The sequence below is a fragment of the Lederbergia sp. B243.17 genome, from assembly GCF_057657925.1.
The window spans coordinates 1-57,671 of the sequence record NZ_JBWBKF010000085.1; the positions used below are offsets into that span (position 1 = coordinate 1).

The 57,671-nt window shown below is 47.5% G+C and carries 55 protein-coding genes (1 of these 55 running past the window's edge); 18 read left to right on the plus strand and 37 right to left on the minus strand.

Features of this window, described 5'->3' with window-relative positions; all coding sequences use genetic code 11:
• Positions 1–100 (plus strand): IS3 family transposase (locus AC0TWI_RS16595; RefSeq protein WP_488124311.1); only part of this gene is annotated, 100 nt, incomplete at its 5' end.
• Between the two features lie 55 nt (positions 101–155).
• On the opposite strand, the gene AC0TWI_RS16600 is transcribed toward AC0TWI_RS16595, so the two are convergent.
• The 5 genes from AC0TWI_RS16600 to AC0TWI_RS16620 form a co-directional block, all read right to left on the minus strand.
• Positions 156–1,223 (minus strand): DUF871 domain-containing protein, encoded by a 1,068-nt coding sequence (locus AC0TWI_RS16600; RefSeq protein ID WP_488127458.1) that lies wholly within the window; start codon positions 1,221–1,223, stop codon positions 156–158.
• An 89-nt stretch (positions 1,224–1,312) separates the two neighbouring features.
• Complete coding sequence (locus tag AC0TWI_RS16605) at positions 1,313–2,692, minus strand: PTS transporter subunit EIIC (RefSeq protein WP_488127459.1); 1,380 nt, start codon at positions 2,690–2,692, stop codon at positions 1,313–1,315.
• Between the two features lie 22 nt (positions 2,693–2,714).
• Positions 2,715–3,599 carry an N-acetylmuramic acid 6-phosphate etherase gene (gene murQ / locus AC0TWI_RS16610; RefSeq protein WP_488127460.1) on the minus strand — a complete coding sequence of 295 codons (885 nt, stop codon included), beginning with the start codon at positions 3,597–3,599 and terminating at the stop codon, positions 2,715–2,717.
• 135 nt (positions 3,600–3,734) lie between these two features.
• Entirely contained in the window at positions 3,735–4,583 is an 849-nt protein-coding gene (locus AC0TWI_RS16615) for a MurR/RpiR family transcriptional regulator (RefSeq protein ID WP_488127461.1), read from the minus strand.
• A gap of 4 nt (positions 4,584–4,587) precedes the next feature.
• Positions 4,588–4,770, minus strand: a complete 183-nt coding sequence (locus tag AC0TWI_RS16620; RefSeq protein ID WP_488127462.1) for an SE1832 family protein — start codon at positions 4,768–4,770, stop codon at positions 4,588–4,590.
• Positions 4,771–4,933: 163 nt separating this feature from the next.
• Here AC0TWI_RS16620 and AC0TWI_RS16625 point away from each other — a divergent pair, with 163 nt between their 5' ends.
• From AC0TWI_RS16625 to tatA, 3 genes are all read left to right on the plus strand, one after another.
• The gene (locus AC0TWI_RS16625) at positions 4,934–5,914 is read left to right on the plus strand and encodes an NAD(P)H-quinone oxidoreductase (RefSeq protein WP_488127463.1); all 981 of its coding nucleotides are present in this window, start codon (positions 4,934–4,936) and stop codon (positions 5,912–5,914) included.
• Positions 5,915–5,980: 66 nt separating this feature from the next.
• Positions 5,981–6,793, plus strand: coding sequence for a YihY/virulence factor BrkB family protein (locus tag AC0TWI_RS16630; protein WP_488127464.1), 813 nt, complete (start codon positions 5,981–5,983; stop codon positions 6,791–6,793).
• A gap of 106 nt (positions 6,794–6,899) precedes the next feature.
• Complete coding sequence (tatA, locus tag AC0TWI_RS16635) at positions 6,900–7,076, plus strand: twin-arginine translocase TatA/TatE family subunit (protein WP_488127465.1); 177 nt, start codon at positions 6,900–6,902, stop codon at positions 7,074–7,076.
• 45 nt (positions 7,077–7,121) lie between these two features.
• Here the strand turns inward: tatA and AC0TWI_RS16640 are convergent, their stop codons facing one another.
• The 6 genes from AC0TWI_RS16640 to AC0TWI_RS16665 all read right to left on the minus strand — a co-directional run bounded on the left by AC0TWI_RS16640 (position 7,122) and on the right by AC0TWI_RS16665 (position 14,480).
• Entirely contained in the window at positions 7,122–8,507 is a 1,386-nt protein-coding gene (locus AC0TWI_RS16640) for an L-cystine transporter (protein ID WP_488127466.1), read from the minus strand.
• A 214-nt stretch (positions 8,508–8,721) separates the two neighbouring features.
• Positions 8,722–9,660 (minus strand): ABC transporter ATP-binding protein, encoded by a 939-nt coding sequence (locus AC0TWI_RS16645; RefSeq protein WP_488127467.1) that lies wholly within the window; start codon positions 9,658–9,660, stop codon positions 8,722–8,724.
• A 2-nt stretch (positions 9,661–9,662) separates the two neighbouring features.
• The gene (locus AC0TWI_RS16650) at positions 9,663–10,700 is read right to left on the minus strand and encodes an ABC transporter ATP-binding protein (RefSeq protein WP_488127468.1); all 1,038 of its coding nucleotides are present in this window, start codon (positions 10,698–10,700) and stop codon (positions 9,663–9,665) included.
• 19 nt (positions 10,701–10,719) lie between these two features.
• On the minus strand, positions 10,720–11,739 hold the full coding sequence (opp3C, locus tag AC0TWI_RS16655; RefSeq protein WP_488127469.1) for an oligopeptide ABC transporter permease: 1,020 nt from the start codon (positions 11,737–11,739) through the stop codon (positions 10,720–10,722).
• A complete protein-coding gene (gene opp3b, locus AC0TWI_RS16660; RefSeq protein WP_488127470.1) occupies positions 11,736–12,668 on the minus strand; it encodes an oligopeptide ABC transporter permease in 933 nt (310 codons plus the stop codon). The genes opp3C and opp3b overlap by 4 nt, the downstream gene beginning before the upstream one ends.
• A 123-nt stretch (positions 12,669–12,791) precedes the next feature.
• On the minus strand, positions 12,792–14,480 hold the full coding sequence (locus tag AC0TWI_RS16665) for a peptide ABC transporter substrate-binding protein (protein ID WP_488127471.1): 1,689 nt from the start codon (positions 14,478–14,480) through the stop codon (positions 12,792–12,794).
• 214 nt (positions 14,481–14,694) lie between these two features.
• On the opposite strand from AC0TWI_RS16665, the gene AC0TWI_RS16670 reads away from it, so the two are divergent.
• Positions 14,695–15,036 (plus strand): DUF3899 domain-containing protein, encoded by a 342-nt coding sequence (locus tag AC0TWI_RS16670; protein WP_488127472.1) that lies wholly within the window; start codon positions 14,695–14,697, stop codon positions 15,034–15,036.
• Between the two features lie 60 nt (positions 15,037–15,096).
• Here the strand turns inward: AC0TWI_RS16670 and AC0TWI_RS16675 are convergent, their stop codons facing one another.
• Together AC0TWI_RS16675 and AC0TWI_RS16680 are read right to left on the minus strand one after the other, a co-directional pair.
• Positions 15,097–16,776, minus strand: coding sequence for a methyl-accepting chemotaxis protein (locus AC0TWI_RS16675; RefSeq protein ID WP_488127473.1), 1,680 nt, complete (start codon positions 16,774–16,776; stop codon positions 15,097–15,099).
• 118 nt (positions 16,777–16,894) lie between these two features.
• Complete coding sequence (locus tag AC0TWI_RS16680; protein ID WP_488127474.1) at positions 16,895–17,803, minus strand: S66 peptidase family protein; 909 nt, start codon at positions 17,801–17,803, stop codon at positions 16,895–16,897.
• Between the two features lie 116 nt (positions 17,804–17,919).
• Here AC0TWI_RS16680 and AC0TWI_RS16685 point away from each other — a divergent pair, with 116 nt between their 5' ends.
• Genes AC0TWI_RS16685 through AC0TWI_RS16695 form a run of 3 tightly spaced genes read left to right on the plus strand, consistent with a single transcriptional unit; the run spans position 17,920 to position 19,987 of the window.
• Positions 17,920–18,678: an AAA family ATPase gene (locus tag AC0TWI_RS16685; protein ID WP_488127475.1), complete on the plus strand. Its 759-nt coding sequence runs from the start codon at positions 17,920–17,922 to the stop codon at positions 18,676–18,678.
• An 18-nt stretch (positions 18,679–18,696) separates the two neighbouring features.
• A complete protein-coding gene (locus tag AC0TWI_RS16690; protein ID WP_488127476.1) occupies positions 18,697–18,912 on the plus strand; it encodes a YwbE family protein in 216 nt (71 codons plus the stop codon).
• A 58-nt stretch (positions 18,913–18,970) separates the two neighbouring features.
• Positions 18,971–19,987 carry a DUF1646 family protein gene (locus AC0TWI_RS16695; RefSeq protein ID WP_488127477.1) on the plus strand — a complete coding sequence of 339 codons (1,017 nt, stop codon included), beginning with the start codon at positions 18,971–18,973 and terminating at the stop codon, positions 19,985–19,987.
• A gap of 96 nt (positions 19,988–20,083) precedes the next feature.
• Here AC0TWI_RS16695 and AC0TWI_RS16700 read toward each other — a convergent pair whose 3' ends face one another.
• Positions 20,084–21,469: a leucyl aminopeptidase family protein gene (locus AC0TWI_RS16700; protein ID WP_488127478.1), complete on the minus strand. Its 1,386-nt coding sequence runs from the start codon at positions 21,467–21,469 to the stop codon at positions 20,084–20,086.
• A gap of 265 nt (positions 21,470–21,734) precedes the next feature.
• Between AC0TWI_RS16700 and AC0TWI_RS16705 the strand changes: the two genes are divergently transcribed.
• Both AC0TWI_RS16705 and AC0TWI_RS16710 read left to right on the plus strand, forming a co-directional pair.
• A complete protein-coding gene (locus AC0TWI_RS16705) occupies positions 21,735–22,190 on the plus strand; it encodes a hypothetical protein (protein ID WP_488127479.1) in 456 nt (151 codons plus the stop codon).
• Between the two features lie 46 nt (positions 22,191–22,236).
• Complete coding sequence (locus tag AC0TWI_RS16710) at positions 22,237–23,133, plus strand: HD-GYP domain-containing protein (protein WP_488127480.1); 897 nt, start codon at positions 22,237–22,239, stop codon at positions 23,131–23,133.
• A 54-nt stretch (positions 23,134–23,187) separates the two neighbouring features.
• Here the strand turns inward: AC0TWI_RS16710 and AC0TWI_RS16715 are convergent, their stop codons facing one another.
• The 5 genes from AC0TWI_RS16715 to gltC form a co-directional block, all read right to left on the minus strand.
• On the minus strand, positions 23,188–24,099 hold the full coding sequence (locus AC0TWI_RS16715; protein WP_488127481.1) for a DUF1002 domain-containing protein: 912 nt from the start codon (positions 24,097–24,099) through the stop codon (positions 23,188–23,190).
• A 13-nt stretch (positions 24,100–24,112) separates the two neighbouring features.
• Positions 24,113–25,150, minus strand: a complete 1,038-nt coding sequence (locus AC0TWI_RS16720; protein ID WP_488127482.1) for a SepM family pheromone-processing serine protease — start codon at positions 25,148–25,150, stop codon at positions 24,113–24,115.
• Positions 25,151–25,333: 183 nt separating this feature from the next.
• On the minus strand, positions 25,334–25,783 hold the full coding sequence (locus tag AC0TWI_RS16725) for a nucleoside deaminase (RefSeq protein WP_488127483.1): 450 nt from the start codon (positions 25,781–25,783) through the stop codon (positions 25,334–25,336).
• A gap of 18 nt (positions 25,784–25,801) precedes the next feature.
• A complete protein-coding gene (locus AC0TWI_RS16730; protein ID WP_488127705.1) occupies positions 25,802–26,482 on the minus strand; it encodes a phosphoribosylaminoimidazolesuccinocarboxamide synthase in 681 nt (226 codons plus the stop codon).
• Positions 26,483–26,640: 158 nt separating this feature from the next.
• Positions 26,641–27,543: a glutamate biosynthesis transcriptional regulator GltC gene (gltC, locus tag AC0TWI_RS16735; RefSeq protein WP_488127484.1), complete on the minus strand. Its 903-nt coding sequence runs from the start codon at positions 27,541–27,543 to the stop codon at positions 26,641–26,643.
• A 171-nt stretch (positions 27,544–27,714) separates the two neighbouring features.
• Here gltC and gdhA point away from each other — a divergent pair, with 171 nt between their 5' ends.
• On the plus strand, positions 27,715–29,091 hold the full coding sequence (gdhA, locus tag AC0TWI_RS16740; RefSeq protein WP_488127706.1) for an NADP-specific glutamate dehydrogenase: 1,377 nt from the start codon (positions 27,715–27,717) through the stop codon (positions 29,089–29,091).
• Positions 29,092–29,358: 267 nt separating this feature from the next.
• On the opposite strand, the gene AC0TWI_RS16745 is transcribed toward gdhA, so the two are convergent.
• The 5 genes from AC0TWI_RS16745 to AC0TWI_RS16765 all read right to left on the minus strand — a co-directional run bounded on the left by AC0TWI_RS16745 (position 29,359) and on the right by AC0TWI_RS16765 (position 33,278).
• The gene (locus AC0TWI_RS16745; RefSeq protein ID WP_488127485.1) at positions 29,359–29,559 is read right to left on the minus strand and encodes a cold-shock protein; all 201 of its coding nucleotides are present in this window, start codon (positions 29,557–29,559) and stop codon (positions 29,359–29,361) included.
• A 230-nt stretch (positions 29,560–29,789) separates the two neighbouring features.
• Positions 29,790–30,794, minus strand: a complete 1,005-nt coding sequence (gene bioB, locus AC0TWI_RS16750) for a biotin synthase BioB (RefSeq protein WP_488127486.1) — start codon at positions 30,792–30,794, stop codon at positions 29,790–29,792.
• Positions 30,795–30,805: 11 nt separating this feature from the next.
• The gene (locus AC0TWI_RS16755) at positions 30,806–31,393 is read right to left on the minus strand and encodes a biotin transporter BioY (protein ID WP_488127487.1); all 588 of its coding nucleotides are present in this window, start codon (positions 31,391–31,393) and stop codon (positions 30,806–30,808) included.
• 124 nt (positions 31,394–31,517) lie between these two features.
• Entirely contained in the window at positions 31,518–32,561 is a 1,044-nt protein-coding gene (locus AC0TWI_RS16760; protein ID WP_488127488.1) for a lactonase family protein, read from the minus strand.
• A 114-nt stretch (positions 32,562–32,675) separates the two neighbouring features.
• Positions 32,676–33,278 (minus strand): nitroreductase family protein, encoded by a 603-nt coding sequence (locus tag AC0TWI_RS16765; protein WP_488127489.1) that lies wholly within the window; start codon positions 33,276–33,278, stop codon positions 32,676–32,678.
• Between the two features lie 227 nt (positions 33,279–33,505).
• Between AC0TWI_RS16765 and AC0TWI_RS16770 the strand changes: the two genes are divergently transcribed.
• The 4 genes from AC0TWI_RS16770 (at position 33,506) to uraA (ending at position 37,767) form a co-directional block, all read left to right on the plus strand.
• On the plus strand, positions 33,506–33,829 hold the full coding sequence (locus AC0TWI_RS16770; RefSeq protein ID WP_488127490.1) for a winged helix-turn-helix transcriptional regulator: 324 nt from the start codon (positions 33,506–33,508) through the stop codon (positions 33,827–33,829).
• A gap of 90 nt (positions 33,830–33,919) precedes the next feature.
• On the plus strand, positions 33,920–35,149 hold the full coding sequence (gene pepT, locus AC0TWI_RS16775; RefSeq protein ID WP_488127491.1) for a peptidase T: 1,230 nt from the start codon (positions 33,920–33,922) through the stop codon (positions 35,147–35,149).
• 122 nt (positions 35,150–35,271) lie between these two features.
• Entirely contained in the window at positions 35,272–36,243 is a 972-nt protein-coding gene (locus AC0TWI_RS16780; RefSeq protein WP_488127492.1) for a bile acid:sodium symporter family protein, read from the plus strand.
• A 240-nt stretch (positions 36,244–36,483) separates the two neighbouring features.
• Positions 36,484–37,767, plus strand: coding sequence for a uracil permease (uraA, locus tag AC0TWI_RS16785; RefSeq protein ID WP_488127493.1), 1,284 nt, complete (start codon positions 36,484–36,486; stop codon positions 37,765–37,767).
• 111 nt (positions 37,768–37,878) lie between these two features.
• Here uraA and gndA read toward each other — a convergent pair whose 3' ends face one another.
• The 4 genes from gndA to katA all read right to left on the minus strand — a co-directional run bounded on the left by gndA (position 37,879) and on the right by katA (position 43,546).
• Complete coding sequence (gndA, locus tag AC0TWI_RS16790; protein ID WP_488127494.1) at positions 37,879–39,294, minus strand: NADP-dependent phosphogluconate dehydrogenase; 1,416 nt, start codon at positions 39,292–39,294, stop codon at positions 37,879–37,881.
• A 168-nt stretch (positions 39,295–39,462) separates the two neighbouring features.
• Positions 39,463–40,683 (minus strand): dicarboxylate/amino acid:cation symporter, encoded by a 1,221-nt coding sequence (locus tag AC0TWI_RS16795; RefSeq protein WP_488127495.1) that lies wholly within the window; start codon positions 40,681–40,683, stop codon positions 39,463–39,465.
• Positions 40,684–40,752: 69 nt separating this feature from the next.
• On the minus strand, positions 40,753–41,967 hold the full coding sequence (locus tag AC0TWI_RS16800) for a threonine synthase (protein ID WP_488127496.1): 1,215 nt from the start codon (positions 41,965–41,967) through the stop codon (positions 40,753–40,755).
• Positions 41,968–42,079: 112 nt separating this feature from the next.
• Entirely contained in the window at positions 42,080–43,546 is a 1,467-nt protein-coding gene (katA, locus tag AC0TWI_RS16805; protein WP_488127497.1) for a catalase KatA, read from the minus strand.
• A gap of 522 nt (positions 43,547–44,068) precedes the next feature.
• Between katA and ggt the strand changes: the two genes are divergently transcribed.
• The gene (gene ggt / locus AC0TWI_RS16810) at positions 44,069–45,775 is read left to right on the plus strand and encodes a gamma-glutamyltransferase (protein ID WP_488127707.1); all 1,707 of its coding nucleotides are present in this window, start codon (positions 44,069–44,071) and stop codon (positions 45,773–45,775) included.
• Between the two features lie 39 nt (positions 45,776–45,814).
• On the opposite strand, the gene AC0TWI_RS16815 is transcribed toward ggt, so the two are convergent.
• The 4 genes from AC0TWI_RS16815 to AC0TWI_RS16830 are packed head-to-tail and all read right to left on the minus strand — an operon-like array spanning position 45,815 to position 48,725.
• Positions 45,815–46,297 (minus strand): hypothetical protein, encoded by a 483-nt coding sequence (locus tag AC0TWI_RS16815; RefSeq protein ID WP_488127498.1) that lies wholly within the window; start codon positions 46,295–46,297, stop codon positions 45,815–45,817.
• An 18-nt stretch (positions 46,298–46,315) separates the two neighbouring features.
• The gene (locus AC0TWI_RS16820; RefSeq protein ID WP_488127499.1) at positions 46,316–47,866 is read right to left on the minus strand and encodes a DUF7305 domain-containing protein; all 1,551 of its coding nucleotides are present in this window, start codon (positions 47,864–47,866) and stop codon (positions 46,316–46,318) included.
• A 2-nt stretch (positions 47,867–47,868) separates the two neighbouring features.
• On the minus strand, positions 47,869–48,303 hold the full coding sequence (locus AC0TWI_RS16825) for a PulJ/GspJ family protein (protein WP_488127500.1): 435 nt from the start codon (positions 48,301–48,303) through the stop codon (positions 47,869–47,871).
• Positions 48,300–48,725 carry a type IV pilus modification PilV family protein gene (locus AC0TWI_RS16830; protein WP_488127501.1) on the minus strand — a complete coding sequence of 142 codons (426 nt, stop codon included), beginning with the start codon at positions 48,723–48,725 and terminating at the stop codon, positions 48,300–48,302. Before AC0TWI_RS16830 ends, AC0TWI_RS16825 begins: the two co-directional genes overlap by 4 nt.
• A 148-nt stretch (positions 48,726–48,873) precedes the next feature.
• On the opposite strand from AC0TWI_RS16830, the gene AC0TWI_RS16835 reads away from it, so the two are divergent.
• Positions 48,874–49,005, plus strand: a complete 132-nt coding sequence (locus AC0TWI_RS16835; protein ID WP_488127502.1) for a hypothetical protein — start codon at positions 48,874–48,876, stop codon at positions 49,003–49,005.
• A gap of 43 nt (positions 49,006–49,048) precedes the next feature.
• On the opposite strand, the gene AC0TWI_RS16840 is transcribed toward AC0TWI_RS16835, so the two are convergent.
• From AC0TWI_RS16840 to AC0TWI_RS16860, 5 genes are all read right to left on the minus strand, one after another.
• The gene (locus tag AC0TWI_RS16840) at positions 49,049–49,645 is read right to left on the minus strand and encodes a TVP38/TMEM64 family protein (protein ID WP_488127503.1); all 597 of its coding nucleotides are present in this window, start codon (positions 49,643–49,645) and stop codon (positions 49,049–49,051) included.
• A gap of 87 nt (positions 49,646–49,732) precedes the next feature.
• A complete protein-coding gene (locus tag AC0TWI_RS16845) occupies positions 49,733–50,440 on the minus strand; it encodes a pseudouridine synthase (RefSeq protein WP_488127504.1) in 708 nt (235 codons plus the stop codon).
• A gap of 113 nt (positions 50,441–50,553) precedes the next feature.
• A complete protein-coding gene (locus AC0TWI_RS16850; RefSeq protein WP_488127505.1) occupies positions 50,554–52,188 on the minus strand; it encodes a Na/Pi cotransporter family protein in 1,635 nt (544 codons plus the stop codon).
• Between the two features lie 160 nt (positions 52,189–52,348).
• Entirely contained in the window at positions 52,349–53,806 is a 1,458-nt protein-coding gene (locus AC0TWI_RS16855; RefSeq protein ID WP_488127506.1) for an aldehyde dehydrogenase family protein, read from the minus strand.
• A gap of 387 nt (positions 53,807–54,193) precedes the next feature.
• Positions 54,194–56,683: an NEW3 domain-containing protein gene (locus tag AC0TWI_RS16860; RefSeq protein WP_488127507.1), complete on the minus strand. Its 2,490-nt coding sequence runs from the start codon at positions 56,681–56,683 to the stop codon at positions 54,194–54,196.
• A 300-nt stretch (positions 56,684–56,983) separates the two neighbouring features.
• Between AC0TWI_RS16860 and AC0TWI_RS16865 the strand changes: the two genes are divergently transcribed.
• Positions 56,984–57,671: the 5' portion of an ROK family transcriptional regulator gene (locus tag AC0TWI_RS16865; protein ID WP_488127508.1), read on the plus strand. It continues 521 nt past the right edge of the window; the window shows 688 of its 1,209 coding nt (coding positions 1–688); its start codon is at positions 56,984–56,986; the stop codon falls past the right edge of the window.

A 57,671-nucleotide genomic window follows, 5' to 3' on the forward strand; every position in this document is an offset into this window, starting at 1 on the left:
GATTAACCATTATATGGTCTATTATAATAATTATCGTTATCAGTGGAATTTAAAAAAGATGACCCCTATTCAATATAGGAATCATCTTCAAACTGCTTAATCTCTTTTTTTATTGTGTCCTTGACATAGGTACCACTTTAGGCAGCCTCCTCTTTTTATCCCCATTGAATAAGGAATTTCGCTCCGCCGCGCATATAGGATAGGAGCGCCCGGTCATGTTCGACAACCCTGCCAAGCACGTTCACTTTTTCATCCGGAGCCAGGTCCCTCTTGGTAATTTGGATTTCTCCCCGGTAACGGCCGTATCGTTCATTATCGATCGTAATGGAACCGACCGGTCTTGCCGCTGTGTTTTTTGCCTGGACCGTGTTTGTGCCGGCAAGCCCATACAGCCTTGACTCCATTGAACGAATGCAGTCCCGAGCGGCATCGGTCCGGTTTGTCTGGACTCTCTCCATAATGCCGAGCAGTTCGGGGTCGGCCTGTTCGGGAACAGCTTCAAGCAGAAAAACCCCTTCCTGGTACGCTTTGAATTGCTCCAGTGACCTTTCGCTGATCTTCACATCGCCGATCAGGACTTTGTCGACTGCCCCGTTTTCGGTCAAGTCCAGGAAAGATGCGAGAGGCGAAACGCCCCGGTGGTCTTCCAATGTCGGCAGCCCGGCGTATAAAGGTCCCCTAAGGCGGCCATCGCCAGGTACGAAGGCCATTGTTGTTAACCCTTCTTCACGCAGCCAGCGGTTGATCTGTGTGAAATCCTCGCGGTCAAGACCGGTTTCCGGTCTCGGATAAAAGTTGTGCCATGCCTCTGCCTTGGCAGTATTCAATCCAGCCTCTTTCAATGCAGCCAGACTTTCTTCTGTCAATGTGCTCGCATTTAGGGCGACTTTCATTTTCTGTGACAGAGCTGCAATCGTCTTTTCGTCAACGCCATAATCGACGCGTAATCCGGTCAGTCCCCACTCAAGCAGCCCTTCTGCATTCTCCCAAGTGAAACCAAGGTGGCCGAGTGATTTTGGCGAAATATCTGCCATCAGCTCCATATTCAAATGCGTCGCTGCTGCTCCGACCCGTTTCAGTCGTTCGCTGTACAGGGCAGGGTCGTCCTCCGGAATATGGAGAGATGTGAAGATAGAGGTGAATCCCGCCTCGGCCATTTTTTCAAGATAAAGCTCGATATCATCAAGCCAATCATTCCCCAAATAAACTGATACTCCCAGCATGCTTGCTGCCTCCTTTTTCTTCCGAATGAAAAAGACTATCCGTCAAGCCGAGTTGCGACTTTTCGGACAGCCCCCTTCAGTTGTTTCGTTTAAATTCCGTCAGCCATCTCTTCTTTGAAACCAAACAGGAATGTGAAGATGAAGCCGAATGTGTACGCAATGACCAGACCAAGGAAATAGTACAAGTACTTGTTTTCAGCGATCAGCGGGATCAAAGAGATACCGGATACGCCGATTCCCATTGCGGCCGTTTTCATCAATGCTTGGAACGCACCGCCAAACGCAGCACCGAGACAAGCTGTGACAAACGGGCGGCCAAGCGGTAAGGTTACCCCGTAAAGGAGCGGTTCTCCGATACCGAGGAAGCCGACTGGCAATGCACCTTTGATGATGTTGCGAAGTCTCTTGTTCTTTGTTTTTGCGAAAATAGCAATTGCTGCACCAACCTGACCCGCGCCTCCCATTGCAAGGATTGTGAGAAGCGGTGTGACACCTGTAGAGTTGATCATTTCCAAGTGGATTGGAGTTAACCCGTGGTGAAGACCAACCATGACGAGCGGCAGGAAGAAACCTGCTAGCAATGCACCAGCGACAACTCCGCCGACATTCAAGATGGCATTGATACCAGCCGTGATGCCGTCAGCCAATAGGCCTGCAACCGGAACAACCGCGTAAAGTGAGAAGAATCCGACAACCAATAACGTGATAAGAGGAGTAAAAATAATATCAACTGCACCTGGCATAACAGAACGGACACGCTTTTCAACCCAAGTCATGAGCCAAGCGGCAAAAATGACCCCGAACAATCCACCGCGTCCGACAACGAGCGGTTCGCCGTAAATCGTGATGTCCGCAAGCAGAGGGTTAAACAGGAATGCACCGGCAAGAGCTCCGAGTACTGGTGTGCCACCAAATTCCTTTGCTGTATTCCAACCTACTAAAATAGCAAGATACGTAAAGATACCGCTTCCAAGGAGGAGCAAAATTTGCATCCATGTTTGTGTAGGATCCACACCCGCGTTTTTCGCGAAGTTTGCTGCACCGTTTAAGATACCTGATGCAACAAGCCCTGGGATCAGCGGAATGAAAATATTTCCGATGCGGCGAAGCAACATTTTAAATGGTGTTTTGTTTTTTGCCTTCATATTTGCATGATTCAATGCTGCCTTTTCGCTGAATGTGAGATCATCCCCAGACGGCTCTGCCTCTTCTCCTACAGCAAGACCTGTGACGCTGCTCATTTCTGCAGCGACTTTATTGACCGTACCAGGACCGACGACGATTTGAAGCGTATCGTCTTCGATAACTCCCATTACGCCGTCGATTTTCTTCAGGCCGGCGATGTCTGCTTTACTGTTGTCTTTCAAGGCAAGGCGAATGCGCGTCATGCAGTGCGCTAGGCGTTGTATATTCTCTTTACCGCCGACATTCGCCAAAATGTCATGGGCCAACCGCTGTTCCTTTTTCATGACTATCCCTCTTTCCCCTTTTTTATAAAGCTTTTCGGACGAAGCCGTCCGTTGCTTCCAGTTTTTCAACCGCTTCCTCATAGGAGCATTGAAGCAAAATCATCACGATCGCTGTTTTCACATGGTGATGGGCCGCTTCGTAATACTTGGCTGCGGTTTCATAATCGGCTTGGGTTGCTTCCATAATGATCCGTTTGGAACGTTCTGTCAGCTTTTTGTTCGTCGATTGGACGTCTACCATCAGGTTCTGGTACACCTTGCCGATGCCGACCATGGAGGCGGTTGAAATCATGTTCAGCACTAGTTTCTGTGCTGTTCCCGCTTTGAGCCTGGTCGATCCTGTCAAAATTTCTGGTCCTGTTTCCACTTCGATCGCCATCTCCGCATGCTTTGAAATCTCGGAGCCTTTGTTGCAAGAAATTGTAGCGGTCTTCGCGCCTCTTTCCCTGGCAAAGTCCAGTGCGCCGATTACATACGGTGTCCGGCCGCTAGCCGCAATTCCGATGACGGTATCGTTTTCGGTCAGCCCGATTGATTCCATGTCGGCCGCGCCCATTTCCTCGCTGTCTTCTGCCCCTTCTACCGCGGCAGTAAACGCTTGCATTCCACCTGCGATAAAACCTTGTACCATTTCAGGCGACACACCGAAAGTCGGGACGCATTCAACTGCATCAAGTATGCCAAGTCTGCCGCTTGTCCCTGCGCCCGCATAGATAAGGCGTCCTCCAGCTTGGAAGGAACGGATCACGGATTGGACTACTTCTTCAATACGATCCATTTCTTTTGCGATGGAAACGGGAACTGATGCGTCTTCCCTGTTCATAGTTTCGAGAACCTCGCGCAAAGACATTGTATCCAGATGCATCGTATCTTCGTTTCGTTTCTCTGTTGTCAGCTTATCTAGCATTGGATCACCCCTTTTTACACGTTGTTTACAATTTTCATTTTACTCTTAAGAAATTATATGTCAACATTTTTTAGTATATTCATGAATTTTTATTTCATAAAAAGGATAAAATAAAGGAATTCCATTTTGGAGTTCCTATCTTCTCAGCTGCTCCATTTCCTTTCGGGCCTCTTGATACTTCTGAATCACCTTTTCCCCAACCTTATGAAAGAGGCTCATATACAAAGTATCAATGACAGTCAACTGTGTCATCCTTGAGGGGATGCTGCCAATCCTGAAATCTTGCTCTACATTCGGCGTACAGAGTTTGATATCTGCCAGCTTATAGAGCGGCGATTTGTCTAAATTGGTAATAGCGATGATTGTTGCCCCCTTTTTTTGGGCAAACTCAGCGAGTTCCAACACATCTTTCGTCTTTCCTGATGTACTGATGGCAATGAATACATCGTTTTTCCCCAGATAGGGAATGACCGTAAGCATGTAATGGAAGTCAAGTGAGGTGATCGAATGATAGCCGAGTCTCGTGAATTTATAATGGGCGTCCACCGCAGCGGTTGAGGAACCGCCTACACCAAAAAACACAAGCTTGTTCGCCTTCTTGATCGCATTGACCGCTGTCTGCAATTCTTTCTTGTCCATTGAATTCACACATGATTCAATCGCGAATTTATTGACTTGAATGACTTTATGGAACAAATCATATGGCGTGTCCTTTTTTTGAATCGTCGAAAAGTCGGTCAGGCTCATCTCGGCCACAGCTAAATCCTTTACGAGTGCCAGCTTGAATGATTTGAAGCTGCCGATGCCGATCGACTTGCAGAATCGGACGACACTCGCCTCACTGACACCTGTCTTCTCCGATAATTCCTTCGTCGTCATATTCGGAATCAATTCTGAATGCCTGATCACATATTCACCGATTTGGCGCTCTGCCGCAGAAAGTTTGCTTACACCTTCCGCAATCTTGTCTAGTAATGTCTTCATAGGTTTATCCTTCCGCTTCATCAAGCTGCTTATTCAGCTTCCTGAGTTCCTCTTCAATACCCGCCAGCTGCTTCTCAAGCGGGTGCAAAATCCCTTTTACATACTCCAGCTTTTCCAAGTCCTGCTGCAGCCTCACATAATCTGCCTTCAAATCAGCAATCCTATACTCAATCTCCCGCTTATTCACGAAAACACCTCCAGTGTGGCTCGTCCCCTGCTGCTTCCACCCGGGAACGCAGCAGGGGACGGGTTCCTTATTTTATCATATCATATTTGGTGCAAAGGGTTTGTATATTGCTGCAGGGTTTTTTACGATAGGAACAAGAGCAATATGGAAAGGGGCATGATTGATGAAGGCGATTATGGTCGAAGACAGCGGAAAAAAATTGATAATCGGTGAGGCTGAAAAGCCCTCTGCCGGTCCAGGCGAACTGCTGGTCAAGGTGAAAGCAACGGCGCTGAATCGCGCAGATCTTTTGCAAAAACGTGGTTTGTATCCGCCGCCGCCTGGGGCTTCAGAAATTTTGGGTCTTGAAATGAGCGGTGTCATCGAGGGACTGGGACCCAATGTGACCGGGTGGAAAGAAGGAGACCGAATCTGCGCCTTGCTTCCAGGCGGGGGCTACGCGGAATATGCGGTCATCCCAGCCGGCATGGCAATTCCAATTCCTGAGCACATTTCCTTCGAGGAGGCAGCGGCGATACCTGAAGTGTTTCTCACTGCCTATTTGAATTTATTCGTACTTGGAAAGCTGCAGAAGGATGAAACAGTCCTCATTCATGCAGGAGCAAGCGGTGTGGGGACAGCGGCCATTCAACTTGCACGTGAAGCGGGCGCACGTGTAATCGTCACCGCAGGATCAGAAGAAAAGAGGCAGCTGTGCTTGAGCCTTGGCGCCGATCTAGCCATTGATTATAAGGCAGGCCCGTTTGCGCCGGAAGTAATGAAGGCAACCGATGGAAAGGGTGCAGCGCTGATCCTCGACTTCATCGGCGCCCCTTATTGGGAACAGAACATCTCCTCGCTAGGAATGGATGGAAAGCTAATCTTGATCGGAACCATGGGCGGATCCGTCGTCGACAAGGCCGACCTTGGGAAAATTCTCGCAAAACGGATCCAGATCATCGGAACTGCCTTGCGTACACAGCCCGTCCAGCGCAAAATTGAGTTGACCGATAGCTTTTCCAATTTTGCCCTCGAACGAATGGCCCGCGGCCAGCTAAAACCGATCATCGATTCCGTATTTGACTGGCATGACGCAAATGAGGCACATGCACGGATGGAAAAAAATTTGAACGCCGGAAAAATCGTATTGAAATTAACGGACTGACATGAGGCGGAGGCGGGGCAACTGCGCGCCTCCGCCTTCACTTTACAATGTATGGGGATGAGTGCTATGAAGCGGATATTCGGAATCGCCTCGCGTTTCTTTCTTGAACAATTCCACGACAGGGCGGCATTAATGGCCTATTATTTCATGCTGGCCATTTTTCCATTCTTGATTTTTGTTTTGTCGATTATCAGCCTTTTCCCCATTCACTCCGAAAACGTTCTGGAGGCAATTAAGCCCTTCGCTCCTGCAAGCAGCTATGACCTCATACAAAATAATCTTCAATACATGATAAATACCCAAAGGACAGGACTTGTTTCCATCTCTTTCATTGCCGCTTTTTGGGTAGCTTCACTGGCGGTTCAAGCGCTCGTAAAGGCGATGAACCTTGCGTACCGGATTGTCCGGAAGGAAGGCTTCTTTCTCGCCATGTTCAAGGACTTCATTCTTACGGCAGGCTTAATGTTCACCTTGGCAGTATCACTTCTCGTGCCAATAGCCGAGGAGATCGGCAGGCTTTACCTCGTTCAGCATATTGACCTGCCGAATGCCTTCTACCGCGGGTGGACTCTATTTAAATGGACGTTCGGTACCATCTATTTATTTCTGTTTTTTCTGCTTCTCTATAAGCTTGTACCGAGCGCAAAGACGAGTTTTTCTTCGGCTCTTCCGGGGGCCTTGTTTACGACGATTCTCTGGCAGATCACTTCTGTAGGCTTTTCCTATTATGTGACATTGGCAAATTATACGCTGTTATATGGGCAGCTCGGAAGCTTGATGGTGCTCATGATCTGGTTTTATCTGACCGCCTCGGTTCTCCTGATTGGCGGTTTGATCAACGCGGAGATTGAGGCAAGAAAAACAGGAAAGACAGAATAAAAACAAGTTACTTCCAAATCGATAAAAAAATGACACACCTAGGCAATAAAAAGCATAGATTTGATTTATTTTTAGAGTTACGATGTAAAAAGGAGGTGTGTTCATTATGAGACCGGGAGTTGGCAGCCTACTTATAATATTGATTGTTGCACTACTTATTTTTGGACCTGGTAAATTGCCCGAACTTGGCAAGGCCGTCGGCAATTCCTTGCGTGAATTTAAAAACGCCACCAAAGGTTTAGCAGATGAAGAAGATAAGAAGGATAGCGAATCCGATAAATAGACAAAAGCCCCGGCAACGATCGTTGCCAGGGCTTTTTTATTCTTGTTATACTTCAAGGCTCTGCTTAGGTTTGTTGTACACCTCGTCATCGTTTTCACCGGTAAATTGACTAGTCAATAGTCCGGCTGTCATGCTGCCGCTGACGTTAAGTGCGGTTCTTCCCATATCAATCAGCGGTTCAACAGAGATAAGCAAACCGACAATCGCAATTGGAAGGTCCATGGCAGAAAGGACAAGCAATGCAGCGAATGTCGCACCGCCCCCGACACCTGCTACACCGAAAGAACTGATGGCGACAATGACGATCAGCGTTAGGATGAATTTCAGATCAAATGGATCCACCCCCGCTGTAGGAGCGACCATCACGGCAAGCATTGCCGGATAGATGCCCGCACAGCCATTTTGACCGATAGACAGACCGAACGAGCCAGCAAAGTTAGCAATCCCTTCTGAGACACCCAACTCTTCATGCTGGGTTTTGATGTTAAGCGGCAGCGTACCCGCGCTTGATCTCGATGTGAAGGCAAAGGTGAGGACCGGGAACACCTTTTTAATATAGGTGACCGGGTTCTTTCTTGCCAACGTGATCAAGATCAGATGGACAAGGAACATTGCGATGAGCGCGACGTAGGACGCCAAGACGAATTTTCCCAGTTTTACAATCGCGGAATAATCACTCGTCGCAGTCACCTTGGCCATCAGGGCCAGGACACCGTATGGAGTCAGGCGCAAAATGAGCGTGACCATCCGCATGATGACCGAATAAATCGTTTCAATAATTTTTGCAAAGAAATCCGCATGCTCTTGATCTTTTCTCCGAACTCCCAAGTAGGCGATTCCGATAATAGCAGCAAATATGACAACTGCAATAGTCGATGTCGGACGAGCACCTGTCAGATCCATGAATGGATTCTGTGGGAAGAGCGACAGGATTTGCTGCGGAATGGTCATAGACTGCACATCACCTGCTGATGCCTCAATTTGGGTGTTCCGCGCCATCTCTGCATCACCCTGTTCCAACTGGATTCCTTCCAGATTGAACCCGAGAGCTGTCGCAATTCCAATGGATGCCGCAATCGCAGTTGTTCCGACCAAAATTCCGATGACAAGACCGCTGATTTTCCCGAGATTGTTGGTCAGCTTCAGCTTCGTGAAGGCTGATACAATCGAGATGAAAACGAGCGGCATGACAATCATTTTAAGCAGCGATACGTAGCCGTTTCCGACAATGTTATACCACTCGATTGTACCCTGTGTCACGTCAGACTGAGTTCCGTAAAGCAGATGGATGGCCAGGCCGAGGACAATCCCGAACCCAAGAGCCGTAAACACCCGCTTTGAAAACGAGATATGCTTCTTCTGCATTACGAAGAGCCCAATAATGAGCAGCAGCAAGACAGCAATATTGAGAATAATATATAAAGTGCCCATGGATAATCTCCTTTCAATCTTTAACATCAACACTTTAATACAATAAAACCGATGAGTCAACTAGGAATAACTGTATGCCGTCATTTTTTTAACCGACTAAAATAACCTTCCTTCATCTTATTCCCAAACAACCGATGGCATAACCGGGAAAAGAGCAAAAAAGGGGCCTGGCCCCCGCTCTCTAACACAATCGTGCGGCGGGGGTCAGACCCTTTTATTTATAGTTTGCTTTGTATTGGGCTTGTTCTTTTTCTGAGCAGTAGACAAAATGTCCAGGAGCTACTTCGCGCATTTTCACTTCTTCGCCGGGTTCATATTGATGTACTGCAGGATCATAGGTTTTGCGTTTCCTTGTCCGTTCATAGTCAGGATCCGGCAGGGGGATGGCGGATAGCAGAGACTGGGTATACGGATGCATCGGGTTCCGATACAGATCATCCGCGTCAGCCAGCTCGACCATTTTCCCGAAATACATGACGCCGATCCGGTCGCTGATGTACTTGACCATCGACAAGTCATGGGCGATGAAAAGATACGTAAGCTGCTTTTCCCGCTGGAGTTTCTTCATCAAATTGACGACTTGCGCCTGAATGGAGACGTCGAGGGCAGAAATCGGTTCGTCAGCGATGATAAACTCCGGTTTGACTGCGAGTGCGCGCGCAATACCGATTCTCTGCCTCTGGCCGCCCGAGAACTCGTGAGGATAGCGGTTTGCGTGCTCGCGGCTCAAACCGACCGTCTCCAGCAATTCGGCCACCAAGTCAGCCCGTTCCTTTTTCGTTTTTGCCAGGCCGTGAATGTCGATGCCTTCTGCAATAATTTCATTTACCTTCATTTTCGGATTAAGTGAGGCATAAGGGTCTTGGAAGATCATCTGCATCTTACGGTGCAAGCCTTTCAGCTCAGCGTTTGACTTTTTCGTATGCATATCTACACCGTTATAGAGAACCTGGCCGCCTGTGGCATTGTACAGGCCGATAATCGTCCGACCTGTTGTAGACTTCCCGCAACCGGATTCCCCTACGATTCCAAGCGTCTCACCTTTGTAGATGTCAAAAGAAATATCATCGACCGCTCTCACTTCGTTTGCTCTTCCTACATTGAAATACTGCTTGAGGTTCTTGATCTCAAGAAGCTTCTCTTTTTCCGCCATTTTCAGTTCCCCCTCTCCGCGAATTTCTTCATTCTCTCCTGGATAATTTCCGGAGGCTCAACTTTCGGTGCATCCGGGTGCAAGAGCCAGGTGGCCGCATAATGGGTATCCGACACTTTGAACAGCGGAGGAGCCTCTTCCAGGTCTATTTTCATTGCATACGGATTTCTCGGGGCGAATGCGTCTCCTTTCGGCGGATTCAAAAGATCCGGAGGGGTACCCGGTATAACGTACAATTCCTCATCCATTTCATCCAAGCACGGCATGGAACTGATCAGCCCCCACGTGTAAGGATGCTGAGGATTGTAGAAGATTTCATCCACCGTACCGATTTCGACGATTTTCCCGCCGTACATAACAGCTACACGGTCAGCGACGTTCGCAACGACCCCAAGGTCATGGGTAATAAAAATAATCGACGTTTCAATTTTCTGCTGCAAGTTTTTCATCAAATCAAGGATCTGCCCTTGGATCGTCACGTCAAGAGCGGTCGTCGGTTCATCGGCAATCAGGATTTTCGGCGCACAGGCAAGCGCAATCGCAATGACGACCCGCTGCCGCATTCCGCCCGAAAATTGATGCGGGTACTGTTTAATCCGAATTTCCGGCTTCGGAATGCCGACAAGCTCCAGCAGATGAAGTGCCCGTTTTTTCGCTTCTTCCCTGCTCGCATTCTGATGCTTGATCAGCGGCTCCATAATTTGCTTCCCGATTGTCATCGTCGGGTTCAGCGACGTCATCGGATCTTGGAAAATCATTGAGATGTCTTTACCGCGGATTTTCTGCATCTCTTTTTCACTTGCCTTTACAATATCCGTACCGCCGAATTGAATGCTTCCTGACTTGATTTCCGAATTCCCTGTTAGAAGCTTCATAATCGACTTTGTTGTCACTGACTTACCGGAACCTGACTCGCCCACAATGGCAAGCGTCTCACCTTCATACAGTTCAAAGTCAACGCCGCGGATTGCCTGTACTTCCCCTGCGAAGGTATGGAACGAAATTTGCAGGTCGCTGACTTCTAAAATTTTCTTCCTCATGTTGTTTCACCTCAATCAATTAATCACGCATTTTAGGGTCAAATGCATCCCGCAGACCATCGCCGATCAAGTTGCAGGCTATCAATATGATACAAATTACGGTACAAGGGATTATCATCAAGTGAGGGAGGAACTGGAAAGTTTTATACCCGTCTTCAATCAATGTGCCCAATGAAGCTCTCGGAGCCTGCAATCCAATCCCGATAAAACTGAGGAATGCTTCAAAAAAGATTGCGCTTGGAATGGTGAACATTGTATTGACAATGATGACGCCCGAAAGATTCGGAAGCAGATGTTTCGTCAGCAGCCGGCCGCTCTTCGCTCCGAGCGTGCGGGAAGCAAGAATGAATTCCTGATCCTTCAGCTTTAATACCTGGCCGCGTACAACACGCGCCATGCCGACCCAGCCAGTAATCGCCATTGCAATCGTAATGGAAATGATACCAGGCTTCATGATCAGCATCATGAGGATAACGACAATCAGGTTCGGGATGCCGGAGATGACTTCGAGAATCCGTTGCATGATATTGTCGACCCTGCCGCCTTTAAATCCGGAAATAAGCCCGTATGTGACACCGACAATCATATCAATCAGTGCAGCGAGAAGTGCGATATAGAGCGAAACCCTCGTACCAAGCCAAACACGGGAAAATAAATCTCGGCCCAGGCTGTCTGTTCCGAACCAGTAGTATTTATCGATCTGCTGATCCTTGTACACATTCTGTTCCACACCGCCGATTTTCTGTGAACCGTCGAAAATTCCAAGCTTCTCGAGGCCTTGAATTCTTGGCGGAAGATTGGCTTCCGACACATCACCGTCATACGCATCATACGGAGAAAGATAAGGACCGATGACCGCCATGAGGATGACAAGCAGCAGGATGACTCCACTGATGATCGCCCCTTTGTTTTTCCGGACCCGGAGCCATGCATCTTTTGCAAATGAGAGCTGGGGCCTGGCGATGGCTTCATTGTTCAGATGGTCGGTCGACACCGGCGTGAACAAGTCTTTGGAAATATTTTCAGTCGGTTGATTCATTTCTTAGCCCCTCCTGCCAGCCTGATTCTAGGGTCGATAATGCCGTACAAGATATCGACAATCAAGATGATGACCGTCAACAGGAACGCAAAAAAGATTGTCGTACCCATGATGATCGGGAAATCATTCGTTTGAATTGATTTGACGAATTGTTCGCCGATTCCCGGAATCGCAAAAATCTGCTCGACTACCATCGAGCCTGTCATCAGTCCGACAGCCATCGGGCCAAGGACCGTTACGAGCGGGATAAGCGCATTACGGATGGCATGCTTAAATGCCACTTCAAGCCGGGAATTCCCCTTTGCCTTCGCGAGTGTAATGTAATCGGAGCTAAACACGTCGATCAATTCTGTCCTCATAAAGCGCGCTGCCGTCGCAATCGGGAAAATGGCGAGCGCCAGTGTCGGCATGATCGTTGAAGAGAAGCCGTCCCATGATGCAACAGGGAGCCATTGCATTTTCACACCGATGTAAAACTGCAGCAAGGCAGCGAATACAAAGGAAGGAATTGATTTTCCGAGAACAGCCAGGAAGGTGCTTCCATAGTCAATCCATGTATTCTGGAACATCGCGGCCAGCACGCCAAGCAATATACCGAAGAGCGTGCCAACGAACATCGCCTGGAAGCCAAGCTGAAGTGAAGGGCCCATCCGGTTGAATAGAAGCTTCGTAACCGGCTGATTGTTGAATTGGAAGGAGACGCCCAGATCGCCTTTTACAATATTCACCATGTAATTGGCGTATTGCACAGGAATCGGCTTGTCCAGCCCATATTTTTCATTCAAAATCTGCGCCTGTTCTTCAGTCAGTTTTTCCTCATTCTGAAAAGGGGTGCCCGGCAAAAACTTCATCAGGAAAAAGGTGAATGAAGCTATGATAAACAGCGTAAGGATTAAATATGCGATACGCTGGGCCAAATACTTCGCCATTTTGTCTCCTCCTTAAGATGATGCGGACAAGTGGAAATTTTCACACTTGTGCTTTATAAAAAGGGTGAAAGAGAGTATTAAATAATACTCTCTTTCGTTTCTTTCCTGTCAGATTCAATTGGATTACTCTTCGATTGTTACGGATTTCAATGTATAATCCGCGCCAAACAAGTGGTTTTGGAATCCTTTTACCTTTTCTTTCAACAATACGAGACGTCCTCGTTGGTAGATCGGAGCAATGACCGTGTCCTCCTGGACAAGTACTTTTTCTGCTTCCTTCATTGCTTCCCAACGCTTGGCAGGATCGTTTGCATATGTCACTTTTGCATCATTGATCAGTTTGTCGAATTTCTCGTTTGAATAGCCTGTTCGGTTATTGGAACCGTCTGTCACATAGATGTCAAGGTATGTCATCGGATCAAGATAATCCGCGCCCCATCCGTGCATCATGATGTCGTATTCTTGGTTGGAATGCTTTTGAAGACGAATTTTAAATGGAATGTTTGTCAATTCGACTTTCAAGCCTTCGAGATTCTTTTCCAGCTGATTTTTGAAGTACTCAGATGTTTTCTTTGCATTTTCTGTATCATCACTGACATAGTCAAGCGTCAATTCTTTAACGCCAAGTTCATCAAGACCCTTTTTCCAGTATTCCTGTGCTTTTTTCACGTCATAAGAGATCAGGTCTCCACTTTCATCACGGAAGTCCTTGCCTGTCTCAGGGTTTGTGCCGATGCCTTTTGGCACATATCCATCAGTAGGAACGGATCCGTTGGAAAGAAGGGAATCTACATAAGCTTTTTTGTCGAATGCCATTGCAATCGCCTTACGGATGTTTTCGTTCGCAAGCGGTGTAGGCTTTCCATCGCGTACTTGGTTGAATTTCAAGTACCAAGAGCTGCCTTCCTGGAATTTGGAAGCTTCTTTATCATTTTGATATTGTTTCGCGTACTCCGCGCTAAGTGCTGCTGTGCGGTCCGCTTTTCCTGTTTGGTACAGGTTGATTGCTGTATTCGGAGTTTTTGCTACTTGTACGTTGACCTTTGACAAATGAACGTTATCTTTGTCATAGTAGTTGTCGTTCTTTTCGTACGACCATGTCAGGCCTGTGCCGTCCCAGTTCGTCAGTACGAATGGTCCGTTTGCCAGCATGTCATCGCTGCTTGTACCGAATTTCTCGCCTTTTTCTTCAACGAATTTTTGATTCAGCGGCAGGTAAGTGCCGAAAGCAAGAAGGGAATTCAAATAAACAGTTGGCTGTTGCAGTGTTACTTTCAATGTATGCTCATCAACTGCTTCAACACCGAGGTCTTCAAGCTTTGCTTGTCCACCCATGATTTCAGTCGCATTTTTGATTACGCCCGAGAACATGTAAGCATATTCGGATCCAGTGTCAGGGTTTACCGCTCTTCTCCAAGAATAAACGAAGTCGTTCGCTGTAACCGGGTCACCGTTTGACCATTTTGCATCGTCACGGAGTTTGAACGTATACACAAGACCATCTTCACTTATTTCAGGGTCGCCGTCAGAAAGGGCAGGTACCGGATTGTCGTTTTCATCCAGCTGATAAAGACCTTCCATCGTTTGCCCTAAAACGATAAAGCTGGCAGCATCCTTCGCTAGAGAAGGGTCACCTGTCGGAATTTCGGCAGTTTCAATCATATTGAGAACCTGTTCTCCAGAGCCCGACTTGCCGCTATTCTTGTCAGAACCGCCTGCATTATTATCTTTCGAGCCTGAACCGCAGGCTGAAATGATTAGCGATAGTGTAAGTACTATTGTCACGAATAGTAAATATTTTGATCTTTTCATATTCTTCACCCCTCTTAAATTATCTCACAATAGTTATTATACAAGATATTTTTTAATTGTAAATTTCTAAATTTGCAAAACGTGCAGGATAAAATAGGAAATAGGCTGAAAACTCAGTAATACCGCTGTTTCTATCTTAATATTTTTTTTGGTGTATTATAGTACAATAGTGGTGCATCCTGAAGAATTTTTCTCAAGAACGGAGTGTAGAATAATGTTTTCCAAAAGACTTTTGATTTGGCTATGCTTAATCCAATTGGCCATCATCCTTTCTTCTTTGACATTTTATAAAGAAATCACTCTTCTTTCCTATACCAATGTGTCATTTATTGTCGGCTTCCTGCTTCTTTTATACTCACTAGCCGGCTTTGTCATTAGAGGGCGCTTTTTCGATATTGCTTTCTACGGTTTTCAATCCTTCTTCGGAAGAAGGCAGGATAAAGATCGCGACCGATTGTCTGAGCTTGTACCACAGGCTTACTGGAACCCTTTCCTGACCAGCCTGTTTACCCTCCTTTTAATGGGAGCGGCGCTTTTCCTTCATCTAAGGGGATAAAGCATATGTATAAACGGCAAAAGGCTGTCCTGCAAATAGCAGGACAGCCTTTTTTGTACATTATACTTTAAACCTTCTAATCAAAGCGTCCAGATCCGCCGCTGCTGAAGACAGCGAATCCGCATTTGCCACGATTTCCTGCATCGACCCGGTCGATTGCTCTGCCGAAGCGGCCGTCTCTTCAATACCTGCGGAAGACTCCTCCGACACGGAGGCGATATTGGAAATAGAAGCATTCATGCTTTCGCTCCTATCCATAATTGCAGTAAGATCCGCCGAGATCATTCCGATCGTGTCAACTACCTGCTTCACTGAGTCGGTAATCCGTTCAAATGCCGACCCTGTCGACTGAATCTGCTCCGTTCCTGCCTCGACCTGCCTGAAGCTATCTTGCAGGGAATGGACGACTTCGCCTGTCTCTTTCTGGATGGTTGAGACAATTTCGGTAATATCGGAAACCGAATTGGCGACCTGTTCGGCAAGTTTCTTCACTTCTCCCGCAACGACAGCAAATCCTTTTCCGTGCTCTCCTGCGCGCGCTGCCTCAATCGCCGCATTAAGCGCAAGCAAGTTCGTCTGTTCCGCAATATCGGAAATGACACTGACAAGCTTAGAGATTTCTTTGGAATGCCCGTCCAGCTTTCCGACCTTGCTCACTGCCGTCCGGACATTTTCATCAATCGCCTGCATCTTTATAATGGATTCCTTCATTGCTTCATTGCCATGGTTGGTCAAAGTGAGAACCTCACTGGAGATATCATTTGCCCGCTCACCCCGTTTATGGGCATCTGCGATACTTTCAACAAATACCCCCATGGATTCGGCCAGCTCCGATGTTGAATTTGCCTGCGACTCTGCAGCGGCCGATAGCTGTTCCATCGTTGCCGATACCTGCTGGCTTCCGGAATTCACTTCTAATGCCGACTGGCTTAACTCTAGGCTTCTGCTCGTAACAAGATTCGACACTTCTCCGATTTCTGAAGCCATCTTCCGCAACTGCTTATTCATTGCATTCACACCGTTGATCAACGTTCCAACTTCATCTTTCGACCTTGTCTTCAAATCCTCATGTGTCAGATCGCCGGCAGCAATTCGCTTCGTCCGCTCTGCGGCTCGCACTATCGGCTTCGAAAGAGAATTTGCCATGTAAAAAGCGACGAACAATCCGAGTATGACAGTGGCCCCGGCAATGCCCGCACTGATCAGCGCCGTTACCGTGCCTCCCTTGATTACCTCATGGCTGCCGGTACGGATGTTGGCTGCGTATTGGTCGGTCAAGCTTCGGAAGGTTTCAGAAACTTCCTGTCCAGCCGGCTCGACAATTGTCCGGAAATTGGACCTGGCTAAGTCACGGTTCCCGCCTTGATAGACTTCGAGTACCTGGTCCACCATCATGGTTTCCCATTCGTGCAGGGCATCGACCGCTTCTTTTGTTTGCTTTGAAGGCGAAAGGGCGAGTAACTCCTTCTCCTTCTTCCAACTTTCCTCCATATAATCTTCAAAAGCAGTAAAATACCCTTTCTGCCCGTATAACAAATATCCGCGTGCCACGGATGTCCTTTCAGTAATATTCATATTGATATCTTGGGCCGTCTGCAACAGTGGCAAATCCTCATTCATTACTTTTTCCGTTTCTTCATTCATCAGCATGATGGAGGTGAATATCGCTGCTCCCATAAGTAGAGCGAGGCCGATGATCACCATAAAGCCGCTTAAAATTTTTCCCTTCAGACTCTTCATCTCTCTCCTCCATGATGTAATTAATAGTCCTATAGATATAGTTCTATTTTACCCTCTGCTGAAAAAGGATGGAAGAGCTTAGTCGGAATTTCCTAATAAATTTTTATTATTTGTGATTTCAAGGTGTAGAGGACAAGACGATTGATCCGTTTTTCGTATCGATGCTGGCGTATGCTCCCAGAGGAAGGGATAGCGCAGGGCTGCAATGGCCCGCCCTGAGATTTGCTGCAACCGGCTTTCCTAAAGAGCCGAAGCATTCTTTCAGCAAGCTCGCCAAAACTGTCTCTTTGCCGCATCCCGTCCACGTTCCGAGAATGAAGCCGGCTGCCTTCTCCAACTTGCCTGCCAATGCAAACTGGGTGAGCATTCGGTCAATCCGATACGGTTCTTCATTTACCTCTTCCAAAAATAGAATCTTACCTTCCGTATCTATTTCAAATGGCGTTCCTAACGTGGATGCCATCACACTGAGATTGCCGCCAATGAGAATGCCTTTCGCTATTCCCGGAACGAGGCATTCGATTTCCTCCCCAGGCGGATTTTGCAGCTGGATTTTCGTATCCTCTGCAGAAAGAAGAGCTTGCAGCGATTCTGCTGTAAATGAATCCCCGATGATTAGATCTGACGCCGGCATTGGTCCATGTACTGTCTTCATGCCGGTTTTTTGCTGAAATGCGATATGAAGTGCGGTAATATCACTGTATCCGATGAACGGCTTCGGATTTTGACCGATCAGTGAATAGTCAAGGAGCGGTAAAAGCTGCAGTGTCCCATATCCACCGCGCAGACAGAAGATCGCTCGGATTTCACGATTCGAGAACATGTCCGTCAGTTCAGAAGCGCGTGACTCTGCCGGCCCCGCCAAATAGTCTCTTTTGTTCATATAACATGTGGAGCCGATGACGGGATCATAACCAAGCTCTCTAATCCGATCCGCCGCCTTTAGCAGCCGTTCTTCCGAGACCGGTCCTGCAGGTGCGGTTATTCCCACTTTCATTCCTCTTTTCAGTGATGAGCCAAGGCACATTTTACTCCCTCCTGAGCAACAGATTGTATGATACTATATGGTTATGCAACAGGCAGATCCTTGTGAAGCCAGTTCCCGCCAGTCATGGAAAGTCGCCGGGGCAAAGGAGGAACTTTATGACTTATGCAACCACTTATATCAGAAGTGTCAAGCTGATGAAAGAGCATTTTCCACAGGATGGTCAGTATCCCTTCCAGCTCCCTTTCATCCGCAGCTTTAAGGAACTTGATCTTCATCCAAAGGTCACGTTTTTCACCGGTGAGAACGGGATGGGGAAATCTACCCTGCTCGAGGCGATTGCCGTGGCAGCAGGGTTCAATCCGGAAGGCGGGTCGATGCATTTCGACTTTTCCACCAGGGAGTCTCACTCGGCTCTTGACCAGTATCTCCGTCTTGTCCGGAGCGCTGACCGGCCAAGCGATGGCTTTTTCCTGCGCGCCGAATCTTACTATAATGTCGCAACCCATATTGAAGAGCTGGACAAGGAGCCAGGCGGCGGCAGGATTATCGACGGGTATGGGGGCGTATCCCTGCATGAGCAATCACATGGAGAATCGTTTTTTGCAACGTTTGTGAATCGCTTCAGGGGCAGGGGAATTTACATAATGGACGAGCCGGAAGCAGCACTCTCCCCTCTCCGGCAATTGTCGATGCTGTCCAGAATCGATGAACTCGTTCAAGCGGATTCTCAATTCATCATTGCCACCCATTCGCCATTGTTAATGGCCTATCCAGATGCGATTATTTATGAATTTACAGAGGCAGGCATCAAGTCTGCTCACTTGGAAGAAACTCATCATTATCAGCTGATGAAGCAGTTTTTTGATGATCGTGAAAGGCTGCTCTATCACTTGCTTAACAACGAAAAATACTGAGAAAAAAGAGGGATTATCATGGATGAAAAAAAGCGAAGCTCAATTGAAAAAGGAATTCTTGTTGATATCGTATTGAAAAAGGACCAAAGAACAGGCGCACTCACGAGGGGACGGGTACAAGACATTCTGACCAACTCTCCTACTCATCCCCACGGAATCAAAGTGCGGCTCCAGGATGGACAAGTCGGAAGAGTCAAACACATTCTAAAGGATGACAGCACTGAGACCTTATAAAGCGACAACTTTCCTGGATTTCGATATACTGAAAGAAAAAAAGTAAAGGGACGAGCTTATGATACTTGGATTGACGATTATATTATTACTCGTATTGTTTTTGCCGTTTTCTGTACATATTGTTGAAAAGAATCTTGAAGTTTTCTTATTTTTAATGGGAATTGCAGCTGCATGGGTAAGCCATAAGCTGACAGGGGAATTATTTCTCCATGCATTGAAGGACCCGATCAACATCACCTTGGCTGTTTTGATTGCGGGTTTGCTATTCAGATGGCTGCAGAATCCGCTTGAAAAAGGAATCCTCGGCATCAGCCGGGCGATCCCATTCCGGCTGTTCGTCGCGCTTGTCGTCATTTTGCTCGGATTGATTTCCAGCGTGATTACCGCGATTATTGCTGCCATCGTGCTGGTCGTTATCGTCAGCGTGCTGAAGCTCGACCGAAAATCGGAATTGCGCCTTGTAGTGCTTGCCTGTTTCTCGATCGGATTGGGAGCCGCACTGACACCAATCGGTGAACCACTCTCCACCATTGCGATCAGCAAGCTAGGTGAAAATTTCTTCTTCTTGCTCAAGCTTATCGGCCCTGATGTCATCCCTGCAGTCATCATTTTCGGTTTACTTGCTGCAGTGCTTGTCAGCCCGAAAAAAAGCGAGGCAGGACTTGGCGCTTCATTGGAATCTGAAAGTTACTCGGAGATTATTATCAGAGCTTTGAAGATTTATTTATTCGTCATGGGTCTCACTTTGCTGGGCGCAGGCTTTGAGCCGTTCATTGAGAGATATCTGCTCGGCTTAAGTCCGCTTATCCTATACTGGATCAACATGATTTCGGCTGTTTTGGATAACGCGACGCTCGCCGCTGCGGAAATCAGCCCGCAAATGGATGCACCGACGATTAAAGCAATCCTTCTCGGCCTGCTTATCAGCGGGGGAATGCTGATTCCCGGCAATATCCCGAACATCATTGCCGCGGGTAAGCTGAACATCACAAGCCGCGAATGGGCAAAATTCGGCCTCCCGGTCGGATTGATTGCGATGGTTGTCTACTTCATCGTTATTTTGATTTTCGGTTAATCGCTAAAAACCGGAACTGCTCGGATAGTCCGGGCAGTTCTTTTTAATGAAAAAAACGCATGGAAGTGAATGCACTTCCATGCGTTTTGTAGATTCTCAGTTTTCGCCTTCAGAGACGGATACGGCGAAATCAGCAAGAAGTCGCGCTCCGTAGCCGGTGGCGGATTTGGCATAGTACCCTTTCGCCTGGCTGCTTTCCATGACGCCCGCCATGTCGACATGCAGCCATTTTGATGTCGCTGGGACAAATTTTTGCAGGAAGAGGGCAGCAGTAATGGAACCCGCTTCTCCCTTTGAACTGATATTATTCATATCGGCATAGTCGCTGTTCAAATACGGAACATAGTCTTGAACGAGCGGCATCGGCCAGACCGGGTCTCCATTTTCCCGGCCGATGCTCTTCAGCTCCTCTGACAGCTCCTCATCGCCGAATACACCGCCCATCTTTGAGCCGAGGGCATTTGCAATAGCGCCTGTGAGCGTGGCGATATCCACTATATATTCCGCACCAAGTTCACCGGCCCGAATCAGACCATCTGCCAAAATCAGACGCCCTTCAGCATCCGTATTTCCAACCTGAACGGTCACTCCGTTCCGGTAACGGATGACTTCAGACGGGAGCAGAGACTGGCTGTCCGGCATGTTTTCTACAATCGGTAAAAGGGCAGTCACATTTACCGCGGCACCTGAATCTGCGAGCAGCTTCATCGCTCCGGCCACCGCTGCTGCCCCGCCCATATCCATCCTCATGTCGCTCAGGTCACGGCCGCTTTTAAGGCTGATCCCGCCTGTATCGAAAGTGACCCCTTTCCCTAGCAGAACAGTCAGTGGGCGGGAAGAGTCGCCTTTATAGGACATTTCAACGAATGAAGGGGCAAATCGGCTTCCGCGCCCCACAGCAAGAAGCCCGTTCATCTCCATATCTTCAAGTGCTTTTCCTTTGTATACACTAATATCAACCGGCTTGCCGCGGAAGGCCTCTTCCAAAACGCCTGGAAACGTTTCAGGATTCAGGACATTTGGCAGCTCATTCATCAAATCACGGGAAAAGGCGACAGCGTCTGCACGATGCTGACCGGCCTTGATTGCTGCTTCATCCCCGCCTATTACTTCAAGGTTCGTTATTCTCTGCTCTCCGCTCTTTTTGTATTTTCTGAAAGAGTATGCCCCAAGATGCCAACCTTCAACGAACGCAGTCAGGCCGATTGAACTGTCCAGACTAGAGGTAATTTTTTCAAGTACACCATGCTGTAAAACAGCGGTATCCGCTTTCCTTCTTCCCAATTCCCTCGAGATGTCACCAGCAAGCATTCTCACCTTTTCATACGTATCAAGGTTTTCATTCTTAATGACGCAAAGAACCTTCCCGTCCGCCGGCACAACAGCAAAAGACTGAGGACTGTTCGTAATAAACTCCGGCAGACCCGCTGCCATTTGAACAACCGGATCATCGGCTAAAACAATATGTATCGCTGTATTCATTCTCTATCTCCTCCCTCTCAAAACTTATTATACTCTCTGAGCAGTTTCTTTCACACGATTGAAGAGAGAGTTTTCTGACGAAAAATAAAAAATTTCATTGATATGCGTTTTTTAAGAGATAAAAATAGATGCTATAATCTTTAAAGGCGAACCATCTGCCAAAACTCGCCATAAAATTTGAAAAAATACGTAATTATGCTGTATTTTTGCCATTTCTCGATTACAATGAAGAAGAGTTGAATATGGCGGAAAAAGGGGGATTTCTGTGAAAAAAGTTGGATTGCTTTTATTTGCACTGTTCTTTATGTTCTCATTGTCCGTCTCAGCCGCGGAATCAGGAGATTTTGATAAGGCGCTGAAAGACGTTGAGAAAGTCGTAGAAAAGGGTAATAAAGAGATTGATAAAAAGATTGAGAAAGCTGTCGCAGAAGCAGATAGCGCAACGAAGAAAGCAAATTCTGAAATTGAAAAGATCAACAGCTCCAATAACATTTCCGAAGCGGAAAAGGCAGCAGCCGTTGCCGAAATTGAAGCAGCTTTGCATGATACTTATGTGAGCATCAGCAGCAAGCTAGTTGATGAGACAAACGCAATCGCGGACCGTACGAAGCAGTACGGCGAAGAGCGGGGCTTTGAAATCATTTGTGAGCTTGTGCCTGTTGATATCGGCACGATCACCGTGATGATCGACCCGATGCGTGTTGGCTTGTCAGAAAAGTAATAAGCCAAAAAACCGCCATATTCAACTCAACATTAGGAGGAATAGTATGAAAGGCCTTTTTTTCGGAGACAGCAGCCACCCAATTGAAAAAGTTACAGTTGAATCATTGGACGTGAGCCTGCTTGCAAAAGGCGACGGCACCGAGGTAATCCTCCAGGAATTCAATGCAGGTGTCATCTTCTATGTCTATCCCGGCGAAGAATCTGAAACACTGGAATTTTATTATATACTTGAAGGCAATGCATTCAATAAAGCGATAGGGAAGACCCTCCGAAAGGGTGATTATTTTTACACACAAAACTTGGAGGCTCCCATTTATTTCAAGGCGTTAACCGAGATGAAAATCCTGTGGGTGACATCAAAGCCCATTTTCCACTCGATCAGCAGCAGCATCGTCGAACTGACAAAAATTGTCCAGCAGATCGAGGAAAAGGATAAATATACATACCAGCACAGCATCCGGGTTCAACAGTACTCTCTCAAGATTGCCAATGAGTTGAACCTGTCGACAGAGGTTCTGGAAAACCTTTATTTCGCCTCTCTCTTCCACGATATCGGAAAAATCGACATCGACGCATCGATCCTCAACAAAGAAGGAGCACTGACAGAAGAGGAATTTGACATCATGAAAAGACACCCGGAGCTCGGATACGAAATCGTCAAAACAAGTTATTATTCGCAAGTAGCCACGATCATCCATCAGCATCATGAGCGAATCAACGGATCAGGCTATCCGCGCAGACTGAAAGACGAAGAGATTCTCCTGGAGGCTCAGATCATCGCAGTTGCCGATACATTCGACGCGATGACATCTGACCGTTCTTATCGGAAAGGGATGCCAACAGCCAAGGCGCTTGAGCTGATCAAACAAGAGAGTGGAATCCTCTACAATCCCAGAGTTGTAGAGGCACTTGAGAAATTCTTGCTGAAGGAAAACATATAGGCTATAAAACAGCGGACGGGCTCCTTATTATCGGGTCCGTCCGCTGTTTTGCCATTATTTAAATAACCCTGCTATCGAATCAATCAAGTTTTTGAAAAAGTTAGCGACACTGTCCCAAAAGCCTTCGTCGCCGATGACATTCTCCATTTTCTTTCTCAAGTCCTTCGTCAAGTCGTCAAGCTGCTGCTTCACATTGTCAAAGTTAATGTTCAGCGAGCGCATTTTTTCAAAAAGATCAATAAGCAGCTGCCTGTCTTCAGCGCTAAGTGAAATATTCATCTTTTTGAGCTGTTCCTCAACGATTTTCTCAACCTCTTCCCTTGTCACCGGGTTCTGATCGGCAATCTGCTTTTTAATCTCTGCCAGGAGTTCTGTTACTTTCTCGTCGTCCATGCCTTCTTTCTTAGCCAGATCGGTAGCAAGGTCCAACTCGTCGTTTGCCACTTCCATCCGGCCTTTATCGAGCTCGACACCTTTGCTTTCGAATGCTTTATAAATGCCGACGAGCGCTGAGTGACCGGTCACTACTTTGGGAGAAGCGACCTCCACATCAGCATTTTCAATCCCTGCTGTCAGCATCGCATTTGCGTACATTTCCTCCGTTACTTCTGTAATCATGTCAGGCGTGACAATCTTCGTTACGATGCCATGCCCTTCGTCTTTCAGCGTGATTTTTGCAGAAGAATACATTCTTGAATTCGGATTGCCGTTTATCAGCCTGGCAAGATCCTGCGCAGTCACAATGATTTCTTCAACATCTTCAGGATTGTTGACCTTCAGCGACTTCCGGACCTCCTGCTTTTGCGCTTCTGTCAATGTTTCTCCGTAAACGACAATCGGCACGCCCAATTTCTCATTTATCACTTCGCTGTCATCATTGCCGGAAGCTTTAACCTTAACAGCTCCCCCTATCCCCATTGTCAGGATGAGCATCACGGCCATCATGAAGTGTATAATTTTTTTCATGTCCAGTCTCCTCTCATTTCTTTGGCGGAAGCTTGTCCAAGTAGGCGATTGCCTCTTCCATATTCTGCACAGGGACAATCTTGACGTGATAACCTTCCCTTTCCGCCACTTCTTTTACGTCCTTCTCGTTCGTATCGCCGGAAAGAACGTCCTTCGGACAGAAAAAGATATCCATCCCGGCCTTCTCTACAGCAACTATTTTTTCACGGATGCCGCCAATCTGTCCGACGTTCCCGTCGATATCGATCGTGCCTGTCCCTGCAATCTGATAACCCTTCGTCAAATCGCCTTTCTTCAGCTGATCGTAGATTTCCAGCGAGAACATAAGACCGGCGGACGGTCCGCCGATGTCACCAGCATGAATGACGGTCTTGTCCGGTGTATCAATTGTAAACTGGTCTTCCGGCACAATCCCTACTCCATACTTATTCGCACCATTCTTCAGCGGAATGAGTCCGATGACAAGCTTCTTCTCTTCATTTGCTCTATGAAACTTGATTTCAACTTGATCGGACGGAGTTTTGTCCTTCAGCTCGTCCATGAAATCTGAAGCCTTCTCAACCTTTTTCCCGTCCACTTCAGTAATGATATCTCCTACTTCAAGCTTCCCCTTCGCCTCAGATTCTTTTGTAATGCTTCGTACAAAGACACCGGCTGACTTAATGTTTACGGGCTCTCCCGCCGCTCTAAGCCCGGCAACGATCGCATTGTTCTGCGATGATTCCATCATATGGACATTGAGCCGCTCGTATTCCTTGTCGGTAAAGTCCCCGCGTACTTCTTCAATCCTTCTGATTTCCGTATGCCGAGACACAAGACCGTAGGCGTAAATGAAAAGGTTGCTCGCCTTGACTGACATCACAGTCGTTAAATGGAGCTCCCCCTTCGAGTCCTTGACCCCATTTTCCACTGTCACCTTGGAACTGAGTTCCTCAACGGATCCCGGTTGAAATAAGTAGTAAGGCGTAGGGATAAAAAACCCGGCGATGAAAATCAGCGCCACAGCAAAGAGTATTTTATTTTTTGGTGATGATCGGCGTGTCCGTTTCATTTGTCTATCCTCTCTTTTTCCGGTATCTAATGTTGTCATTATACTATAAAGCGCACAAGCAGACGGACAGGCCTACATTATTAGACGTTTATTTTCCGAAAAAGTTTCCAGCGACGGGGAAAATAATCGTTTTTTCATCAAAGAAAAAAGGAGCCGCAGACCAGAACGGTCCCGGCTCCTTCTCTATTTTTCTTTCCATACATCAAGCGGCTTTGCTCCCCCAACTTCAAGCGGAATCTGCGAAATATCGATTGACCGCTCCGTCCGGGGCAGGGCAAGCTCCTTGTAAATCATCGTCGAGGCACCAAGTCCCGCCTCTTTCGCCTCTTCAATGGACTCACAGTAGTAAACTTTTTTGATGCCAGCGAAATAAATGAGGCTCATGCACATCGGGCACGGCTCTCCGCTTGCATACATCGTATAGCCGCTTAAATCCAGTGTGGAGTTTGACTCCTGAGCTTTCCGGATCGCAATCATCTCTGCATGACCGCTGCTGTCAAATTTTTTATGCAGCTCGTTAACACCTTCCGAAATGATTTGGCCGTCTTTTACGAGAACGGCTCCAAACGGCTGCCCTCCGCTCTTTATATTGTCCAGCGCAAGCTGTACTGCTCGTTTCATGAACGCATCCATCAAATCCCTCCTCAAATTTTAAGAGAGAATGAGTTTTTCCAATGCCAATGGCTCGATATACTCGCCGTCTCGGTACGCTCTCATATTACCGCCTGAAATTTCATCAATCAGCATGATACTGTCGTTCTTGCTGCGGCCGAATTCCAGCTTGATGTCATGGAGGTCAAGACCCTTGTCTGCCAGTTCACGCTTGATGGTCCGGCTGATTCTCTGGGTCAGGTCTTTCAGCTCTGCAAATTCATCCAGCGTCAGGATGCCCAAAGCATGCAAGGCATCAGCATTGATCGGCGGATCGTTCCGCTCATCGTCCTTCAGCGTCACTTCCACAACCCCATCGAGTTCCTGGCCGAATACCGCATATTGCCCGTATCGGCGAAGAAAGCTGCCATCGGCTTTGAAGCGGCAAATGACTTCAAGCCCATTTCCAAAAACGGCTGCCGGCTTTACCGTCATCTCGGCCTTTTCAAGATCTGCGCCGGCATAATGCGTTGGAATCCCTTCTTTCTGCAGGACTTCAAAAAAATACTTCGTCAGCCGCAGACCTGCCTTGCCCGCTCCCTCAATTTTAAGCCCGACCGTATTGGCCCCAGGATCGAAAATCCCATCTTCTCCGGTGACATCGTCTTTGAATTTCAATAGGTAGTTCCCGTCTTCGAGCGCGTATACATCTTTTGTTTTCCCCTGATAAACGAATTCCATCGGCATACCCATCTCCCTATATAGATTCAACCTATGATAAGTATACCAAATTTCCATGTAGTGAATAGGGCTAAACACGAACGTTCTAGCTCGTTTTCCTGAAAAATGCATTAAATTTGATGTTTATTTACGAAGAAATGAGGGTAAACAATGATTTACTATTGGTAACTGCTTAACGTTTTGAAAAAGTCTTTGAGGAAGTCGTAAAAAAGCTGCTCCGTCGGCATGATGTCGCGGTCAGCGGGAATGATAACCCCGACCGTCCTAGTAACAGCCGGCTCGGTGACAGGTATTTTGACCGCCGAGCGAGGTACGCTGTCGACGAGCGTAATATCCGGCAGCAGCGTCACACCGAGTCCCGCAGAAACAAGGCCTTTAATGGCATCAATATCATTTCCTTCAAATGAGACAACGGGCTCGAAGCCTTGCTGCTTACAGGCATTTAAAACGATGTCGCGCAAGATGAATCCTCTCGGCCAAAGGATAAACTGGTCATTTCGCAGGTCATCAAGGCGAATGGATCTCCTGCCTGCAAGAGGATGATTGGAAGAGACGAGGGCAACAAGATTCTCCATGTACAGAATCTCGCTCTTAATCCGGTGTTCCTTCAGCGGCACGGGACCAAGAAGCGCCATGTCAATTTCACCTTTGAGCACATAATCGATCAAATGGCGGTATGATGCTTGATGCAGCTCGTACTTCACTTTCGGGTATTGTTTCCGAAAGGCGGAGATGATTGTCGGGAGCAGGTGGGCGGCAAGACTGCTCGGAAAACCGATCCGGACCGTGCCCTTTTCAGGGTCGAGGCATTCCTCGATTTCCCTGATTCCTTGCTCGATAACGTCCATCGCCTGTTCCATCTTTTCAAGGAACATCTTCCCGATTGCCGTCAAACGGATATTCCGGCCTTCACGAATGAAGAGCTGGACACCTAGTTCCGCTTCCAAGTTAACGATTTGCCGGCTCACTGCAGACTGGGCAACGTGCAGGTTTTCCGCAGCTTCAGTCATATGTTCCCTTTTAGCCACTTCAATAAAATATTGTATCTGTCGAAGTTCCAATTTTCTCACCCTTTTGTGAACCAATATCAAATCGGCATTAATATCATCGCATTTCCATATTGTATAGATTAATACTAAAGGATAAGATGAGTGATAACAAGATGATTGTACGATGAGGATGCGTACACAATTTTGGGGGAGATACATGCAAAGGAGTGTAAAAAAATGGCGATGGTGATAAACATGAAAGATAATCAAAAAAATGCTGCTCGCAAATATATTGATGAGGTATTTGAGACAGTAAAAAAGAGAAACGCTCATGAACCTGAATTCCTTCAAGCGGTAAAAGAGATTTTCCAATCGTTGGAGCCTGTTTTTGCTACGAACCCTCATTATATGGAGGCCGGTATTCTCGAAAGAATTGTAGAACCAGAGCGTATGATCACATTCCGTGTACCTTGGGTTGACGATAAAGGCAAGGTCCAAGTGAATCGCGGTTTCCGCGTTCAGTACAATAGTGCAATCGGGCCTTATAAAGGCGGTCTCCGCTTCCACCCTTCCGTCAATGCCAGCATCATCAAATTCCTAGGCTTTGAGCAAATCTTCAAGAACGCTTTAACCGGCCAGCCGATCGGCGGTGGAAAAGGCGGCGCGGACTTTGATCCTAAGGGTAAGTCCGATGGCGAAATCATGAGATTTACCCAAAGCTTCATGACAGAATTGAGCAAGTACATCGGACCGGATATCGATGTGCCTGCTGGTGATATCGGTGTCGGCGCACGGGAAATCGGCTACATGTTCGGCCAGTATCGCAGGATGCGCGGCAGCTTTGATGCAGGCGTCCTGACCGGAAAAGGCGTCAGCTACGGCGGCAGTCTGGGCAGAACAGAAGCGACAGGTTACGGCACCGTCTATTTTGTTGAGGAAATGATGAAGGACAAAGGGCTCGGCTTCGACGGCAGCACAGTTGTCGTATCCGGCTCCGGAAATGTCTCCATCTATGCAATTGAAAAGGCGGTCGAATTCGGCGCGAAAGTTGTAGCCTGCAGCGACTCAGCAGGTTATATATACGATGAAAAGGGCATTTGCCTTGATACACTGAAAAGAATCAAAGAAGTGGAGCGCGGTCGGATCTGCGATTATATCGATGAACATCCGCATGCCACTTATACAGAAGGCAGCGAAGGCATCTGGTCAATTCCATGCGACATCGCTCTGCCATGTGCAACACAAAACGAAATCGACGAAAATTCAGCACGCATCCTTGTAAGCAACGGCGTCAAAGCGATCGGCGAGGGCGCCAACATGCCGTCCACACTTGAAGCGATTGACGTATTCCTGGAAAACAAGGTGCTCTTTGGCCCGGCAAAAGCCGCCAATGCCGGCGGCGTCGCCGTCTCCGCATTGGAAATGGCCCAAAATAGCGCCCGCATTCCTTGGACATTCGAACAAGTCGACGACAAGCTTAAAGAAATCATGCGAGACATCTACCGCAACAGCATCAAAGCCGCAGACGACTACGGCCAGCACGACAACCTCGTTGCCGGCGCCAACATCGCAGGCTTTAAGAAAGTTGCAGACGCGATGATTACACAGGGAATAATTTGATACGGCACAAACGAAGAGAGAAGGCCCCCGCCTTCTCTCTTTTTTCATGCCAAAAGCCACATTCATAATCGCTTGCGTTCGGCTGACCAATCTGCTTTTCACAATATATCGCTGCCTTGTGAAATATATCGACGACTCACGGAATATATCGACGTTTCGACCATTATACCTACATTTTCCCTTCCGACGACCACCGGCCTCTCCATTGCACCCATATAAAAAAGCAGGCAGGAAACGAATCGTTTCCTGCCTGCTTATCAGTTGTGATTAAAGTTTTACAACGTTAGCTGCTTGGTCGCCGCGGTTGCCTTGAGTGATGTCAAAGCTTACTTTTTGACCTTCGTCAAGAGATTTGAAGCCTTCGCCAGTGATAGCTGAGAAATGAACGAATACGTCTTCTCCGCCTTCAACTTCGATGAAGCCGAAACCTTTTTCTGCGTTGAACCACTTTACTGTACCTGTATTCATAATGGAATACCTCCAAAAATTTATTACTTAATAAAGAAGTAAAAACAAAAATTCACATGCTTTTCCGGAACATATTTAGAATGATATAATCCGGAAAAACATGTGAATTATAAGATTTAAATACCTATTAAGCCTATAAACAGTATAACACGCCTTTCTGGTAAAAGCAAATGTTATTTTCCATCATCTGTAAGGATGAAAAGCTGCCCGTAAATCCGGACAGCTTTCTGTTATACGAGTGCTTCTTCCCGGCTGAGGGGTTCCAGATCCACCTCAAAGCCCATGTCTTTGAGCATCTGATGGTCTTTATCCCCTTCCTGGCCCGATGTCGTCAAGTAATCACCGATGAAAATCGAGTTGGCCGGGTAAAGGCCGAATGGCTGCAGGCTGCGGAGGTTTACCTCTCTCCCTCCCGAAATCCGGATCTCTTTCGAAGGATTGATAAAGCGGAACAGGCAAAGCACTTTCAGGCAATAGCTCGGATTAAGTTCATCTGTTCCTTCGAGCGGAGTTCCATCGACCGCATGCAAGAAGTTGACCGGGATCGAATCGGCATCGAGCACTTTGAGGCTGCGGGCCATGTCGACCACATCTTCATGCGTTTCCTTCATGCCAACGATAACACCTGAGCAAGGCGAGATGCCGGATGCCTTCACTTCCTCCACGGTTGCCACCCGGTCGTTATATGTATGAGAAGTCGTGATGTTTTCATGGTGCCGGCTCGATGTGTTCAAATTATGATTATAGCGGTCGACTCCAGCTTCTTTCAGCCGCATTGCCTGATCGGGCTTCAATATGCCGAGGCAAGCGCAGACCGTCATATTTTTATGGGTCGCTTTGATTTCCTTCACCGAATCGATGACAATATCAAGCTCCCGGTTAGCAGGCCCGCGTCCGCTGGCGACGATGCAGTAGGTGCCGGCATTCAGTTCTGCCGCACGCCCGGCTCCTGCGACGATTTCATCCTTTTTCATCATTGAATACTTTTCGACCGGCGCCTTGGAGACGATTGATTGGGCACAGTATCCGCAGTTTTCCGGGCAGAGGCCGGATTTTGTGTTCATGATCATGTTCAGCTTCACTTTATTTCCATAATAGTGCTTCCGCACCCGGTAAGCTGCGTGCAGAAGAAGGAGCAAGTTTTCATCCGGGCAATCCAGAACAGCGTATGCCTGTTCATCTGTCAGCTCTCCGCCGGCAAGCGCCAGATCAGCCAATTCGTCAAATGGATTCATTTTTAATCCCCCTATTTTCTTTTGACAACCTTCTGCATCCTGTGGGCGAACATGCCTGCCAAAACAGCCAAGGCAATGTCCTTCGGCAAAGGAACCGCCATCCAGGCCCATGCTACTTTGTATGTAAAAGCATCTGGTGCAGCTGTCCACAGTTTGTAAGCCGCATACATCCAGTTCGTACCGATCAAGTAACTGACCATTGTTCCGACTAACGCGGCAATTATATACATATACAGCGCCCGATTCTTTTCCGTCATTTTACCCGTAATATAAGCTGTCGCAATAAAGGCGATGATAAATCCGAATGTCGGGCTGAGCAATTCTCCAATTCCACCTGAAAACCGCGCAAATACCGGAGCTCCTGCCAATCCAATGAAAGCATAAACCGCCATCGAAACTGCGCCAAGCCGGCCGCCAAGAAAAGCGCCTGCCAAGACAGCAAAGAAAGCTTGGAGAGTGATCGGCACTCCGCCTATTACCATAAACGGGACAAATGAAGTGATATTGGCTCCGATCATCATCAAAGCGGAAAACATGCTGACATAAACAAGGTCAAGTGCACGCCATCCGCTTTTTGTTTTCACTGCTGCTGTTTCCATTTCTTCACTCCTTCCTTCATCTTTCAAAAGCATAAAATATTGGAGTATTATATGTCAACCACATTTTAATTTAGGTTAACATATAGCCGAAAGAAAAGGCCCTCCATAAAAAGAGGGCACATCATTATCCTAAAAATTTAACACATACTGTTTCCGGAACGGAAATGGACGAAGAAGTCTGGGTCAATTTCCCTGTTTCCTCATCTCTGGCAAACAATACAAGATTGCCGGATTTCTGATTGGCAGCCACCACGTAGCGTCCACTCGGATCCAGACAGAAATCCCTTGGCCAATCTCCTCCGGTCGGAACGTTTTCAACATGCTCTAGTTTGCCGCTTTCCTGATCAACGCGGAAGACAGCGATCGAATTGTGTCCGCGGTTGCCGGCGTATACAAACCGGCCGTCAGGAGAGATATGGATAGCACTTGCGTCATTGGTCTCCGTAAAATCAGCAGGAATGGCTGCAATAGCCTGTTTTTCCGTGAAAACGCCACTTTCCTCATCATAATCAAGTACAAATACTTGCGAGGACAGCTCCGTGATCAAGTAAGCGAGTTTGCCGCCCGGGTGGAAAACAAGATGGCGCGGGCCACTTCCCGGCTTGATTTTCAAGGCATGCAGCCGCTCAAGCTTACCCTCTTTCACCTGATAAGTCGTGATTTCATCCGTCCCCAAATCGCAAACATGGATATACTTGCCGTCCGGTGAAAAGCCGGTGTAATGGACATGAGGCTTCTCCTGCCGTTCATGCGGGCCGTTGCCTTCATGGGCTACTGAGCTTGAGAGGGGTCCGAGGCTGCCGTCCTCATTGACCGGATACAGATCCACCGTTCCCTTATGATAATTGCCGGTGACAACAAACCCGTTCCGCACGTCCAAATGGCACGGAGGAGCGCCTTCTTCAACTTGCTCTTTGCCGACTTTTTCAAGAACCCCATTTTCTCCATTAAGGCGGTAAGCGGAAGCGCCGCCCTCCTTCTCTACTTGGGCGACAGAATATAAAAAGGATCGATGCCCATCAATCGTAATATATGTTGGATTTCCCGTTTCCGCTGCGACTTCCGCATCCTCAAGCCGTCCGTTTTCCGCATCCAGCACAAAACGGTAAATACCTTTACTGCTTTCTCGTGTGTATGTACCTGCATAACCAATAAATTTGTTTGCCAATTCCGATCACCCTTTCCCTTATCGTATTCTTATTATAGCCTTACTGTATCCGAACCCCCAATGATAATGCACAAATCAAAAAGCCTGCGGGAAAAATCCCGCAGGCCAGAACAATTATCTAATCACTTTAATTCTATCCGCCAAGCTGTTGATCTGTTTTTCCCCTGCTTCTGCAGTCGGGTTACCGAAAGGCATTTGAGCGATCAGTTTCCAGTCAGCAGGAATGTTGAATGCTTCTTGGACGCTTTCGTCAATAAGCGGGTTATAGTGCTGGAGTGAAGCTCCGATTCCTTCAGAGGATAGCGCAGTCCAAATGATGTACTGGAGCATACCGCTTGATTGCAGCGAGTAGCCTGGGAATGCATCTTTGTACAATGCAAATTGCTCTTGGAGGGATTTGATGACAGCTTGATCCTCGAAGAACAATACTGTACCAAAGCCGTTGCGGAAGCTTTGCATTTTGTCAGCTGTAGGCTGGAATTTATCTTCAGGCACTTGTGTGCGCAATACGTCTTCTGTCAGGTTCCAAAGTTTATCATGCTGTTCGCCGAAAAGCACGACCACTCTTCCGGATTGGGAGTTGAACGCGGATGGCGCATGTGTCACAGCGTGTTCGATGATTTCCTCGATACGCTCTTCAGCAACCTCAACATCTTTGCTAAGTCCGTAAATGGATCTGCGATTTTCTACAACTGAAAAAAAGTCTTTATTTGGCATGTATCATTCTCTCCTCTTGTCTTTATATAAATGAGAAAGTAATTTGGCTCTGAGCTTATTCTCTTCCTAACCGAACAGCTTATACAGCAATCCTTAGGCGCCTTTACTTACTTTATGTAAGCAACTATATTATACATACATACTAATGTCAAGTAATTAATTTTGAAATGAAAAGCTAGGTAAAAAGTCGAACCAATGGTATACTTTTACTAGCGAGGTGATCCTGAATGGATAAAAATATCTGCCCTAAATTCGAAAAAGCGATGAGTATTTTAGGTCAGCGTTGGACAGGATTAATTATATTCCAATTACTGAATGGACCGCAGCGTTTTTGCACAGTAGAGAACTCGATGCCGATCAGCGCCAGAGTTCTATCAGAAAGACTGAAAGATCTTGAGCAGGAAGGGATTGTTCAACGGATCGTCTTCCCCGAGACACCTGTTCGCATTGAATATTCTTTAACCGACAAAGGCTTGGCCCTCGCACCGTTAATGGACGAAATATCCAAATGGGCGGAAAATTGGGTCGAGATGAAAATAAGCGAGGAATAAAACCGGTGCCCCTATGCAGCCGGTTTCTTTATTTTTCCTGCGGAAGTGGGGTATCATGGACTTATCTTATTGAAAGGGAGTTCATGCAAGATGAAAAATGAGATCATTGAGCGATTTACTTCTTATGTAAAGGTCGACACACAATCTGACGAAAACAACTCCTCCGTTCCGTCCACACCGGGCCAGCTCGATTTGGCGAATCAACTCGTCAGCGAATTAAAGTCTATTGGCATGGAAGAGGTCACGATGGATAACAACGGGTATGTCATGGCTACGCTGCCGGCCAACACGGACAAAAAGGTTCCTGTCATCGGTTTTTTGGCGCATGTGGATACAGCAACAGATTTTACAGGTAAAGGCGTCAATCCGCAAATCGTTGAAAATTACGACGGGAAAGATCTTCAGTTGAACGAAAGGCTTGCCATCACAACCAAAGCATTCCCTTCCCTTGCCAATTACACCGGCCATACGCTAATCACAACAGACGGCACAACACTGCTCGGCGCGGATAACAAAGCCGGGATCGCCGAAATTATGACTGCGATGGACTATTTGCTGAAAAATCCGGACATCAAGCACGGAAAGATCCGTGTCGCTTTCACACCTGATGAGGAAATCGGCCGCGGACCGCATAACTTCGATGTAAAAGCGTTTGCCGCCGATTACGCGTATACTGTCGATGGCGGTCCAATCGGCGAACTGCAGTATGAAAGCTTCAACGCCGCAGCTGTCAAGCTTATCTTCAAAGGAACGAACATCCACCCGGGTACAGCCAAGGGTACAATGGTGAATGCTGTGAAATTGGCAATCGAATTCCAAAATTCCCTTCCTGCCGAACAAGCGCCAGAGTTAACGGAAAACTACGAAGGCTTCTTCCACTTGATTTCTCTTGAAGGAGATGTGGAGAAGGCGAAACTGTCTTATATCATCCGGGACTTTGACCGGGAAAGCTTTAACTCCAAGAAGGCCCTCGTCGAGAAAATCGCAGCGGAAATTAAAGAGAAGTACGGCGTGGACCGAGTTGAGCTTGAAATCAATGACCAGTATTATAATATGAGGGAAAAAATTGAACCGGTCAAAGAAATTGTTGATATTGCCTCTGACGCCATGAAACAATTGGGCATTGAACCGCTCATTTCTCCGGTTCGCGGAGGCACGGACGGTTCCCAGCTTTCCTATATGGGCCTTCCGACGCCGAACATCTTTACAGGCGGTGAAAACTTCCACGGTCCTTACGAATTCATTTCCGTCGACAATATGGAAAAAGCAGTACAAGTCATCGTTGAAATCGCCAAGTTGTTTGAAGAACGGGCAAAATAATTTATGCAGCTCCGTATCCGCCTTTCAGGCGGATACGGAGCTGCTCTTTTTTAATAAAAATTATTGCAATATTTTATAAAAAAGATATAATTGCAATATTATGTTTTAGGGAGAGATTATATATGAATGCATTAGATAGAATCAGCAAGTTCGCCGGTAACACGTTTGCCCTCTGGGTTTTGCTTTTTGCCGGCCTGGCCTTTTTTATGCCATCAGGTTTCACATGGATTGCTCCGCACATCTCCCTTCTGCTCGGAATCGTTATGTTCGGAATGGGAATGACCTTGTCTGTCGATGACTTCAAGGAAGTGTTCAAACATCCGCTCAAGGTGCTTATCGGCGTCTTGGCGCAGTTTACGATTATGCCGGCAATCGCATTTGCCCTTGCAGTAGGATTGCGCCTGCCCCCTGAAGTGGCGGTCGGCGTCATATTGGTAGGTTGCTGCCCCGGGGGAACGGCATCGAACGTCATGACCTTCCTGGCGAGAGGGAATACGGCACTGTCAGTCGCCGTTACCTCCGTCTCCACTTTACTCGCACCGATCATCACACCTGCTTTAACGCTTTTGTTGGCGAGCAAATGGCTGCCTGTTTCAGCAGGTAACCTATTCTGGTCTGTTGTAAAAATTGTACTGATCCCAATTATCCTCGGACTTGTTGTAAAACTGCTATTCCGCAAACAAGTCGAGCAGAGCGTCAAAGCGATGCCGCTCGTTTCTGTTGTCGCCATCGTAGCGATTGTTGCTGCAGTCGTTTCCGGAAACCAGCAGAAAATCATGGAGACAGGCCTCCTGATCTTGTTGGTTGTCATCCTGCATAATTGTCTCGGCTTATTGATTGGCTACGGTGCCGCACGCCTGCTGAAAATGGATTATGCGGATTGCAAGGCGATATCAATCGAGGTCGGTATGCAGAACTCCGGGCTTGGTGCCTCTCTCGCAGCCGCCCACTTCTCGCCGCTTGCTGCGGTGCCAAGTGCCATATTCAGTGTGTGGCACAATATCTCAGGCCCGCTGCTTGCTACATGGTGGGGCAAAAAAGCGGATAAGCAGCTCGAGTCGCCTGCCTCGGCAGGTAGCCAAAAAGGAGCATAATCCGACGCAATAAAATAACGTTTGACATTTTCTGCAGCTCCTGCAATAATACACTAGATTACACAATCAGATTGCCTTTAATCCAGTCCAGTGAGGCTGACAAGGTGTGCGCAGAATGCGTATGGATTATGCATAAATATGACAAGCTCATACATGCACCTTGCCAGTTAGAGGCAAGGTGCTTTTTTGCTTTTGTCCACCAATGGCATCTGACCAAACAAAATAGAGGAGCGATAGAAGATGAGTCAAAGAGAAATCAAAGTTGATGAACGCCCGCCATTGCTGCAGAGCCTTCCTCTCAGCTTTCAGCACTTATTTGCCATGTTTGGTTCGACAGTATTAGTCCCGCTGCTTTTCCAGGTTGATCCGGCAACCATCTTATTGATGAACGGAATCGGCACGCTTTTGTACATTCTGATGACAAAAGGGAAAATCCCCGCCTATCTGGGGTCCAGCTTCGCATTTATCTCGCCGGTCTTCGCCGTGCTCAGCAAGTATACCGGCGGTAACGGCTACAGTTACGTGCTCGGCGGCTTCCTAGTGGTCGGCGTCGTGCTTGTCATCGTCTCGCTAATCATAAAAATGGTCGGCACATCTTGGATTGATGTTATTTTCCCTCCAGCAGCCATGGGTGCTATCGTTGCCGTCATCGGACTTGAAATCGTTCCGGTTGCAGCAGAGATGGCCGGCTTGATCAAGCCCGATGATGCCGCAGCCAATTGGACAGCGGATCCGAAAGTGATTCTTGTTTCCTTGCTGACCCTGGGCATCACCATCATTTGCTGGGTCACGCTGCGCGGCTTTTTGAAGATCATCCCAATTTTGCTCGGAATCGTTGCCGGATATATCATCGCTACGATGTTCGGAATGATCGATTACACGGCTGTTAAAGAGGCAGCATGGTTTTCTGCTCCTACTTTTTATAAAATGAAATTCAATCTGTCGGATATCTTGATTATCCTTCCGGCTGCTCTCGTCATCGTGCCGGAACATATCGGACACTTGATCGTAACCGGCAATATCGTCAAAAAAGATTTGATCAAAGATCCGGGCCTTGACCGCTCCATGCTCGGAAATGGTGTCTCGACTATCATTTCCAGCTTTTTCGGTGCGACACCGAATACAACATACGGGGAAAACATCGGGGTCCTTGCTATCACAAGGGTATACTCGACTTGGATTATCGGCGGTGCGGCAGTATTTGCGATCTTCCTTTCTTTCTGCGGAAAACTGGCAGCGCTGATCCAATCGATTCCGACACCTGTCATGGGCGGTATCTCCCTGCTTCTGTTCGGTATCATCGCCGTCAGCGGCTTGCGGATGCTGGTTGAATCACAGGTCGATTACAATAACTCGCAAAACTTGATTCTGACTTGTGTCGTCCTGGCGATCGGCGTCAGCGGCGCAGCGATCCATCTTGGCAGTGTCACACTCTCCGGCATGGGCCTCGCAACCATCGTCGCCATCCTGCTCAGCCTCTTGTTCCGGGCGTTCAATATGCTCGGCCTTTCCAACGAGGACTGAGAGAACGGCAAATAAGCCGGGACATAGGCAAAGTGCACCTGTGTCCCGGCTTTATTTTTCAAGCGTAACAAAACAACCCCCTGGTCCGATGCAGACCAGGGGGTTGCTTTGTTAGCCTTCCATCCACTCTGTATGGAAAGTGCCTTCTTTGTCGATACGATTGTATGTGTGTGCACCGAAGTAGTCGCGCTGTGCCTGAAGCAGGTTTGCCGGCAGGGTAGCTGTGCGGTAGCTGTCGTAATAGGCAACTGCGCTTGCAAATCCTGGAACAGCGATTCCTCTTTCGACAGCAGCTGAAACGACTTTGCGGAGCGGCTGCTGATAGCTCTCGACGATTTCTTTGAAATAAGGGTCGAGCATCAAGTTCGCAATTTCAGGATCCCGGTCGTAAGCATCCTTGATTTTCTGCAGGAATTGGGCACGGATGATGCAGCCTCCGCGGAAAATCATCGCGATGTCGCCGTAGCGAAGATCCCAGCCATATTCGTCTGATGCTGCGCGGAGTTGAGCGAAGCCTTGAGCATAAGAACAAATTTTGCTCATATACAATGCTTTCCGAACCGCTTCGATCAATTCTTCTTTGTCGCCGTTGAACGGAGCCGTCTCTGGTCCGCGAAGAACTTTGCTTGCCGCGACTCTCTCTTCTTTCATCGCAGAGATAAAACGGGCAAAAACAGATTCTGTGATAAGCGGAAGCGGCACACCCAAGTCAAGCGCATTCTGGCTCGTCCACTTTCCGGTACCTTTTTGTCCTGCTGTATCCAAAATCAGCTCGACAAGCGGCTTGCCTGTTTCTTCATCTTTTTTAGCAAAAATATCGGCAGTGATTTCGATCAGATAGCTGTCGAGTTCGCCTTTGTTCCACTCGGAGAATACTTTATGCAATTCATCCGCATCCAAGCCAAGAACTTCCTTCATAAAGAAATATGCTTCACAAATAAGCTGCATATCGCCGTATTCGATGCCGTTATGAACCATCTTCACGTAATGACCTGCTCCGTTTGGTCCGATATACGTACAGCAAGCATCCCCGTTTACTTTTGCGGAAATAGATTTTAAAATCGGCTCGACAAGATCGTAGGCTTCTTTCTGTCCGCCAGGCATGATGGAAGGACCTTTGAGTGCCCCTTCTTCCCCGCCCGAAACGCCAGTGCCGATAAAGTGGATGCCAGCTTCCTCAAGCTCCTGATTACGACGGATTGTATCCTGGAAGTATGTATTGCCGCCGTCGATCAAAATATCGTTTTTCTCCAAATACGGTTTCAGTGAAGCAATGGTTGCATCCGTTGCTGCTCCCGCTTTGACCATCAGCAATATTTTTCTAGGTTTCTCAAGCGAGTTGACAAACTCCTCGATTGAAAAAGCACCTACAACATTTTTCCCTTTAGCTTCGTTTTCCAGGAAGTCTGTTGTTTTCTCAGAAGAACGATTGTAAACAGCTACTGAGTAGCCGCGGCTTTCAATGTTCAATGCCAGGTTTTTTCCCATTACCGCCAATCCAATTACACCAATCTGCTGTGCTGACATGCATATTTCCTCCTTTGTCCTAAACAAGATTACGGTTAGTTTATCACAACTACATCCTATTATATAGAATGGCCGCCCGTATTTCGCCTATTACGTATTATGTAACGGCTTCCAAAACAAAAACCGCATTTTCTCCCTTTCCGGCAAAAAATGCGGTGATTTTTACAATTAGGAAACAGTTTGGCCCTGCTCGATGGAAATATCGGGCTCCTTCAGAGAATTTTCAACGACGACGCAAGCAGAAGCATCACCGACGATATTAACAGAAGTTCGTAACATATCGAGGATGCGGTCGATTCCGGCGATAAGTGCAATTCCCTCCAACGGTAGATTGACAGCGGTCAGTACCATCGTCAGCATGATCAGCCCTGCCCCCGGAACACCTGCAGCTCCAATCGAAGCGAGTGTCCCCATCAAAGCAACAGTGAGCAACTGTCCTACTGACAGCGTTTCACCAAAATATTGGGCAATGAACATCGTCGTAATCCCCATATATATGGCGGTCCCATCCATATTGATCGTTGCGCCGAGCGGTAGGACGAAGCTGCTCGTTTCTTTGGAAACACCAAGGTTTTCCTGGGTATTCTTCATCGTTACCGGTAATGTCCCCGAACTGCTGCATGTTGCGAAGGCAACAGATGCCGCTGGGAAAATCCCTTTCAAAAATGTGATGGGACTCATCTTGCCGAGCGTTTTGATGGCGAGTGAGTATGTGATGGCGACATGGACGATCACTCCGACAATCATAGCGATGATCACCTTCATGAGCGGCAATAGAACGGATAGGCCGTATGTGCCAACAATCGGAGCGAGAAGGCCGAATATCCCGATTGGCACAAGCTTCATGATCAGGCCCGTGATTTTGTACATCACTTCTGACAGGCCCTCAAAAAAAGATTGGACCGGTTTTGCTTTTTCCCCGACCATCGTAATTCCAATGCCAAGAAAAATGGCGAAGAAAATGATTTGCAGCACCGAACCGGTAGTCAGCGCTTCAATGGGATTGGTCGGAATGATGTTCAGCAGTGTGGCAATGACTCCTTCAGAAGCCGCAGCTTCCGCTGTTCCCTCTTCAAGAGTCACATTTGTGCCGGTTCCTGGTGAAAAGACAAAGCCTGCAGCAAGTCCGATAAAAATAGCTACCAGACTGGTCGCCAAAAAATAGACAATTGTCTTCCAGCCAATGTTCCCGAGCTTTTTCAAGCTGCCGGCCCCTGTTACACCGACAATGATGGTGGATAATATTAGCGGAACGATAATGAATTTGATCAATCGGAGGAATAAATCACCCAAGGGCTGGACAAACGCTGCCTTTTCCCCAAAAGCTACACCAGTTATAACAGCAAGAATAAAAGCGACAATGATCTGTATGACAAAGCTTTTTTTCACGGAAGTACCTCCCCTGCCCACTTTTTAACTACTATGTTACCGCTCTCAAGTGCTTTCAAACCAAAAATTCTAAATTTTCTTTCCTTTTTCTATATGTCTATACTCGATTTTGAACGTATCAGCGTACTTGATTCCGGCACCAGTGTTCAAGACAACGACCGTTTCATCAGCTTTTATCCAATTTGCCTCACGCAATTTTCTTGCCGCTGAAAATGCGGCGGCTCCCTCGGGGCAGATGAAAGCTCCCTCTTCTCTAGCAATAAGCGACTGTTCGGAAAGCATGTCTTCATCCGCTATCGCGATGGCGCAGCCTTCAGTCTCATACAATGCTTCCAGTACGAGAAAGTCCCCGATCGCCTTTGGAACATTGATGCCAAAAGCAACCGTCTCAGAGCTTTCCCAGAATTCGGAATGGGTGGCCCGTTGTTCCCAAGCCTTCACAATCGGGGCGCAGCCTTCCGCCTGAACGGCGACGAATCGCGGCATTTTTTCGCCTTCAATCCAGCCTAGTTCCTGCAGTTCTTTGAACGCCTTATAAATGCCAATCAGCCCGACTCCGCCCCCGGTAGGATAAATAACGACATCCGGCACCTGCCACTGCAGCTGCTCGGCAATTTCCAGCCCCATCGTTTTCTTCCCTTCAATCCTATACGGCTCTTTCAATGTGGATGCATCGTACAAACCGTGCTCTTGGACTGCGTCCCCGACAATTGCCCCTGCATCGCTGATCAGGCCATTTACAAGATATAGCTCCGCTCCCGAGATGGCACACTCTGTTCTCGTTATATCCGGTGCTTCCTCCGGCATGACAATGATCGCCGCCAGCCCGGCACGCGCCGCATACAGTGACCAAGCCGCTCCCGCATTGCCATTCGTCGGCATCGCCAGTGCTTCGGCCCCCAATTCCTTCGCCTTCGATACTCCGACAGCCGCCCCTCTCGCCTTGAAGCTTCCTGTCGGAATGATGCCTTCGTCCTTCATGAGAAGGGATCCGATCCCCATATCCTCCCCTGCCTTTGCCATCGGGAGTAAAGGGGTCATTCCTTCGCCCAGCGTGATAATATGTTCTTCCGACAAGACAGGCAGCAATTCATGATAGCGCCAAAGCACAGGCGGTCTCTCTTGAAGATCTTCCTTTGTCCACGTTTCTTTTAGCTCATCCAAATCATAATCTGTGAGCAGCGGGGAACCACAGCTGCAAAGATGATGGAATCCGTCTCCGTTATACGTACGTGAACAGACCGGGCAATGCAAACCTTTTACATAACTGAATTTCTTTTTCATGACATCCCCCCTTATAAGTTGGTATATGTTGTATCAAAGGATTTTATCAGTCCTTTCGCCAAACGAAAAAAGCTCCGGCAGCACATCTGGCTGCCGAAGCTTCCCTGACTCATTATTTTGTTGTAACTTCCTCGGCTGGCACGTGCAGTCCAAGGCCTTCAGCAACCCGGAGGCCATATTCCGGATCTGCTTTATAGAAGTGGCCGATTTGGCGCAGCTTGATCTCATCACTCTTGACTGGCTTCATCGAAGCAACGATATTTTCAACTAAGCGTGTACGTTGTTCCTCCGTCATCAAACGGTAGAGATCCCCAGGCTGTGTATAGTGGTCATGCTCATCGTAAGAGACGCTGTCCGCGTTTCCTGCTACAGCAAACGGGGTGACGTTGTTTTCACGGGTTTCCTTCGGTCCGCTGAAGCTGTTCGGCTCGTAATAGACGGAGCCTCCGCCGTTGGAGTCGAATCTCATGGCGCCATCTCGCTGATAATTGTTCACTTCATTGCGCGCGCGGTTGATCGGCAGCATTTGATGGTTCGTGCCGACTCGGTAGCGATGGGCGTCATGATAAGCGAACAAGCGCCCTTGGAGCATTTTATCAGGGGATGCCTCGATCCCTGGAACGAATGTGCCTGGAGAGAATGTAGCCTGCTCCACTTCGGCGAAATAGTTTTCTGGATTGCGGTCAAGGACCATTCGTCCCACTTCGATTAGCGGGTAGTCTTTCTGAGACCATGTTTTTGTTACATCAAACGGGTCAAACCGGTACGTATCGGCGTCTTCCAGCGGCATGATTTGTACGTAGAGTCTCCACGCAGGGAAATCTCCCTTTTCAATCGCATTGAACAAATCTTCCGTATGATAATCAGGATTTTCCCCAGCGAGCTTATCCGCCAAGGCCGCATCCAGATTTTTCACGCCTTGCTCAGTCTTAAAGTGGTATTTTACCCAGACACCCTCGCCTGCCTCGTTCACCCATTTGAACGTATGGCTTCCGAAGCCATGCATATGGCGGAACGTCACCGGGATACCGCGATCGGACATCAGGATGGTCACCTGATGGAGCGACTCAGGGGAAAGTGACCAAAAATCCCAGACTGCAGTCGGGTTTTTCAGATGTGTGCGCGGATCTCTTTTTTGTGTATGGATAAAGTCAGGAAACTTGATGGCATCACGAATGAAAAACACCGGCGTATTGTTGCCGACAAGGTCATAGTTTCCGTCTTCAGTATAAAACTTAACCGCAAAGCCCCGTGGGTCTCTCACTGTATCTGCGGAGCCGAGTTCGCCGGCCACAGTAGAGAAACGGATGAACATCGGAGTCCGTTTGCCCACCTCTGATAAAAATTTGGCTTTTGTATATTTTGTCAGATTATTTGTCACTTCAAAATAGCCGTGTGCTCCGGCTCCTTTAGCATGGACGACCCGTTCCGGAATCCGTTCTCGGTTAAAATGTGCAAGCTTCTCCAGCAGGTGAACGTCTTGGATAAGAACAGGGCCTCTTGAACCTGCTGTAATGGAATTCTGATTATCCCCTACAGGTGCACCCCAGCTTGTCGTCAATTTCTTCTCATTCGTCATGAATCATCCCCGCCTTTTCTATTAATAGCTCGTTTGCTTGTTTAGATCATATCAAAGGTAATATAAGTTTTCAAGTGATAATCTGTATTTATTTATAATAATTATCATTAGTCGCTTTGCATATACTGTATAACAGGCATTTATGTGTTCATTTACATACAGCTATTCATACTAATTATCAATTATTCATCCACTTTCTCATATGCTGCAGACTGCAATTCATTATTCCTCTCTACTGAGCGCTTTCTCCTAATTCGGGAAGGGGGGACTTTATCTTTTTACATAGAAAGATTCCTGATTATGTCAGGGAGACATGACCTTTTATTCGAGCACTCTAATTAATAAACTGTCTTTGGCAGGAACCTTTGTTTGCTAGTCCAAAAGAAACACCATTATCAGATTTTTTAAAATTGTCCTTCCCCCTATCTTTTTGTAAGATAAAAGAGAAACCAATCTTAGCAAGGGGGAATGAAGTTGAAAAGAATCAGCCTTACTATTTTTACTTTTATCTTCACTTTATCCATGCTACTGTTTTCTCCACAGCAATTTGTAAACGCTGCCAAAGGTGAAGAATGGACAGGCCAGACGGCCGTCGGCGACAAGGGCATGGTCGTAAGCGCTCATCCTGAGGCTTCCAAAATCGGAGCTGCCGTATTGGAACAAGGTGGAAATGCAATTGACGCGGCCATCGCTATGCAGTTTGCCTTGAATGTAGCAGAGCCGATGATGTCCGGAATCGGCGGCGGCGGATTTATGATGGTGTATGACGGAAAAACAGAAGAGATTTCAATTATTAACAGCCGGGAGCGAGCCCCGGAAGGCGCAAAGCCCGACATGTTCCTTGATGAGAACGGGAAACCGATCGAGTTTTTCGCCCGCCATACAAATGGAAATGCGGTCGGAGTGCCCGGGACGCTTGCAGGTCTGTACTCCGCTCATGACCGCTGGGGTACCATTTCTTTCGATCAGCTGCTGGAGCCTTCTGTCCAGCTTGCCGACAAGGGGGTTAAAGTGAACTGGGTGCTTGCCGATGCAATTGAAGAAAACAAGGACAAGCTGGCAAAATCAGCAGCGAAGGAAGTTTTCCTTCCAGAGGGAGAACCGCTGAAAGAGGGAGACTTGCTGTTGCAGAAAGACCTCGCAAAAACGTTCCGCCTAATCCAGCAGCATGGACAGGATGTCTTTTATAAAGGTGAAATTGCAGATGCAATTGCCAAGACTGTCCAGGAGTTCGGCGGATCAATGACTGCGGATGATCTCGGAAAATACAAAATTACAGTGGATAAGCCATTGATGGCGGACTACCGTGGCTTTGAAGTGGCAGCCATGCCGCCGCCAAGCTCTGGCGGCTTGACTGTACTGCAGATTTTAAAGCTGCTGGAACCTTTTGATATGAAGCATTACGGCATTCGTTCTCCGGAGAAATATCATCTGCTGACTGAAGCGATGCACCTTGCTTATGCGGACCGCGGCGCTTATATGGGCGATCCCGAGTTTGTCGATATCCCGGAAAAAGGACTGCTTAACCCAGAGTATATCAAGGAGAGAAGCAGCCTGATTGACCTTAAAAAAGTATCGGCAGACGTGAAGCCGGGAGACCCTTGGAAATACGAAGAGGGCAAGAAACCAGAGATTGTCGACCAAAATGACGAAAAGCCGATTGGCCAAACAACTCACTTCACGGTCGCAGATCAATGGGGCAATATCGTCACGTATACAACAACGATTGAAATGCTTTTCGGTACCGGCATTATGGTGCCTGAGTATGGCATCCTGCTGAACAATGAGCTGACTGATTTCGATGCTGTTCCAGGCGGCTCCAATGAAGTGCAGCCAGGGAAACGGCCGCTCAGCAGCATGTCTCCGACGATGCTGCTGAAGGATGGAAAGCCGTATATGACGGTAGGTTCTCCAGGCGGGCCGACAATCATTTCCTCGGTGTTCCACACCATTTTGAACGTCGTCGACTACGACATGGATTTGAAATCAGCAATCGAGGAACCTCGGATTTACAGCAATCAGTATCCGAATATTCGTTGGGAGGAGGGCATTTCCGAGCGAAGCCGGAACCGCCTGATGCTCATGGGGCATAAGTGGGAGGAAAAACCAGGTGAAATCGGCAATGTCCAGGCGATACTCATCGATCCGGAAACCGGACTCTATCACGGGGCTGCCGACTCTAGCCGCGAAGGCTCGGCAATCGGCTTAGGAAACACAACAGCAAAGTAAAACAAACAGGGACTGCCGCAACGGCAGTCCCTGTTTTCATCATTTACTCGTAGGCCGGAAGCCTTCTTCCCGCAAATAGCGCTCCGCCTCTACCGGGGATTCAAAGCTTTCCTCTAAATTCATACCAGCATACACATTCCAGAGCTCATGCTCATGGGCGAGTGTGACCGACTGGCCGTTCCGGTTCGTCCAAGTCTGGCTCTTCTCTTCGTCCGCTGCCTCTTCCGGCTCCGCCGCTGTATCTTCGTCGGACAAATACCGGATGGAAGCGGAAATCATATCTCGCAACTCCTGTTCCGATGCCTCCCGGATGTTGACGAGGCCTTTTTCATCCGAATCGTATCCAGGCAGATCGCCGACATAGACAAAACCGTTTCCGTTCGGATGCAAGTGGTAGACGACGATCGTCTTCTCGTACAAGCTGTCCTCATAATGATAATTGAGCCGCTTCATCGAAACCTCTTTTTTCGTCAGCTCTGGAAAGTCAGCAATGATCGCTTGTTTTTCTTCAAATGTAAGCATGTGGATTCTCCGTTTCTTTTATGTTTCTTTGACTGGGTCTTGAGTGATTAAATCATCTGGACTAACCTCTTCCGGTAACGCAGGTTGTCCGCCTGGCAAGTCACCGGTATGATCTGCGTAAATCACTTTAGTCCCCCCGTCAGCAGTGAAGTTCTTGCCGATGATCATACCTTTAACGAACCCGCCGCCGCTCAATTCTACATCTGCGTTTGGAGCAAACAACAGTGAGGAGGTAGCCTTTGCCCCACCATTGATTTTAACACTTGACCCGCCTGTGAGGATATTCCCCTGAAATCCTCCGCTTCCAGACATCTCTATACTCGCTTTTTCCGCATAGAGAGAGCCGAAAATTTTTGTATCTCCAGCCATGGAAAGTTTCTCAGCCCCTGCATAGTAGATATCAAGCTTATCAGTAGAACCAGAGTTGTTGATTGTACTTCCGGAACTGATAGTGATTTTATTCCGGACATAAATGGTTAATTTTCCGCTGCCAACCAATTTGATATGGCCGTTCGTTACATCCAAGTGATCGACTACAATTGATCTGTCTTCATTACCAGCGTCAATCACCAATGTATAATTGCTGTTTAGTAAAATTGAATTAAATTGTAAGCTATCTTTCATTTTCAGAACGTAGCCATTGGAGATATAATTATCCGCCCGCAGATTTCCGTTCTGGATGACCTCGTACTTATTCCCGCTGTTATTTTTTATCGTTTCATTAGCAGGGATTTTAAATTTCGGAATATCTGGGAACGAGGGAAGCTCCAATGTTTGGGTCTGACCTGTCAGGACGTTGGGCTTTTCAATATAATCCGGTTTTTTGATAGCATTTGGACTGTGACCACCAGGCAAATAAACTGAACCCGAAATATTCGCTCCACCATCAAGAATAAGTGTATTGGCTTTTGTCGAGTTCGAGCCGACCCCGCCCTGGATGGACGCTCCTCCTGTCAATTGTATATCGTTCTCGACAAACACCGCCATATCTCTTGGGAAGTTAGGGTTTCCCCCCCCCTCTCCATCGCCAGTTATTTTCCAGTCAACCGTAAATGTTTTTTCCGCTTTACGCGTAGGAGTATTCTCAGCTGGGCCGTCGCAGCTTCCCTCTTTGGGGCAATGGTAACCCTCAGAGGTGAGCAAATAGCTGCCAGAGCTGCCGCTTACACTTATATCAGCCTGAGAATTTGTTTTCCTATAAGAACGTTGTTTACGTTCTTCAGGCAGGATTTTATCTTCAACCCTGCTAAAAAATATACTTTTGAATCCGCTCAGATCGGCTGCAGGATTCTTTTTCAATTGCTCTCTGATCCTTGCACCATACTCTCTCATAAATGCGTTATTTTCAGCAAGAACTACTCCTTTTATTTCGCTCATTTCATCTACAATTCCCGCTTCGGCAATATAATATGCCCCTTGATCGTCCTGCTCTCGGGTTGTCATTTTCATGTTGCTGACCATTAGGCTAAGGAGCGCAAGGCCCAATACGGTGAATAAGGTAGCTATAAGCAGAGTGAAAACGAGAGTGCCGCCCTGTTCATTTATTGTAAAACGACGTGTATTTATCACTGTTAATCACCAACCCGAGTATTGATTATCGTGGAAACTTCCACTTTTTCACCACGTGCATCCTTTGCCGTTTGAACAAGGATTTCAACTCCATCGCTTAATTTTGCGACATGAAATGATGCATTTTCCACTAACAGTTTTCCATCTCTATATATACCATCTTCTTTGGATTGATAAGTAATAGCAGTTCCCGCTTTAAGTGTTCTTCCATTTCCAGTTACTTCCGCCGCATTCGCTTTTCGGATATCCTGTGTCATCATTTTCAACACAAGCCGGACATCTGCCTGGTGGCTGAGCTGTTTATTTTCATTTACAAATTCTTTTTGGCCGAACAGCTGGACATTGGCGATGAGCACAAGGATGATGGAGGCAATGGTGATGGCGGCCAGTACTTCTACCAAGGTGACGCCCCGACTGTCAGTGATTAGCTTTTTCATGGGCTACTCTCCTCCCAGTCCATTCTCGTCTCCATGCTTGCCTTTAACACCAAAGAATCTGGCTCCTTTACCTTGATATATACCTCTCGGCTATCCCCCGAACCACCAATATCAACCTCTATTTGATATCCGTGATCCACTTTGATATATAAACCATCCTCTAATCGATACCCTAGTTCTCCCGTCATACCCGTCTCGGCAGGTACAGGTTCATCTTGGGCACTCAACCCATAGATCTTCTCCATCTCTGCTTGGGCCACATAGGTTGCTTCCAATTTTCTTTCTGCCAATTTGCTTGATTTTGCCGATTGAATAAAGAATGCTGTAAAGCAAAGAATAACAATAGCAAGGATGACGATCGATGCAAGTACTTCAATTAACGTCATTCCTGCTTGATCAAAACGTTTGTCTCGCACAGGCACTTCGTTCACCCTTTCAGAATTAGGTCCTTTTGGTTGTATCCATTGTACCACGGGAGATGGAGATATTTACCGCAAAAAATGATAGTTTATGTATCCCTCTAGCCGGGAACATAACCTATATGAAATTGATTCCGAAGGAGGCAGAACAATGAAGAACAAATTGGCGATGACAACTTTGGCACTCGGTGCTGCCTATCTCTTGCGCAACAAGGATTCCAGACAGAAGCTGGCGGATCAGTTTTCAAGCCTGGGTTCAAAAGCAGGACGCGGGCGAAAATAAAGCAATAAGTAAAGAGCCTGGAAACTTCATGTTTCCAGGCTCTTTACTTTGAAAGACGGCGTTTTCTGCGTTTCATTCCTGCATATACGGCAAGAGGGATGGCGAACAAACCGAGCAGCACATAGTATTCAAAGTCTGCGGACATGACGCCATTGATGATCAGGCTTGCCACGAAAATATGAACCAGATTGCCGAGTGCTGTGGCCGCTGCATACTGGCCCAGTTTCATCGAACTTGCCCCTGCCGCCATATTGATCAAGCTTGTCGGAGCGATAGGCAGGACACGTAAATAGAATACGACAGCCCAGCTGTTTTTCTGCAGTTTCTCCATTAGCTCCTTTTTCACTTTACGGGAGATAAAATCATGAAGCCAATAGCGATAAAGCCAAAAGGCGATACTACCGGCTACTACACTCGTCAGCCAGCTCCAGAAAAAGCCGCCCCAAAAATCAAATAAAAACAAATTGATGGTGATGATGAGAAACAGAGGAATGAGCGTCATGAAATTTTGGATCACCATCAGGATGAAAGTGATCAGCAGGCCAGCCGAAGGCCGCATATCAAAATACATTTCGATCTTGTCCATATCGCCTGTCCGGATGACCGTGAACCACTCAGAACGGACAAGCCAAACAATCAAGATAACGCCAGCAAGAAACGAAACCGATTTTATAAGTGATTTAATGGGTACTCCTCCCCGATTCCGTATATTTAGAGCCTGGCCGGTTTACTTTTCGCGGGTCCGAAGCCCTTCCACTTCTTCTTTCGATAAACGGCGCCATTTTCCCTTTGGGATGCCTTCTAATGATATATTTGCAATCCGGATTCTTTTTAATTTGACTACATGATAGCCAAAATGTGAGCACATCCGCCTGATTTGCCGATTGAGGCCCTGTGATAGCGTGATTTGAAAGGTCCGGCTGTCAGTCTGCCGGACTTTGCATTTTTTGGTGACGGTGTACTCTTTTCGCACCGGATTAAAGATTTTTACACCATTGGCCATGCCTTCAATGAAATCAGGCGTCAGTTTTTTGTCTACCGTAACGACATAGTCCTTCTCATGCTCATTTTCTTCCCGCAAAATTTCGTTGACGATAGTCCCGTCGTTTGTCAGCAGAATCAGGCCCTCTGAATCTTTATCGAGGCGGCCGATTGGAAAAATCCGCTTTGGGTAGTTGATAAAATCGATGATATTGCCTTTTATATGGCGCTCTGTCGTGCAAGTGATGCCGACCGGCTTGTGCAGAGCAATATATACATCATTCTCCGTCTTTTCAAGCCGTTTACCATCCACTTCGACGATGTCCCCGTCCTCGACCGTCAGGCCGACAGGTGCGATCTCTCCATTCACCTTCACCCGTCCCTCACCGATCAGCTCATCCGCTTTCCGCCGAGAGCAAAGACCCGTTGAGCTTATATATTGGTTCAGTCTCATAATATCCTCCTGAATTTGATGCGTACCCTCATTGTATTCCAGTGCAGGGCGGGAGGACAACTTCCAGACAACGAAAAAAGCTGCCGGGAGGGGGTCCCCTCCAGCAGCCATGGTCACCTTATCGCATGATCATCTTGCAACACACCATCGGCAATGTTGACCGCATGGTCGCCGATTCTTTCGAGGTTGCTGACAATATCGAGATAAACGATCCCTGCTGTTCCTGAGCAGCGGTTTTCATTCAGGCGGATAATATGTTTCTTTCGAAGGTCCCTCTCCATCTTGTCAATCAGCTTTTCTTTTTGGAGGACAGCCCTTGCCTGTTCAGCGTTGTTTAGCTCAAGTGCCTGGACTGCTTGTCTGATCGTCGCGAAGGTCAATTCAAACATTTCATCAAGCTCTTCATGTGCGGTGTCTGAGAACTTCACCTTGTTTGCAATTTGATGATCGACCAGTTCCATAATGTTTTCAATATGGTCGCCGATCCGCTCCAAGTTGATCACTGTGTTCATCAAGGCATGGTGACTATGCAAATCATGATCCGACAGAGAGTGGTAGGAAATCTGCACAAGATAATCGGTAATTTTTTTATCAAGATTGTTGAGGGCATCTTCTACCTGGGGAAGCAGTTCCCTATGCTTTTTCTGATGTGTTTTATAATATTGCTTTATTTCTTCCATCCCTTTTTCACAAAGTTCGGCCATGCGCAGCACTTCTTTCTTCCCTTGGCCAAGTGCAACGGATGGCGATTGGCGGATAAACTGTTCACCCAAGTGGATCGGTTTATTCTCGATCGTCGTATCTTCGCCTGGAACAAGTTTCGTCACAAGCCAAGCGAGACCGGCGATAAATGGAAATTGGATAATGGTGTTGGCTACGTTAAACGTCCCATGGGCAAAGGCGATCGTCATGCGCGGGTTCAAGCCCATGGAAGCCTGTATGTATTCGATAAAATGGGTGAATGGGATAAAGAGAATCATGACGAGCACCGTCCCGATCACGTTAAAGATCACGTGGGTCAACGCCGCCCGTTTGGCCGCAACAGATGCGCCGATTGCAGCAAGGACTGCGGTGATGGTCGTGCCGATATTGTCCCCGAAAAGAACCGGCAGTGCACCATATAGATCGATTGCGCCTTGATCAAACAATGTTTGCAATAACCCGATCGCTGCGGAAGAACTTTGGACGATTACAGTAAAGAGAATACCGATTCCGACGCCGAGCAATGGATGATCACTCATTTTCACAGTCAGGTCTGTAAAGGCAGGGGCGTTTTTCAGAGGAGACATCGCATCCCCCATTAGGCTCAGACCGAAAAATAAGGCCCCGAAGCCAAAGAAAACCTGGCCAAAGTTGTTAACTTTATGATTTTTAAAGAAAAAAATTAAAAACGCACCAAGTGCGATGATTGGCAGGGAATACTCCGAGATGTTAATGCCGATGATGAAGGCCGTCGTCGTCGTTCCGATATTGGCACCCATGATGACGCCAATCGCCTGTTTTAATGTCATAAAGCCTGCTGTTACTAATCCGATTGTGAGAACCGTCGTGCCCGAGCTTGTCTGCAATAGCACTGTGACGATGATTCCAGTCAATACCCCCATGATCGGCTTTGTTGTGAACCGGTCCAGCAGGTCCCTCAGTCCATCACCTGCCACTTTTTGCAATCCATCTCCCATCGACTTGATTCCATATAGAAAAATTCCCAAGCCGCCAAAAAAGGTGAATAATAACAATTGTAAATTCATGTCTTCATTCCTTTATCATAGGTTAGACAACAATCTGTATCCCCAACAATGTTAATGAAGATCATATTAAAAATAAACATAGATCATGTTAAGATTATGTAAAGACGGGGCTTATCCTCCGCCGTATTATAAATACGGCGGAGGATAAGCCCCTTGATTTTTAAAATGGGTACTGCCTTGTTTCGCTTTGGGTGGAGATCCATTGGAAAGTAGTAAATTCGTCGAGAGCCCATTTGCCGCCAAATCGGCCGAGGCCCGATTGTTTCATGCCGCCGAAAGCGACAAGGGGTTCATCGTTGACGCTTTGGTCATTCACATGAATCATGCCGGTTTCCATCTGAAGGGCAATGGCTACGCCTTCCTCGATGTTTTTCGCGTGAACTGCGCCGCTCAGGCCATATTCTGTATCATTTGCGATTTCAATCGCTTCCTCGACAGTACTGAAAGGAATGATTGTCGCGACAGGGCCGAACATTTCATGCTTGGCAGTTGCCACATCATTTGTTTCGGACGTGAGAACTGTCGGATGCATGACATTCCCCTCTACCTTTCCTTCCAGCACCACTTTGGCTCCCTGGCCTTTTGCGTTTTCTATCTCCTTCTGAATTCGCTCAATCGCACCATGATTGATGAGCGGGCCTATCATATTCTCCTTATTCTGTGGATCACCGACTTTGACCGCTTTTGCTTTCTCGACAAACCGGTCGACAAATTGATCATAAATGTTTTTATGGACGATAATCCGGTTGATTGCCATGCAAATCTGACCATTATGCATGAATTTCCCAAAAATCGCCGAATTCACAGCTTTTTCAATGTCCGCATCCTCCAGAACGATCAGCGGATTGTTGCCGCCAAGTTCAAGTGCGACCTTTTTGATGTTTCTCCCGCATAGCTCACCGATATGCTTGCCCACAGGGGTGGAGCCTGTGAAGGAGATCATTTGCGGGATTGGGTGATCGACGAATCCATCGCCAATTTCTTCAATTGCGGCAACAACAACGCTGAACAAGCCTTTCGGCAGGCCGGCTTCTTCAAAGATCTTTCCAATCACGATTCCGCCTGTCATCGCTGTCTGTTCATCCGGTTTCAACACGACCGCGTTGCCTGCGGCCAATGCTGTCGCAACCGACCGCATCGACAAATACATCGGAAAATTAAACGGGCTGATTACACCAAGAACCCCGAGAGGACGGCGAATGAGCCGATTCTCCTTTCCCGGAACAAGGGATGGCACCATTTCGCCGCCCATTCTCATTGGATAGCTCGCCGCCTCACGCGTGATGGAAATGCAGAAGTCCACTTCCACATTCGCTTTTACAAAAGAGGATCCTCCCTCATTGATTAGCAAATCCACTAGTTCTGCCCTGCGGTCCTGCATGATTTGCACGGCCTTTTCCATGATCTCCGCCTTTTGAAACGCATTCACTTTCTCCCATTCTTTCTGCGCCTTCCTGGCCGATTCATACGCTTCATCTATATCCTGCTGGTTCGCCATTTTTATAGTCGCTATAACCTCATCATTGTAAGGGTTGCGGTCCTCATACTTTCGGTCACTTGAGCCATCCCGCCAAACACCGCCGATATACTGTTTATTCAAGTCTGTATACTTCTCCATCCGTAACCCTCCTTATTTTTTCATCACTTTTCCCTATTCCCTTATTGAAAATCCCGTTAAACACGAATAGGTATAGCTTGTGACCGCGGAGAGAAATTATGTATAAAGTATCAGGCCGCCATTTAAGGAAGAATAATTCTCTTTTGATATGCTCATACCTTTGATTTTAGGGACAAGCCATTTCGATAACAGGATGCCCCTTTCCCCTACTTCCTGTCTTCCATTCCCAACTCAAAAGTTACAGAAGGAACGATCTTCGGTGGGATCAGGTATATAGTCCGGTACTCCTTTCTCAACTTTTACAAAAACTGCCGCATTTTAATAGAGGGCATCAAAAATAGCACCGGGCGATTGGGTACGCCCGATGCTCTCTTGTTTCTACTCCATTTAGTAGCTAATCAAGTTCGTAAAGATCCGGTATCCGCCAGGTACCTGGCCCTGGATCTGCCTGTAGAAAACAAGGTTCGTGTAAAGATAGGTGCCTTCTCCATACTCCGCCATCAGGATACCACCGTCAAACGGGTCCTCGTTCGGGTCGGCCATGGAAACAAAGGTCTCGTATTTGCTGTCCCACTCCATCGGGAAGTAGAGGCCTCTCTCTTGGATCCAGCCATCCCAATCCTTATCGGTGATTTTGTTTGGATAATTGAAAAGCTTGGATTCCGGCTGCAGTACCGTCACCTTCGCATTTTCATCCGTCACTCTCCAGCGAATTGACGGCGAACCGATTTTCAGCGGATACGGAGCTGTTGTTTCAGCATTCCAGCCGTCTTCCGGTTTGTGGTACTGGACAACGAGATGCCCGCCGTTCTTCACATATTCATGAAGTCGATCATTATGTTCCGCAAGGTCTTTACGGGAAAGATACGCCCGGATGCCTGTGACAATCGTGTCGTATTGGCTCAGATCACCTGAGGCCAAATCCTCTTCTGTCAGTTTCGTGATATTAAGACCGGCATTGGTCAAATAATCGGCGACCTTGTCAAACTCGCTGTCAATATAGCCGATCTTCCGGTTTTCGTCCATGTTCAGTTCAAATGCAACTCCGTTGACACTGGCAGGATACAGATAGTAGAACGTACCGATGTGGTCATAGCTGATTTCCTGAACGGTCGAATCCCAGACATTCTCCCCAACAGCAGCCTTGGCATTAACAGCAAAGTCTCCTTCTTCAACATCCGCCGGAGGTGTCAGGGTGAACGTGACTTCTTCCGTGTCGCCCCGCTTTGCCAAGGTGACCGGCACTGCTTCTGTCGTCGCCCAGCCTTCCGGTACTTCGAGCGATATAGAGGCTTCTGCTTTTCCAGGCAGATAGTTCTTCACGGTGACGGCAACAGGGATTTCCTTTTTGACGTCAGCCGTATTCACGACCAGGTCTTCCGGATTCAATGTCAAGGATACATCCGGCAGAACGGCAACCGTTTTGTCGATGTCGAGTTGATGCGAAATCTCTGTGCCGCCTTCTGTGTATTGGACAACCGCTTTGATAGCAGGTTCATCATACGGATGGTAAAGCTCAGCATTTTCAGGAACAGTCACTTCAAAGACTGCCTCAGCTGACTGTCCAGGCTTCAGCTGCCAGTTTTTCTGGCCTCCATCCACCTTCCAGTCTGCCGGGGTACGGAGTGTAACTCCTGTCTGTTTCACAGTCTCTTTTCCTTCATTTTTCAACGAAACCCGTAAAGTTGATGTTTCGCCTCTCGTCAGCACGCCAGTTTCAGCCACCGCTTCCGCTTTAAGCCCTGAGGCGATAAAATTGGCAAGCTCCAGCTGTTCTTCTTTGATTTCAAGCTTGTGGAGCAATTCATTTCTCACTTCTGCCGCGAGCTTGCTGTTGCCAACCTTTTTGCTCAGCTGGCGGACATCCTTTAAAGCCTTCTCACTTGCGGCAAAGACTTTGCTGCGATCCGGGTAGGACGCAACAATCCCTTCAAGCTCCTGCTGCAGTTTTTCAAGGTGGACTTGAAGATCCTTTTCTGTTACCTTTTTAGCCCAATCGGAAAAATCATATGGAATACCGGCAAACAACTCATCCTTGCCTTCTGCAGGCTCTATGCTCTTAACCAGCTCCAAATTAGCCTTTCTTGGTTCAGCAGGGATATCATTGCCCATCCCCTGGCTCTTGTGCATATATCTTGATTCCTCACCAAGCTGCGGATACGTCATTCCATAAATCGGATCAAGTGCTCCAATTTCAAAAGAGGTTGTTGCCTTTTCAGCAGATTCTGCTGGCAGGTAAAGCTTCTTGATCTGCCATACGGACAACCCCTCGCGCAATTGCTCCGGGAATACGTTCGGATCTGCTGCATCCTTGAACGCTCTTTCACTCAAAATTGACATCGTGCGGTGATGACCGTGCTGGGAATCAACATTCCGGAAGGACGGCATCACAATATCCGGTTGGTAGGTACGGATAAAGCGGATCAGCCGCTCATAGGTTTCCTCTTCTCCCCAATTGGCCAATGTCTCTTCAGGTGTTTTGGAGAAACCGAAGTCATAAATGTCATCAGATGTCGTCTCGCTCAGATGGTATGCTTTGACGCCCGTGATTTTTGCCGCTTCAATCATCTCACGGGACCGGATAATCCCAAGGCCATTGCCTAGCTCCCTTCCGATCTCATTCTGGCCGCCCTCTCCCCGGTTTGCAATCAGGCTTGAGGTTTTGACTCCGAGACCTCTCGACAAATAGGCCAGCAAATCGCTTCGCTCATCATCCGGGTGCGCCCCCGTGTTTAGGAAGACAACTGTTGTTTCGAGCGGCTTAACGGCACTCCATAAGTCAGTATCTGTTTCTGTGCCTTCTGCCAGCCCCACAGTTGCCGGCCACATTGAAAATACCAACAGAGAACAAAGTAAAAATGACAACCATTTCCTCATAATTTGTAACCCCTTTCATATAATGGATATAAAAAAGCTTACGTCCCTCTCCTCCCCCGTATGTTAGTTAAGGTGACTAACCAACCTAAGAAGTAGTTCTTCTTATAGACTTACCACATTAAAAAGTTTTTGTAAATATCCATATATTCAGTTAAGAGTATAGACCTATGCCTCAAAGACTAACTATAAATTATTTTTTGAAAAATTACGCTTTTGTATTGAAACCGGATACATTTTCATTTATATTATGAGTTAATTAGTAAGTTTTACTAACCAAAACAGCTAAGGCCGTGATTGTTAATGAATGGAAACAATGTGCATGAACAAAGAAAATTATCGAACAAGCGAAAAGTTCTTCAATGCATCATGAAAAACAGCCCGGTGTCCAGAGCCGACATCGCTGCCAAGCTTTACTTAAGCAAGCCAACCGTCTCCTTACTAGTCGATGAATTGATTCAAGACAACTGGGTGATTGAGCAGGGAATCGGCGAAGCCTCGTCCCAAGGCGGCAGAAGGCCCATCCATCTCTATTTCAATGAGAAGGCTGCGTATGTTGCCGGTGCAGACATCGGCGGGACGAAGGTAAAGATTGTCATCTGTGATTTAGGCGGAAACATCATCGCCACAAGCAGCATTTCCACCGTCCAATATTTGGAGAGCGGACTGCTCAAGCAGATTGCGAAGGAATTGAGAGCACTTATGGACGAACACGGCATCAATGAAGGGGAAATTCTCGGCATGGGTGCCGGCGTACCCGGGATTACCGATGCCAAGAACGGCATCGTTGTCGAGGCACCGAGCCTGAACTGGGTTCGCTATCCTTTTGTCGATGAAGCGGCGCGTCACTTTCCGTTCCCTGTTTTTGTCGACAATGATGTTAATGTCGCAGCGTTGGGAGAGCAGTGGCTCGGGAATGCCACCCAGAAAGACAACATCCTTTTCATAGCCGTCGGAACCGGAATTGGCAGCGGCATCATCATCAACAATC

Bases quoted from the DNA above. Each gene is read 5' to 3' on its own strand.
- AC0TWI_RS16600 (WP_488127458.1), bottom strand. From the start codon at position 1,223: ATGCTGGGAGTATCAGTTTATTTGGGGAATGATTGGCTTGATGATATC.
- AC0TWI_RS16605 (WP_488127459.1), bottom strand. From the start codon at position 2,692: ATGAAAAAGGAACAGCGGTTGGCCCATGACATTTTGGCGAATGTCGGC.
- murQ (WP_488127460.1), bottom strand. From the start codon at position 3,599: ATGCTAGATAAGCTGACAACAGAGAAACGAAACGAAGATACGATGCAT.
- AC0TWI_RS16615 (WP_488127461.1), bottom strand. From the start codon at position 4,583: ATGAAGACATTACTAGACAAGATTGCGGAAGGTGTAAGCAAACTTTCT.
- AC0TWI_RS16625 (WP_488127463.1), top strand. From the start codon at position 4,934: ATGAAGGCGATTATGGTCGAAGACAGCGGAAAAAAATTGATAATCGGT.
- AC0TWI_RS16630 (WP_488127464.1), top strand. From the start codon at position 5,981: ATGAAGCGGATATTCGGAATCGCCTCGCGTTTCTTTCTTGAACAATTC.
- tatA (WP_488127465.1), top strand. From the start codon at position 6,900: ATGAGACCGGGAGTTGGCAGCCTACTTATAATATTGATTGTTGCACTA.
- AC0TWI_RS16640 (WP_488127466.1), bottom strand. From the start codon at position 8,507: ATGGGCACTTTATATATTATTCTCAATATTGCTGTCTTGCTGCTGCTC.
- AC0TWI_RS16645 (WP_488127467.1), bottom strand. From the start codon at position 9,660: ATGGCGGAAAAAGAGAAGCTTCTTGAGATCAAGAACCTCAAGCAGTAT.
- AC0TWI_RS16650 (WP_488127468.1), bottom strand. From the start codon at position 10,700: ATGAGGAAGAAAATTTTAGAAGTCAGCGACCTGCAAATTTCGTTCCAT.
- opp3C (WP_488127469.1), bottom strand. From the start codon at position 11,739: ATGAATCAACCGACTGAAAATATTTCCAAAGACTTGTTCACGCCGGTG.
- opp3b (WP_488127470.1), bottom strand. From the start codon at position 12,668: ATGGCGAAGTATTTGGCCCAGCGTATCGCATATTTAATCCTTACGCTG.
- AC0TWI_RS16665 (WP_488127471.1), bottom strand. From the start codon at position 14,480: ATGAAAAGATCAAAATATTTACTATTCGTGACAATAGTACTTACACTA.
- AC0TWI_RS16670 (WP_488127472.1), top strand. From the start codon at position 14,695: ATGTTTTCCAAAAGACTTTTGATTTGGCTATGCTTAATCCAATTGGCC.
- AC0TWI_RS16675 (WP_488127473.1), bottom strand. From the start codon at position 16,776: ATGAAGAGTCTGAAGGGAAAAATTTTAAGCGGCTTTATGGTGATCATC.
- AC0TWI_RS16680 (WP_488127474.1), bottom strand. From the start codon at position 17,803: ATGTGCCTTGGCTCATCACTGAAAAGAGGAATGAAAGTGGGAATAACC.
- AC0TWI_RS16685 (WP_488127475.1), top strand. From the start codon at position 17,920: ATGACTTATGCAACCACTTATATCAGAAGTGTCAAGCTGATGAAAGAG.
- AC0TWI_RS16690 (WP_488127476.1), top strand. From the start codon at position 18,697: ATGGATGAAAAAAAGCGAAGCTCAATTGAAAAAGGAATTCTTGTTGAT.
- AC0TWI_RS16695 (WP_488127477.1), top strand. From the start codon at position 18,971: ATGATACTTGGATTGACGATTATATTATTACTCGTATTGTTTTTGCCG.
- AC0TWI_RS16700 (WP_488127478.1), bottom strand. From the start codon at position 21,469: ATGAATACAGCGATACATATTGTTTTAGCCGATGATCCGGTTGTTCAA.
- AC0TWI_RS16710 (WP_488127480.1), top strand. From the start codon at position 22,237: ATGAAAGGCCTTTTTTTCGGAGACAGCAGCCACCCAATTGAAAAAGTT.
- AC0TWI_RS16715 (WP_488127481.1), bottom strand. From the start codon at position 24,099: ATGAAAAAAATTATACACTTCATGATGGCCGTGATGCTCATCCTGACA.
- AC0TWI_RS16720 (WP_488127482.1), bottom strand. From the start codon at position 25,150: ATGAAACGGACACGCCGATCATCACCAAAAAATAAAATACTCTTTGCT.
- AC0TWI_RS16725 (WP_488127483.1), bottom strand. From the start codon at position 25,783: ATGGATGCGTTCATGAAACGAGCAGTACAGCTTGCGCTGGACAATATA.
- AC0TWI_RS16730 (WP_488127705.1), bottom strand. From the start codon at position 26,482: ATGGAATTCGTTTATCAGGGGAAAACAAAAGATGTATACGCGCTCGAA.
- gdhA (WP_488127706.1), top strand. From the start codon at position 27,715: ATGGTGATAAACATGAAAGATAATCAAAAAAATGCTGCTCGCAAATAT.
- AC0TWI_RS16745 (WP_488127485.1), bottom strand. From the start codon at position 29,559: ATGAATACAGGTACAGTAAAGTGGTTCAACGCAGAAAAAGGTTTCGGC.
- bioB (WP_488127486.1), bottom strand. From the start codon at position 30,794: ATGAATCCATTTGACGAATTGGCTGATCTGGCGCTTGCCGGCGGAGAG.
- AC0TWI_RS16755 (WP_488127487.1), bottom strand. From the start codon at position 31,393: ATGGAAACAGCAGCAGTGAAAACAAAAAGCGGATGGCGTGCACTTGAC.
- AC0TWI_RS16765 (WP_488127489.1), bottom strand. From the start codon at position 33,278: ATGCCAAATAAAGACTTTTTTTCAGTTGTAGAAAATCGCAGATCCATT.
- AC0TWI_RS16770 (WP_488127490.1), top strand. From the start codon at position 33,506: ATGGATAAAAATATCTGCCCTAAATTCGAAAAAGCGATGAGTATTTTA.
- pepT (WP_488127491.1), top strand. From the start codon at position 33,920: ATGAAAAATGAGATCATTGAGCGATTTACTTCTTATGTAAAGGTCGAC.
- AC0TWI_RS16780 (WP_488127492.1), top strand. From the start codon at position 35,272: ATGAATGCATTAGATAGAATCAGCAAGTTCGCCGGTAACACGTTTGCC.
- uraA (WP_488127493.1), top strand. From the start codon at position 36,484: ATGAGTCAAAGAGAAATCAAAGTTGATGAACGCCCGCCATTGCTGCAG.
- gndA (WP_488127494.1), bottom strand. From the start codon at position 39,294: ATGTCAGCACAGCAGATTGGTGTAATTGGATTGGCGGTAATGGGAAAA.
- AC0TWI_RS16800 (WP_488127496.1), bottom strand. From the start codon at position 41,967: ATGAAAAAGAAATTCAGTTATGTAAAAGGTTTGCATTGCCCGGTCTGT.
- katA (WP_488127497.1), bottom strand. From the start codon at position 43,546: ATGACGAATGAGAAGAAATTGACGACAAGCTGGGGTGCACCTGTAGGG.
- ggt (WP_488127707.1), top strand. From the start codon at position 44,069: ATGCTACTGTTTTCTCCACAGCAATTTGTAAACGCTGCCAAAGGTGAA.
- AC0TWI_RS16815 (WP_488127498.1), bottom strand. From the start codon at position 46,297: ATGCTTACATTTGAAGAAAAACAAGCGATCATTGCTGACTTTCCAGAG.
- AC0TWI_RS16825 (WP_488127500.1), bottom strand. From the start codon at position 48,303: ATGAAAAAGCTAATCACTGACAGTCGGGGCGTCACCTTGGTAGAAGTA.
- AC0TWI_RS16835 (WP_488127502.1), top strand. From the start codon at position 48,874: ATGAAGAACAAATTGGCGATGACAACTTTGGCACTCGGTGCTGCCTAT.
- AC0TWI_RS16845 (WP_488127504.1), bottom strand. From the start codon at position 50,440: ATGAGACTGAACCAATATATAAGCTCAACGGGTCTTTGCTCTCGGCGG.
- AC0TWI_RS16850 (WP_488127505.1), bottom strand. From the start codon at position 52,188: ATGAATTTACAATTGTTATTATTCACCTTTTTTGGCGGCTTGGGAATT.
- AC0TWI_RS16855 (WP_488127506.1), bottom strand. From the start codon at position 53,806: ATGGAGAAGTATACAGACTTGAATAAACAGTATATCGGCGGTGTTTGG.
- AC0TWI_RS16860 (WP_488127507.1), bottom strand. From the start codon at position 56,683: ATGAGGAAATGGTTGTCATTTTTACTTTGTTCTCTGTTGGTATTTTCA.